The sequence below is a fragment of the Desulfosporosinus sp. OT genome, assembly GCF_000224515.1.
Taxonomy (GTDB): domain Bacteria; phylum Bacillota; class Desulfitobacteriia; order Desulfitobacteriales; family Desulfitobacteriaceae; genus Desulfosporosinus.
The window spans coordinates 1-43,245 of sequence record NZ_AGAF01000281.1; the positions used below are offsets into that span (position 1 = coordinate 1).

Consider the following 43,245-nt stretch of genomic DNA (forward strand, 5'->3'; position numbering starts at 1 on the left):
CTGCTCCTGTCGCTCCTGTCGCTCCTGCTGCTCCTGTCGCTCCTGTCGCTCCTGCTGCTCCTGTCGCTCCTGTCGCTCCTGCTGCTCCTGTGCATGAGCTATAGTTTATACTTAAAAAAGGTGGATTGACACTTCCCGTACTTGCGTACCCAATAATCGTATCTATTTTATCTTCGATTCCAATAAGTGTAATACCGTCATTCACATGACAAGCATTAACCCAACCTTGAACTAAATCCTTAATATCAATTCCTATATAAGATCCTACGTCACTATCGGTTACATTGAAAGAATAAGGAGAAATAATAGTATTTGGTGCTGTATCCCAAGTTACAGTTGCTTGGTTAAAGTCGCTTTCATTTTCATATATTGTTACGGTTTGTGGCGCTAGCTCCGCATCGGATTTATCTTTTCTGTTTACAAATAAAAATAGCTTAGCACTACATATTGTGTCAGAGCATAGTAAATTAATATCGAATTTTAATAATGTTCTATAAGCATCCGGTTTACAACGATTTACTGTACTTACAATATATTGTCCTGTAAACAATTGATTGACGGTTCCAAAATTAGTATTGTGATAAAATTGGGATATATAGACACTATCAGTAGGGAAAACATCAATAGCTGCCATTGTTTCGCCACCTTATATTCGTACTTTCTCCATAATATGCAATTATAGTAAAAATGACATATGAGGCAGTAAGCACCGCGAATGCCACCAGCATTGATCTAGAACCATGTACCGATTCAACAGCTCCCTAATGGTCGAGTGTCCCTACTCTCTTTTGTAACAATCTTTTTCTCTCTGAAAAAAATTCGTCACAATAGTAGTTCCCTGTCGTAAATACTCCAATGATAGATGCGAAACCAATAAGAATACATTAAGGGGATTACCCATGACAACAAATAACCAATAGAATAGCAAGCGAGAAGTCCCCCTACCTGCTCCAACACGCTAATAATCCCGTTAACTGGTATCCTTGGAGCGAAGAGGCTTATTCCGAAAGCAAAAAAGCCAGCTTCCGTACTAAGGAAACCGACTTTCAGTTATTTGTATATCCCTCCGCTTGCGTATACGCGAGTCACAAACCCAATGAGAAAGCCAGTGAACACTAGGGACATCACTACAAACCTTTTCTAATTAGTAACTGTGAACAACCCCAACCACTGGCAAGCAATCCGGGAGAAGACCCCTCCCTTTCAGTCAACGTTCTTACCCTTAGATTTGTAATTCCTAAAGGTCACATATTTTCACTCTAAGGCAGAAATACTATTTCCAAGTATGTGAGGTGAATTTACAATTGGATAGACCAGCCCCTTCGTCAACCGTTCGTCGCTACATGGCTTATTTAAGTACCTTGGGTACAACACAACTCCACTTAAGAAACCCTTTTGTAATTGCTTGGTGGTCTATGGCCTATCCTGGCTTAGGACACCTGCTGTTATCAAAATACTTAAGGGGATTTTTGTTGTTTAATTGGGAAGTGTTTTTGAATTACAAAGCACATATTAACCTCGGAATCCTATATTCGTTTACAGGCAGATTCGAAATGGCCAAGAACGCCCTTGATATCACTTGGGTTATGTTGTACGCTCCAACTTATTTATTTGCAGTTTGGGATTCTTATCGAACAACCGTTGACCTCAATCTGCAATATATCTTAGCTTCAAGAGAAGATGCCGAAGTTAAAATGTTTAACATTAATTCAATAGAAATTAATTATTTAGATAAGAGAACGCCATGGATTGCTTTGGCGTGGTCAGCGTTGATGCCTGGACTAGGGCAAATCTATATTCATCGGATACCAAGTGCTTTCTTTTCAATGGGTTGGTTTATAGTAATGGCCTATCTCTCCAAGCTACTTCCCGCTCTTCACTACACTTTACTGGGACACTTTGAGCTAGCTAAATCGGTTGTTGATGCCCACTGGTTATTAAATATCCCTTGCATCTATGTCTGGTGCATGTACGAAGCCTATGTTAATACCGTAGAAAATAATAAACTCTTTGATTGGGAACAATCCAAATTTTTAAAGAAGAATTATCAATATAAATATTTTAAAATGCCCTTTGTACGATAGGCTGGAATGAGGTTGAATGGATGTATATTGTCTCTACCTTTGAACACTCGAATTATCTCGAATTAGCCATTACGGCCATTCAAATGAAAGGAATAGCCAAAGAAAACATTCTTTGTGTTCCTATGGATAAAAGAAGCGAAGACAAGAAACTATTTGACACCCTTCATTCCGCCGATGGCTTAAGTTTGTTAGATTTGCCCATTATTTTAGCAACTGTATTATGTCTCCTTGGAGGAATCTATGGTTTCATATTAAAATGGGGTCCTGTGTTATGGGGACTAATCGGCTTTTTTATTGGATTTGGTATAGGTTTCATTATTAAGCTAATAACGACTAAAAAATATAATAATAGACAGAAAAAACTTAAGGCAACGGAGGTTGTCATGATTATTGATTGTAATGATAATCAGTTAGATATGATTAAAGACATATTATGGGAACATAACGCACTCGGTGTTAGCAAATTAAGTCTTGGGTAAAAACATTTACCTTGCTTATAGATAAAAAACACAAAAGACAATGTGAAAAAATTATAATAATGCTACTATATCAATTATAAATGAGAGGCGTCGTTCCTATGAACAATGACTATATTAAAGGGATGGAAGATGCATATAACTTAATTTCTCAAGCAAATATTGACATGATTAGTCTTTGGCTTGAATACACCTTCCTTAGTTGGCAATGGTGGTTCGGTATATGCTTATCAATTATTCCATGGGTTGTATGGCTAAAATTCAGAAGAAAAGAGAGCACATATAGACTATTACTTGCAGGTTTCTTTGTAATCCTTATTTCTTCATGGCTCGACGTTATGGGTATTTTATTTGGTTTATGGTCTTACTACTATAATGTTGTTCCATTTTCTCCTGCATTTATTCCCTGGGATTTTACACTTCTACCTGTCGCAGTAATGTTCTCCTTGCAGGTTACATTTAAAATCGGCCCAATTATAAGAGCAATGGTCTTTGCTGCATTTAGTGCCTTTATTATGGAACCATCTTTTGTGTATTTGGGATTTTATAACCCCAAACATTGGAAATACATATATTCTTTCCCCATCTTTATAGTAATTTATTTAGTTAGTGTTTGGATTTCTAAAAGGTCACATTTTAAAAATCTATAATTTCATATATTTCGTGATTCTCAAATTATCACTAGCTTCCTTGATAATTTTTCTGTACGCTCAAACTTATAAGCGTAACACATTTGCCTGATTCAACTTCCCAGAACTTTAATTTGTTCCGAGATAACGATACTATGGGACCAAAACAGTATTACTAAGGACTCTACTTAGTTCCTCCAGGCAAAAAGGCTTAGGTAAAGCCGCTTTGAATCCATACCTTTTAAAATCGATCATAATGGCGTCGTTACAGTAACCGCTGGAGGCTATGGCCTTGACATGGGGATCTATTTTAGTGATCTCCGCTAGGGCCTTCCTGCCTCCTCCTCCACCGGGGATGGTTAGATCAAAAATAACCGCATCGTAGGGTCTGCCCTTCTCCATAGCTTCCTTGTAAAGAAGGATCGCTTCCTCTCCATCTACAGCAAAGGAAGGTTCACAACCTAACTGGGCCAGCATCCCCCCGATAACTTCTCGTATGGTGGCTTGATCATCCATAACCAAAATTTTGCCCTGCCTAGGGGGAGATGATTCTATAGCCTTCTTCTCTGACAGAGCCATTCCCTGTATGGCTGGAAGGTAGACAGATACAACTGTTCCTTGACCAGGTTCAGACTCAACACTGATGTGACCATTGTGCCGCCTGACTATGGAATAAGAAGTAGCTAATCCCAGCCCATTACCTTGAGCCTTTGTCGTAAAGTAAGGATCAAAAATCCTGTTCAACTGGTCTTTATGGATGCCAATGCCGTAATCTTTTACGGTTATTTTCAGATAGGGTCCTATGTTTAACGACAGACCCTCTTCCTGGGTCAAGTATTTGTTCTCACACCTCAAAGACACCGTTCCCCCATTGGGCATGGCCTGCTGGGCATTGATGACCAGATTATTTACCACCTGTCGAATATGTCCGCCATCAACCTCAACCATCCATAAATCATCGGGCAAATCAAGTTCATGACGCACTTTAGAACCCCTCATCGCAAAAATGACGGTATCTTTAAGTAAGGGAACAATGGATATCACCTCTTTAAGGGGCTTACCACCCTTGGCAAATGTCAGCAGCTGCATGGTTAAATCCGTGGCCTGCTGGCAGGCTTTTTCTGCCTCTTCCAATAGTTCCAGGTTGTTTTCCTGTTTCAAACTCTTCATTTTGAATAACGAGATGTTACCTAATATAACCGTCAGAAGATTGTTAAAGTCGTGGGCTATGCCCCCAGCTAGAATTCCTAAAGATTCCATCCGTTGATAATTCAGCTTATCTTCCTCAATCTTCTTCCGTTCGGTAATGTCTTTGACCGCAAAAAAGTAAAGAGTACTTTTTTCATCTTTCGCTTTTTCTTGCTCTTTCTCTGCTATTCCTTCAACTAAAGCCCAAAAAACTGTCCCATCATTCTTCCGGAGGTTCAGTTCGCATTCGAGCTTTGTCTTAATTTGCCACAGTGACTTGCAGTAAAGAGAAAAAATGTGTTGGTGTTCATCTGCCACTAAACTCATAAAACCCTTACCCAATAACTGGTCCTTCTCCACTCCGAATAGAGCAGACCCAGTCCGGTTGACTTCCAGGATCAGGCCATTGGTCCCACAAGTAAAAAAACCCACTGGAGCAAAATCATATAATTTCCTATATTTATCCCTGGATAATTCGTTCTCCAGACCAACACGCTGCAATTCTTCATTTTGCATCGATAATTCGATTTGATGAATCTCAAGTTCCATATTCTCCATTAAACCTTCTGCCGAAGTATTCCCTATAGCTCTGTTCTTTTGGTTTCTCAGTGCTTCTGCTTCTTGGCGCAATTTTACACCATCCATGCAATCACCAACCCCCTTTTTAAACATAACTAAATTAATTCTCCATCTTAAAGATGACCAGGATTAAATCAGCGGATGGTTTTTTGCTGTTAATCCGATGGGCATCGAGGAAAATTTTTTTATAGCCGACGCCTGCGAATTCATAATCCAAGAGGAAGCTTCGAAAAGATACCCCTTCAGCGATAATAGTGGTAAGTTTATCCTGCAACTCGCGAGTGTTCCATCGGCCTTTGCTAAGTTGTGAAAGCAACCTGCCTTCCGTTTCTGAAGGCGTCACCTGGAAAACGCGGTAAAAATCCAGGTTCGCTGTTAGAACCCTAAAATCACCGTCCAGCACTAGGAGGGGAAAGTCAATGGCCTCAATGATACTAAAGGCATAATCACGTCTGTCCCTCAGCTCAGCATTTAATAAATTCAATGCCTTAAGTTTACCGATATTAACAAAAGAAACTACGACACCGGCCACCGTGTTTTCGGAGGTTCGGTAGGGTGTTAATCGCATCAAATACCATACCCCATCTAATGATTCAACCTCCTTCTCAATTTGGTCATATGTTTCCAGAATCCTCTGAGCTTCGCTGACAATATCCGTCTTTCGGAGCCTTGTTACAAGGTGGGCCAGAGGACGGCCAACATCTGAGGGAATGATATTAACGAGCCGGGGAACTAAAGGAGTATACCGCATAATGTTCAAATTACTATCAAGGAATATAAAGGCAATTTCTGTGCTGTTTAAAAGATTCGTCATATCGTCATTGGAGTGGGCCAGTTCATTCAGCTTATTTTGCAGTTCGTTGTTAACGGTTACGACTTCCTCATAGAGGGACTGCATCTCTTCGCGGGAAGTCTCCATCTCTTCATTTGAACTCTGTAATTCCTCATTAGCCGAGTGTAGTTCCTCGTTGGCCGCTGCTGTCTCCATGTAGGATAATTCAATCTCTTCTATTGTCCTGAAAAGTTGAACTTTAGTACTTTTCAACTCATTCTCCAGTTCGTCGATCCGCGTCACAGTATCGGACGAGCTGTCATCATTGTTGTTTAGCGGAGTATCTATGGATGATGCCGGAACTTCCTCAAAGATCACCAGAATCAATCCCTGTAATGTTCCGGGTTCCTCAATCGGCCTAACCCTAAAATTAAGAGTGACTTGTTCGTTATTGATGATCACCCTTACGCCTTCAATCGTAATATCTTCTTTTGTTTTAGCTGCCTGACGAAGTACCGCCCTTAATCTATACCGCATTTCCTCCTTAACCATGGTCGCGATGTTCAGACTAGCTTCTCCCGTTGCCAGTACAAAATATTTTCTGCTTCGGTTATTGATATAAATGATATCTCCCTTTTCATTGACTATAAAGCAGGGCGGGGTATAGTTTTCTAACAACATTTTCTCTATAGAATTAATCATTCCTGACTTTTCCGCTCCTACAATGCTTGTTAAATCTGCCCTTGCCCTCGCTGCCGTAACTATAGACGAACCGGGCAGAAAATTTGTCCAGAGTTTGGAGATGACATCCCGGCGTTTATATAACTTCCATTTGCTGTTTAGCACAGTATAAAGGTTCGTGTTGCTTCCAAAGGATTCGGAAGGACCTAAAAAGAGTATTCCATTGGGTAGAAGGCTGAAGTGAAAAAGGTTGGCAATCTTCTTTTGCAAGGAATTTTCAAAGTATATTAAAAGGTTTCGGCAGCTGATCATATCCACCTTAATGAAAGGCGGGTCTTTAATAAGATCATGGGAAGCAAAAATTATAGTTTCCCGGATTTCCTTGGAAATCCGGTATTTATTTTCTTCCAGCTTAAAAAAGCGTTTTATGCGCTCAGGGTACATGTCATCCGCGATGCTTAAGGGATATAAGCCAGTCCTTGCCGTTAAAACGGCATCTTCATCAATATCTGTAGCGAAGATCTGCAGAGTCATATTCTGCCGGGCTTTATTCATGCATTCCTGAATTATGATTGCCAGAGAGTAGACTTCTTCCCCGCTGGAACACCCGGGGATCCATATACGTAGGTTATATCCCTCCGGTTTATCTGCCAGTAAATCTGGCATCACTTGCTTCTCCAAAACTTCGAAGGCTTCAGAGTCACGAAAAAAACGGGTTACATTAATAAGTATCGCTTTGAAAAGGGTTTCCACTTCTGCCGCGTTGCGCTGCAAATAGCGAACATACTCCTCAATATCTTGAATATGGCAGACGCGCATTCTGCTTTCGATTCGCCTATAAATAGTGGCTTTTTTGTAAAGGGAAAAATCGTGGCCGTTGTGCATTTGGATAATAAAAAGCACTCGCTTAAGTATTTCTGAGTTCTCATTCAATTTTTCGTTCATACTCCGCGAAGCTCTTCGTTGCAACCACTTGCTATGGACAAGGAGTTGGTCACCCATTTTCCCAATGGGTAAACTATAATCTGCCAGTCCCAAGACCGAGGCACTGCCAGCGGAATCAGCACAACCTGCTATGCCGCCGTCCTGGACCATTACCGTACCAAACTGTGCTTTAATTTCTTTTAAGCCCAAGGCCCCATCATGACTTATACCGGGAAGAATAATACATATGGCATTTTCACCCTGGTCATAGGCCAGGGTGCTGAAAAAATAATCTAAAGGTTTTCGAGGATTAGAAAGGGGTTCCCGCAAATAAAAATTACCCCGTACAACTCCGGTATCTTTATCTTCTGGGCATATAAACACATGGTTTGGCAGTATCTTCATATCATCATTCACGGCTAAAACAGGCATAGATGTGTATTCCTGCAGGACCTGAACCGTCATTTCGTGACGGCCAACAATAACAAAGGCCATCCCACAGTCATCCGGCATATTTTCAAAAAAAGCCTTAAACGCCTTTCCTCCAACTGCCGAGACTCCGATTCCTACGACTGGAAAACTCTCGTTCACGCTAATGTGATTTTGCACAAATTATCCTCTGTTCATTCCGTATTTTAAATATCTATATAATAATATTGGACATTATATGGGTTTTACCTCTATTTTTCTTTAATTATTTAATTAATTATATTATGCATCTTAATTACCTAATAACTTTTCGAACACGAGTAATTAATTGGTTCTTTTATGTGCATTGAATATAAATACCCTACCAAACGGATACTAAAACAAAATAATTATGAGGTGATTGTTTTGTTTTCTATCTTTAAAAAATCATCTGAAGAAGTTATTGATATTCTAGGAGCCTTCAATTTATGGAATGCCTTAAGAGCACGTTATGGAAGTATAGAAACCCTTCAGCTGTATAGGAATTTTATCCATGACCGTGATTTTGATCTTATGCTTAGTCGCTTCTTAAGTACCTTTATACAGGAATCAAAGATATTGGAAGAGAAAGCAACCCACTATTCGGTAACCTTGCCCAAGAGACCCGCAGTGGATATCCGGATTGATAAAAAGCTCGATGAGCTTACAGACAGATATATTTACAGGAGAATATTTGAAGACTTAGTTACTCAAATGGTTGTCCTGGGTCGGTCTTACAGAACCACTACAAATAATGATCAACTCCGAGAACTTTTCAAACATGCCCTGTTAGGCCACGCCTATCAATTTCAGATACTATATAAATTTGGCAAATTAAAGAGTTGGGAGGACAATCCGCCGGCTTATAAGCCCTCCAAACCAATTAAAACTGAAGATTTATCAATCAGTGAGGCTTTCCATCTCTGGGACCATCTGAATTTAAGATATGACCAGCTGGAATTAGTCATGTTCTCCGTTAGTTTTGCCCATGACACAAGCTTTATTGCTATCTTAGATATGGGCTTAATAATTATCAAAAAGCAGATCGACAAACTTGAGGAACTGTGTCTAAAATATAGTGTCCATGTACCTGAAAGGCCACCCGCTGAAATGGTACAGCGCATAGATCCAGAAGCAATGGAAGATCAATTTATGTATAGGATTCTTCTCTCAGGCCTTCAGAATTCTATTGACCTGCACATGAGAGCCGTAATGGAGACCGTAAGAAATGACAGCCTGCGTAAAACATTCATCGATTTATTTAAAGACGAAATGAGTTCGTATGATAAGTTTCTAAAATACGGGAAAGGGAAAGGCTGGACAAAAATCCCCCCCATGTATGGAGAATTAGTATAAGCGAATGATTTATTTCAATAGCACTACAAAATAAGCCCTGTCCTCAAGACAGGGCTTAAAATGAAGAGCACACAATAGTCTACCTTGCACCCATATAGATAGCTTATTACCTAAACAATGATCTTTCGACCAAAATCAAGCAAGTCACAACCAATAAAGATGGTTCGTTCGACCATACTAGATATCTACCCAACCATATACAACCTCACGGCAATATATGACCAGTCAATTCATATATAAACAAGCAAAGCCTGTTCATATATGAAAAAAAATCAATACCCAGGATAATCTTCGCTCGACCCTTTACGATAAGTTGGAACCCTAGGGCAATAAATTAAAAATCGACTGCCATAAAGCTTTTCCCCACCATAAAAAATCTTCCCTCCGACTACATTCAGGCTTCCACCTAACTATAATCTTTGGTCGACCTATCTATATCTCCTGAAAGATATAGATAAATCTTAGCTCAACTATTGCATACCCTTCGCTATGATACTTCTCATTACTAAGCCTTCTTATGCATCGAAAATGCAAATTTATTGTCTTTCTTTAATATCTCGTCTACATCATCAAAAGAGAAGTTTTCAACCAAACGACTAAATTACTGCGTGTGAGACCAGGCGTTGACGATTTATCCTCAAACGATTTGTCCATCTCCGTAAACAATGTACTTAATAGTTGTTAGTTCCTTCAGACCCATTGGCCCACGAGCATGCAACTTTTGGGTACTGATTCCAATTTCCGCTCCGAAGCCGAAACGTCCCCCATCGGTGAAACGGGTTGAGGCATTTACATAAACAGCGGCTGCATCAATTTCTTTTAGAAATCGTTGGGCCCTTGAATAATTCTCTGTAATGATTGTTTCGGAATGCTTAGTACTGTACTTGTAAATGTGATCGAGCGCGGCATCTAGATGAGGAACGACCTTAACACTTAAAATAAGATCAAGGTGTTCTGCTACCCAGTCCTCTTCTATTGCAGGTAGCGCATAAGACAAGATTCCACATGTTCTCGGACACCCTTTAATTTCGACCTTATATTTCTTTAGCTCTTCTCCCATACGCGGAAGGAAGTCCTCAGCAATCGTCTCATCCACGAGTAAGGTTTCCAGCGCATTACAGACACCAGGATTTTGAGTCTTGGCATTTATTACTATAGGAATTGCTTTGTCAAAGTCTGCATATTTATCGACAAAAGCATGACACATTCCTGTTCCAGTCTCAATAACTGGTACCGTGGCATTTTGTACGACCGTTTGAATCAGCCCTGCACCACCTCTAGGAATAATGACATCCACATAACCATTCATGCGCATAAGCTGTTGAACCCATTCCCGGTTGGTCTCTGTAATCAGCTGGATACATCCCTGCGGCAACCCGCTCTCCTCAGCAGCCTCGGCGATTACTCTGGCCAAAACCTTATTACTTTCTATGGCCTCGGACCCTCCCCTGAGGATTACCGCATTGCCAGATTTTATACATAAGGCTGCTGCATCAACCGTTACATTGGGCCTCGCTTCATAAATCATCGCCACAACCCCTAGCGGAACATGGGTCTGCTGAATGCGCAAGCCATTTGGACGCGTCCAAACTTCCCCTTCCCCAACAGGGTCTCGTAAGACGACAACTTCTCTGAGTGCATTACTAATATCCAAAATGCCTTTTGAGGTCAGCCTTAAGCGGTTGACCAAACTATTCTTCAGTCCTTTTTCCTCGGCTGCTTGAACATCTATAGAATTGGCCTGAAGAATTTCTTGTTCATTATTCACGAGAGCTTCAGCCATGGCAAGCAGTGCCTTGTTTTTAGACTCAGTATCAACAAAAGCCAATTGACGAGCCGCAACCTTAGCCTTTCTCCCAATCTCCATTAATTCTGCATGAAACATGATAGTCCCCTCCCTTTTCTAATTTCCACAATATTAACCTGAAACTCAATGTTCTAAAAACCATCTTCATCGGTAATGACAAATTATATCATTTCTTCAAGGTTTTAATAAAGTTTCTAAGGCAACTTCTTCTTAACCTAGCCTCAAATCCTTAGAGTTTTTTCTATACCATGGCAAGAATATTTTTAGATATTTTCTTTCCTATTGAACTCACATTACCCATCTAGCATAAGAGTCATATTATCACGGTGAACCACTTCTTCACAGTCAAAGTCAGGAATGATTTGCAGCATTTTCTCAGAATGCAGCCCTTTAACGAGCTGAACCTCATCACTACTTAGCTCTACGACTCCCCTAGCAATCTCCTCTCCTTTTAGATTAGTAATCCGAACAATTTCTTTACGCTCCCAGGTCCCCTCAGTTGTTATGATTCCTTTGGCAAGTAAACTTTTACCTTCTCCCACAAGGGCCTTTGCTGCTCCATCATCGACTTGGATGCTACCTTCGGATAATCCCCCATAGGCAATCCAACGTTTCCGGCCCGCCAGACGATGCTTTGCTGGCTGAAAATAAGTCCCTATTGGGGCCTGGCTCTCTGTCAAGCCGAGGAGTTCTCTGATGCGAGTGAAGTTTAAAAGGAGCGTACCAATTCCAAATCGTGTGGCTATCTTTGCCGCCCTAAGTTTCGTAACCATTCCTCCGGTACCCATAGAAGTCCCTGCCCCACTTGCCATACTCTCTACAGCTGACACCTCTGTAACTTCTTCGATAAGTTGAGCCAGGGGATCTTTTTTAGGATTAGTCGTATACAGGCCATCAACATCTGTAAGAATGATTAATAAATCCGCGTGAACGAGACCTGCAACTAAGGCAGAAAGGCTATCATTATCTCCAAAACAGAGTTCTTCTACCGCCACTGTATCATTTTCATTAATAATAGGAATGACATGTAAGCGCAATAATTTTTCGAGCGTATTTTGAGCATTGTGATAGCGAGCCGCTTCGGCTAGATCAATTCGAGATAAAAGAATTTGGGCTCCCACCAAGCCGTGTCGTTCAAGATTTCGAGAGTACCGTTCAATAAGCACTCCCTGTCCAACCGCTGCAACTGCTTGTTTACCCGCTAGATCCCGTGGCCGCACCTGTAGTCCGAGTTGTCCCATACCAGCAGCCACTGCACCTGAGCTTACTAAAACGCATTCTACGTCCTTATGCTTCAGCGCCGCGATTACTGTAACTATTTCATTAATCGCGTGATCATCTAAACCACCTTCAGGATGATTCAAGCTGCTGCTTCCTACTTTTATAACTACTCTTCGAACCTCAGGTGAAATCACTCCGAATACTCTCCTTCCATGTCTCCTGCACGCCGTGCACAGGCTTGAGCAGCCTTCATCACGATTTGAGGTAATTTTTCTTCACTAAATACTCTTAAGGCAGCATAAGTCGTCCCATTTGGAGAAGTCACTTCCTCACGCAATTTCGCAGGGGACTTCTCACTTTCCGTCAGCATTTTACCCGCCCCGACCAGGGTTTCACGTGCTAACATCTCGGCTTCTTCTTCACTCAGGCCTAATTGAACCCCTGCTTGAATTAAGCTCTCGGTGAAAAGGTAAAAATAGGCTGGCCCACTGCCACTTAGGGCAATTAAGGCATTCATTTTTTCCTCCGGGATCCACAGAATCCGCCCAATGGCCGAAAAAATTTGTTCCGCAATCTCCGCCTGGTCTGGAGCTATTGTTTCACCCCGCACCAGCCCAGTCATAGATTGCAGCACCGCCGTTGAAGTATTTGGCATTGCCCGAACGATCGCAACACCCGGTAGGGACTTGTGGAATACCTTTAAGGGAATACCCGCTGCAATACTGATAATCAGTTTATCTTGTAATGAATAATTCTTTAGATGCTTAAGCACTTCATGAACGTCTTTCGGCTTCACGGCGATAATCAAGACACGAGAGTTATCTACAAGCTCTTGCAGTGCGGTAGCTTTAATACCATACTTGTCAACCAAATGTTGAAGTCGTTCATGGTTCGCCCGATTGGTGACTCGAATATTGATGCCTTTATCTATTTTCTTAAGCCCGCCGATAATGGCCTCCGCCATATTTCCTCCACCAATAAAACCGATACTTTCGTTCATACACCAACACCCTTTCTATTTCATGAGGACTAAAATACAGAGGTGGTTACAAGGGGGAAAGGTTCTGTCATTCAAATTTAACGCCTTTGACTCGTTATAACTATTTTCTTCCTTTTGAATAGTGCATATACAAGCCACAAAACATCCTACCCTTAACTCCTGTATCCTAACTTACGTTAAGCGCATTTTAACATTTATCAAAAAGGCGCAAACAGGACCACAGATTTCTCCGCCGTTCCAAACCCCGTCGACCCAAGCTCAGAGGAAGTTTCTTAGCTTAGAGAGCGCTTTAGCGGAATTGCGTCAAGTGAATAGCAATGCAGCGTGTGCGAGTGGGCTAAGAAACTTCCTCCCTTCTCCCTCTCCTACGCAAAAAAGGCTTCTCTCATCCTTATTAAGGGACGAAAGAAGCCTTCCGCGGTACCACCTTTATTGCACAATGCCAACTTCATGTTACAGGATCTCTCCAGCAACATTCCATTTAACGGTGGAAACCGTCCGACTCATCATCAGAGCATCACGACTGGGTTCCAATATCGTGTGTGGAAAAACTTTCAGCCTTTGTTTTTCTCTCTGAACATCACCGTTTATTGTACTAGGTCGATCCAATGCTTTCCTCTTTATACAGTTAAATATACTTTACCGCACAAGACCAAAAAATTCAAGGTTTTATTCCCATTATCCCTTCGTTAGTGCAGCAACGACAGCATCTCCCATTTCTCGAGTTCCCAATACCTTATCGCCTGGTTGGGCTAAATCCGAAGTTCGATACCCCTCTTGCAAGACTTTTTCTACAGCTTGCTCAATCATTTGGGCCTCATTTTCTAAGCCAAACGAATAGCGTAACATTAAGGCTCCCGATAGAATCGTTGCTAACGGATTGGCAATATTCTTCCCAGCAATATCTGGCGCCGAGCCATGCGCTGGTTCATAGAGTCCTTTTGTCCCATTTAAGCTTGCCGAGGATATCATTCCAATGGACCCCATCAGCATAGATGCCAAATCGGTTAGAATATCTCCAAACATATTTTCCGTAACAATGACGTCAAATTGAGAAGGATCACGGACTAATTGCATTGCTGCATTATCCACATACATATGTGTCAATTCAACATCCGGAAAATTCTGTGCAATTTCCATCGTTATTTCACGCCAAAAACGAGATGTTTCCAAGACGTTTGCTTTGTCTACTGAACAAAGCTTTCTACGTCGCTTAGCAGCCATTTGGAAACCAAGTTCTACAATGCGACGGATTTCCTCCTCAGAATATGTCAACGTGTCAAAAGCACTCTTAGGGTTTGTCCCTCTCCCTTTTTGCCCGAAATAGAGCCCACCGGTCAATTCACGCAAAACGACAAGATCAACGTTCTTGACAACTTCAGAACGAAGTGTGGAGGCTTCCACCAACATGGGGAGCATCTTAACAGGACGAATATTGGCAAAAAGACTTAATGCCTTTCGTATGGCGAGCAGGCCTCCTAATTCTGGGCGTTGTGGTGCTGGAAGGGTATCCCACTTAGGCCCTCCAACTGAACCTAAGAGAATCGCATCTGCTGCCTGAGCCGCAGCTAACGTTTCATCAGGTAACGCCTTGCCCATTTCGTCAATAGCTGCTCCACCAATTAAACCACTCTCGAAATTAAGGCTAGTCGAGCAACCTTTTAACACCGCTTGTAAAACTTTAACCGCTTCCGGTGTAATCTCTTTCCCAATACCATCGCCCGGAAGTACTAAAACGTTAGGCATTCTTTTTTCTCCCTTCAACATATGTGACTGCCTTTAGCCCTCATTCTTCTCGCGAACCGTAATCCAGCCTCTTTCGAAGGCCCTGTTTACCGCCTGAAGATAGCCCAATACACTAGCTTCAATTATATCTGTACTTACTCCACGTCCGCCAACTAGATTCTCACCAAATTTAACGGTAACGGCGACCTCTCCTTGAGCATCTTCTCCACCATCAAGTGCCTGCAGTGAATAGTGCGTCAGTTTCCCTTTTGTGCCTAGAACCTTATCGACAGCTTTAAACGCAGCATCAACCGGACCATCCCCACAGGCCGCATCTTCTAAACGCTGTCCGTTATACATTAACCTGACCGTTGCTGTTGGGAGAATATGAGTCCCGCTGGAAACCTGGAGATAATCTAAGTGAATCGGATCAACCTTCTCGGTTTGCACATCTGCGAGGGAGAATAAATCAGCTGTCGTCACTTCTCGTTTACGATCAGCCAATAACTTAAATCGAGAAAACACCTCTTCAAATTGGCTTTCGTCTAAATTCAACCCGATCTCAGCAAACCGTTGATGAACTGCGTGTCGCCCCGAGTGTTTTCCTAGGATAATTGATTCCGCATCGACCCCAATCAGGCTCGGTACCATAATTTCATAGGTAGAGCGTTCTTTAAGTACACCGTCTTGGTGAATACCTGATTCATGGGCAAAAGCGTTTTTACCCACAATGGCTTTGTTATGCTGAATCATCATGCCCGATAAACGACTGACCAATTGACTTGTCCTAGCGATCTCAGTCGTAACGATGCTCGTGTCAACACCGAATTGGTCCCTACGAGTGTGTAGAGCCATTATTAGTTCCTCTAAGGCCGCATTACCAGCGCGTTCTCCGATTCCATTGACTGTACACTCCAATTGATGCACTCCAACTCCAACTGCTGCCAGAGTATTCGCGACTGCAAGACCTAAGTCATTATGGCAATGTACGCTTACTTTGACTTTTTCAATTCCGATCGTACGCGTCATAACTGCTCGTAAAAATGACCCATACTCCTCGGGGGTTGCATAGCCTACTGTATCCGGAATGTTAAGTACCGTAGCTCCTGCTTTAATTACCTCAGTAAAAACACTCGCCAAATAATCCACCTCACTGCGTGAGGCGTCTTCCGCACTAAATTCCACATCAGCAACTTTTGATTTAGCCAACCGGACGGCTTGTACAGCAAGCTCTAAGACCTCTTGAGGTGACTTCTGCAGTTTATAGCGCATATGAATTGGTGAAGTGGCAATAAAGGTATGAATGCGAGGGGCCTCCCCACCCGAAAGTGCTTCCCATGCACATTCAATATCTTTAGCATTGGCCCGTGCCAGGGCTGCCACGCTTACATCCTTGACCTCCTGAGCAATGCGACGGACTCCCTCCAAATCTCCCGGGGAGGCAATGGGAAACCCGGCTTCGATAACATTAACACCCAACTTAGTTAATTGACGAGCAATTTGCAACTTTTCATCTGCGTTAAGTGCTACTCCCGGTGATTGCTCACCGTCTCTTAGCGTAGTATCAAAGATCTCAATCCGACGCATCCCTCAACCTCCATTATTCGTGTTTTTTCAACCAGCTCATCATTCCTCTTAAGTTTTCCCCAACTTTTTCGATGAGTTGATTTTCTTCACGGCGAGCTATAGCATTAAAGGCCGGACGATTTGCTTGATTTTCCAGTAACCAGGCTTTAGCAAAGGTTCCATCTTGGATTTCTGCCAGAACTTTTTTCATTTCTTTACGGGTTTCTTGATTGATAATCCGCTTACCAACGGTCATATCACCATACTGTGCAGTATCTGAAACAGAATAACGCATCCAACTTAAGCCGCCTTCATACATTAAGTCGACGATGAGCTTAAGCTCGTGTAAGCACTCAAAATAGGCGATTTCAGGCTGGTAACCAGCTTCTACTAAGGTTTCAAATCCAGCTTTGACAAGTTCGGAAGCCCCTCCGCAAAGAACCGCTTGTTCTCCGAACAAATCTGTTTCAGTCTCTTCACCAAAGGTTGTTTCCAGGACTCCAGCTTTAGTTGATCCAATTCCTTTGGCATAGGCTAAGGCTAATTCTTTGGCTTTGCCCGTGGCATCTTGATGAACCGCGATCAATGCAGGTACACCAGCGCCTTCGGTATAAGTACGACGTACTAAGTGACCCGGGCTTTTCGGAGCCACCATAAAGACATCAACGTCTTTCGGAGGAACAATTTGCCCGAAGTGAATATTAAATCCGTGAGAAAAGACAAGAGCTTTACCTGAGGTCAAATGCTGCTTAATTTCATTTTGATAAACCTTGCTTTGCGTCTCATCGGGAAGCAGGATTTGAATGACGTCAGCGCGCTTAGCTGCCTCTTCGACTGTCATAACCTCAAAACCTGCAGCTTCTGCACGCTCCCACCGAGCACTTCCCGGACGAAGGCCGATCAAAACTTTAAGCCCAGAATCCTTTAGGTTTTGAGCCTGGGCATGTCCTTGGCTCCCATATCCCATAACAGCAATAACTTTCCCTTTTAATAACTCCAGATTTGCATCTACTTCATAATACATTTTTGCCATTTCATATCTTCCTCTCATTAATAAGCCTGTTTAATTTAGGTCTTATTCATAGTATAACTCTCTGAAGCCTCAAACATCCGATCGCATAATGGCAATCTTTCCGGTTCGAACCAACTCTAGTAACCCATAAGGACGGATGGCCTTAACAAACCCATCAATTTTTTCAATGTCCCCCGTCAACTCGACGGTAAGGTTGGTTCTTCCCATATCTACAACCCGTCCTCGAAAAATATCGATCGTTTGAAGAACCTCTGACCGGGTTTCCGAGCTAACCTTGATACGTATTAACGCCAGTTCCCGGTTAACAACACTCTCGGCTGTCAAATCAGTTACTGAGTGGACGATCACCAGTTTATTGAGCTGATTTCTCACTTGCTCAATAACCTGAGCATCGCCATTTACGACAATAGTCATTCTCGATAAGGCAGGATCTTCTGTTTGGCAGACAGAGAGACTATCAATATTATACGCTCTTCGCGCAAATAATCCAGCTATCCGGGTCAAAACACCAGGATGATTCTCCACAAGGGCCGCAAGTGTATGCAACATGTTTTTACCCTCCTAGCATTTCTGTAATGGGTTTACCCGGTGGAACAATTGGCAAGACATCATCGTTAGGAGAAATCGCAAACTCTAACAAGACAGGGCCGGGATGTTCAAATGCTTCCGAAATAGCGCTGCGTACCTGTTCCAAGGAATCAACACGGATTCCGCGAATTCCATAGGCCTCCGCTACTTTGATGAAATCTGGATTTCCCTGAAGATCGATCTGATTATACCGCTCGCCACTAAAATATTTCTGCAGTTGGCGAACCATACCTAAGACTCCGTTGTTTAGAAGTACTATTTTAACGGGAAGTTTATTATGAGCAATGGTCGCAAGTTCCTGAATACACATTTGAAAGGAACCATCCCCAGTGATCAAAACAGCCATATCGTCAGGACGAGCTATTTGAGCACCCATAGCAGCTGGAAGGCCAAAGCCCATTGTTCCGAGCCCACCACTGGTCGCAAAATTACGTGACTTGACAACTGGATAAACTTGGGCAGCCCACATTTGATGCTGTCCGACATCCGTTATCACCATCGTATCCTCGTTGGCAAGCTCTCCGATACATTCGATGACCAGCTGAGCGGTCAATCTATCCTTGTCATACCTCATAGGATAATAATTTTTCCAAGAACGCAATTGGTCCCACCACTCGGCTACTTGAGGAAGCTGAAAGCCTGCTAAGGCTTCTAATAGTTCTTCCAGAACCAGGCGAGCATCACCAACGATCGGGATATGCGTTCTTACCACCTTAGCAATTTCTGCAAGATCGATGTCAATATGAATGATTTTAGCTCTGGTTGCAAAAAGATGGCCTAAACCACTGGTCACACGATCATCAAACCGCACCCCCACTGCAATGAGCAAATCGCAATCATCCACAGCATAGTTTGCCGCTACGGCTCCATGCAAACCTACCATACCTAAGAGATTAGGATGCCCATAGGGGAAGCACCCGATTCCCATCAAGGTCGTAACCACTGGCAACGAGGCTTTTTCCGCCAACTGCTTTAAGACTGCTCCAGCTCCTGCCGTAATCACACCACCCCCGGCATAGATTACAGGTTTGCTGCATTCTGAAAGTGCCTTCGCTACTTCAGCGATCTTATCGCTATCTCCCTTGCCTGGCACATGATACCCCTTCAAGTTCATCTCGGTTGAGAAAGGTTCGATTTCTGCAGCTAAAACGTCCTTGGGAAGATCGATGAGTACAGGACCTGGCCGACCTGTTCCGGCCAGATAAAAGGCCTCTTTGACAATCCGTGGAATCTCTCGTGCATCCTTAACCAAATAACTGTGCTTAGTAATCGGCGTGGTGATCCCTGTGATATCTGCTTCTTGAAAAGAGTCTGTTCCGAGTAGACTGGTAACCACCTGCCCTGTTAAAACAACTAAGGGAATAGAGTCCATATAGGCATTGGCAATACCTGTCACTAGATTCGTGGCTCCCGGACCTGACGTTGCTAAGCATACTCCTACTTTACCGGTTACGCGTGCATAACCATCGGCAGCATGCACTCCTCCTTGTTCGTGGCGTACTAGAATATGTCGAACAGAACTATCGAGTAGGGCATCATACAACGGGAGCAATACTCCACCTGGATAACCAAAGATAACGTCAACGCCTTCCTTTTCCAGAGCCTCTAATAAGAGAGTTGCACCTTTTAAACTCTTTTTTCCTGCGTTCATACTCATCTCCCCCTCCTAACTCGTCAAGCCATTGCACCCTGCATACTTAAATTTTCAGAGCCCATCAATTCAAGTAAAGACGCGATGAACCTTCATGTTTCCGATCGCATAATGGCGATCTTTCCGGTTCGAACCAATTCTAACAACCCATAAGGACGAATCGCTTTAATAAAGGCGTTTATTTTACCAATGTCACCGGTTAGCTCAATGGTAAGATTGGTTCTCCCCATATCAACAACCCGTCCTCGGAAAATATCGACCGTCTGAAGAACCTCTGAGCGTGTTTCCGGGCTAACCTGGATACGTATCAACGCGAGCTCTCGATCAACAACACTTTCGGCTGTCAAATCCGTGACTGTGTGGACAATCACGAGTTTATTAAGTTGATTTCTCACTTGCTCAATGACCTGATCATCGCCATTTACGACAATGGTCATTCTCGAAAGCTTAGGATCGTCCGTTTGGCAGACAGAGAGACTGTCAATATTATACGCCCTGCGCGCAAATAATCCTGCCACCCGCGTTAAAACACCAGGATGGTTCTCCACAAGAACAGCAAGTGTATGCAACATGTCTTTACCCCCTAGCATTTCTGTAATGGGTTTCCATGTACAATCATTGGCAATATTCTTAAGTCACCTTTTTACCTGTATCTATACTCATTCCCCTCTCGCTCCTAACCTCTCATAATACATCTCGACGTTGTGCACCCTATGCATTGTATATTTCAGGGCCATTGACATGAGTAAAGGCCCGAAATGCAACAAGAAGCTTTCTATATACTTCCCCAGGAGTCCCATCGCCTATTACGCGACCATCAACTTTGATTACTGGGATCAATTCGGCAGCAGTACCAGTGAGGAAACACTCATCGGCAGTATACAGGTCATGCCGTGTAAATAGCTCCTCTACTGCCTTAGTTCCCAATTCACTCGCAAGTTGTAACACAGAATCCCGAGTGATACCTTGGAGTATGCCTGCTGAAAGAGGAGGGGTTTTTAATACTCCATCTCGATAGATAAAGATGTTGTCTGACGTACCTTCAGCCACATATCCGTCTTGATTAAGCATAATTCCTTCTACTACACCAGCCTGATTAGCTTCGATCTTGGCCAGAATGTTATTTAGATAGTTCAGTGATTTGATCCTCGGGCTCAACGAATCTAGATTATTGCGGCGAATGGCCACGGTTTTGACTTCCAGCCCCTGCTCATACATGCTCGGTTCAAAAATCTTTATTTGGGCCGCTATACAAAATATTGCCGCCCGTGGACACTTGATGGGATCTAGTCCCAGATCACCCTTGCCACGAGAAACGACCAAGCGAATATATGCATCCTTCAAATTATTACGACGCAGCGTCTCCAAAACGATGTCCTGCATCTCTTCTTTAGAAATACCAATGTTTAAAAGAATTGATTGTGCGGACTCATACAGGCGTTTTAAATGCTCTTCTAATTTAAACACTCGACCATGGTAGGCGCGAATTCCTTCGAAAATGCCGTCTCCATATAGGAAACCATGGTCGAATACCGAGATCTTTGCCTCCTCCTCTGAAACAAATGCACCATTGCAGTAGATAACCAATCCCATTTTTAAACAACCTCATTTCTTATATAGTCCAGACAGATTATAAAGAAAACTTGGCTGGCGCCAAGCCTTAGCGAAGGCGGCTGCCCAAGTTGCCCTTATGCTTAGAAAGTATATAACGAAGTTTATACTTTCTGATAGTAAAAAATAAAAACCCTAAGCGTAGTCCCCTAGCAACGTGGAACTTTCCGCTTGAGTTTTTTCTACCCACGGTGTAAATCCAATATGGATTCTGTACCGCTTGGACCAGACAGGTTGCCCCCGGAACCCTAGGTACACTTCCTTTTCTGTTATAAAACATTTATATTGTTAACTTTGTGTATATGATACAGAATACATACTTAAGTGTCAACCCTTTTTACAATGAATGTTAATGATTTCATCATTAAGCTCTTGTCAAAGACCGCTAAAACAAGGTATAATGTCCTCTATGTAAACACATTTGTTTTCTTTGAGAGGAGTTGTCTTGCCATGACGATTCACATTGGTATATTAGGTTTAGGAACGGTGGGTACCGGTGTCGTAACCATATTACAACAGAACGCAGAGGATATTCAGACTCGGGCCCATTGCGAAATTAAAATCAAAGCAATTCTCGATCGTGATCTTCACAGGGAACGCGAAGTTAGCGGAGACTTTCGGCTTACAGATCAACCAGAAGAAATTCTTCAAGACCCTGAAATTGATATTATTGTGGAAGTAATGGGAGGAATCGAACCTGCTCGTACCTTTATTTTAGAAGCTTTACGACATGGTAAACATGTTGTCACCGCTAATAAGGATTTAATTGCCCTTCATGGTCATGAACTTCTTGACGCCGCCGATGCGGCGGGGAAAGATCTCTACTTTGAAGCGAGTGTTGGCGGCGGAATTCCGATTATTGCAGCCTTAAAAGAGTCTCTGGCTGCTAACCGCATTACCGACGTAATTGGGATTATTAATGGAACAACTAACTACATTCTTACCGCCATGGCAGAACAGGGCCGAGAGTATGAGGAAGTTCTGGCTGAGGCCCAGCAATTAGGCTATGCTGAAGCCGACCCTTCTGCCGATGTTGATGGCTTGGATGCGGCACGAAAACTTGCAATCCTGTCTTCCCTTGCCTTTAACTCACGTGTTGCCCTCAAAGACGTATTTGTCGAAGGCATTTCTAAAATTACGCGCGAAGATCTAGCCTATGCAGCTGAGTTGGGTTGTACCATCAAGCTTTTAGCCATTACTAAACATCAAGATAAAGGAATTGAAGTTCGAGTACATCCCGCTATCTTGCCTAAAACTCATCCGCTCGCCTCGGTAAATGGTGTTTTCAACGCCATTTATGTCGTTGGCGATGCCGTTGGAGAAACCATGTTTTATGGACGAGGTGCAGGTTCTCTTCCCACAGGAAGTGCAATCATATCCGATATTATGCGCATTGTTCGCAATATCCAGTCAAACTCAAAATCGTCTATTAATTGTTCCTGTTACCTGGAACTCCCCCTCAAGGCCATATCAGACTTTCATACCTCTTTCTATGTTCGCCTTCTCGTCAAGGACGAACCTCGTGTCCTTGCTACCTTAGCCCTTCTTTTTGCCGAAGCAAATATCAGCTTCGCCTCAATCATTCAGAAACCCCGTGGCGAACAGCAAGCGGAAATTGTCCTTGTCACCCATCCTTGTCGTGAAGGAGCACTTCAAGAAGCCTTAGATTCTGTCAGAGCGTATAGCAAAGTACTAAATATTCACAATGTGATTCGCTTTGAAAGCGGACAGGACGAAAAAGAATGATTCGCGTTAAGATACCGGCCACCTCTGCTAATCTGGGACCTGGATTTGACTGTTTAGGACTGGCACTTCAACTCCATAACACAATCACAGTTGAGGCGAACCGACCGTTCAATATCTCTCTAGGCGGGTCTTACCGTGACGGGATTTCAACTGATGAAAGCAACCTGGTTTGGCGGACAATGTGCCATCTTTGGCAACTTATTGGTTACCCTACTCCTTCCGTCGCCTTAACCCTTGAAAATCACATTCCTCCTGCTCGAGGCTTAGGAAGCAGTTCTGCAGCTATCGTCGGTGGTCTTGTAGCAGCCAATTTGTTAGCCAGTTCACCGTATTCTAAGGACGAGTTGCTCCAAGTCGCCAATGCCATAGAAGGGCATCCCGACAATGTTACACCAGCTTTGTATGGGGGAGTAACCCTGTCAATACCTACAAGCGATGGCATTCTTCCACGTGTCCTAGCTCGTTCGCCTAAGTTAAGAGCAGTCGTTGTTATTCCAGACCTTCTCCTGAAAACAGAAAAGGCTCGAGGAATTTTACCTCCTCACGTTTCTCGCAACGAGGCAGTTTTTAATATTTCTCATGCTGGACTGCTGATTGAATCCTTTATTCGCGAAGAGTATACCTTCTTAAAAGAAGGGATGCGCGACGTCTTGCACCAGAATCAACGAGCTGTGCTCATTCCCGGTCTCCTGGATACGTTAGAGGCCGCCCTTCAAGCTGGGGCTTATGGAGCTGCTCTCAGCGGCTCGGGACCAACACTTTTGGCACTCACTGAACTTGAATTAGAACAGAACGTTGCGCACAGTATGCTCGATGTTTTCAATAAGCACGAAATTCACGCTGAATCCTATGCCTTAGGCATTGATTCAGAAGGAGCAAAAGTAATTTGATGAACAAAGCCATCTCCTGTAAGATTTTGCATGAGATGGCTTAATTATTGGTCATCTTGTAACACTTTTTAAAACTTGTACATATCTTAAATTATAAATAAACTAACTGTGGTAATCCCGAATTTTCTTATCTTATATCGCCACGTCCGTGGCAGATGAAAAAAAGGGGGATCAACCATATGTTATTTGGACCACTATTTAGAGTACCATTCGGAGTACCTTTTAGTCCGGTTCCACCGCTTGTAGGGTTATTTGACACTTATCCAATTGGTACTCGTTTGAGAATAGGAATGGATTCAAGTTTTTGGGTAGGCAACTTTGGTGGCCTACAAGATGGAGTCGCTTTGTTGACCAACGCTAGACTATTTTCCAATATTGGAAAACCAGTGGATGGATGCCGCCCGGTTGTTCGGATCCCAATCAGAAGTATTACGTTTGTATCCCAATAATTATTTTGTGAAAAGAGGTAGGATTGACTTTAATAAAGGAGGGTTAAACTTATGATTTTAATCCAAATAGAGTTAGCAGTTATCATAATATTATTGTTATTGCTCCTCTTCAAAGAACGTGGAAATATTATTTGTTAATAGTGCTTGGTAAACAAAGTTGGGCCTAGGTGTATAATACCTAGGCCTTTCTACATCCATACAGTAAATTTGCTATCATTTTAGGTTATCAAGGTATTTTATGGCCTGCAAAGCTGCAGTTCCACCTTCTCCTGCAGCTTTAATTAGTTGATAGGGTTGACCTGTGCAATCTCCAGCAGCAAATAATCCCGGCATATTTGACTCCAATTTATGATTAACCTTAATTGCAGCATCTTCCATTTCCAAGCCGGCTACAAGCTGCTCAGCAGGTAGTGTTTCTCTCATGATGAATACACCATCTACCGTCAATTGTTCCTCACCAAGATCAAGTTGTTCTACGGTACGATCACCCACTATTTTCTGAACTTTCCCCTTCTTAACCTCAACTCGTGGGTCAAGCCTCACCATCTCTTTATAGTAGGGAATATAATAAACTTTGGTACAGATGTCCGCCATAAAATTAGCTTCGTCTTCCCCTTCTGAATTATAAGAAATAATCGCAACACTCTTATTCTTATATAAAGGCCCGTCACAGGTTGCGCAATATCCAACACCTCGACCCAGTAAATCAGCTTCGCCGGGAAATAATTTGGCCACTGATACCCCTGTCGCAAGGATTATGGCATCGGCTTCTAGGGATTTATCCTTGCCTATAAGTGTATAAGGTGGCCCAGGATAAATACTGGTTACTTTAAAATTTACAATGGATATTTCTTTTTCCTTTACATGGTTCAAGAACCGTTGACGCAATTCTTCTCCGCCTATTTCCGGAAAACCAAGCCAATTTTCAATTTGCGGAGCTTTGGAGAGCTTTGGACTACAAAATTCCGAACCCAGTAAAATAAAATCGCGATTTCGAATCTTGGCATTAAGGGCGGCAGCCATCCCTGCCGGCCCACATCCAACAATCACAAGTTCGTAATGATTTTTTAGCGTTTGAAGATCCTCTGGCATCTTTGCTAAACCCTCCTCCAGAAAAGTTGACTTAATAAGTGTTCCCCAAATAATACTAAAACATCTAGACAAGGGTACCACTCTTAAATAAATAAATTTACATTTGCTTCTTCAGCCTCACCCAAATAATAGCCAACTCCACCAATGGTAATGCCATCAATGAGTTCTTCTTTTTTTAACCCCATAAGATCCATGGTCATTGAACAAGCAACTACTTCCACACCACTATCCACTGCTGATTTAATTAAATCCTCTAGTGAGCTAATATTTTTGTTCTTCATCACTCTTCTGATCAGTTTACCGCCCAGACCCATCATGTTCATTTTCGAAAGCTTAAGCTTTTTACTTCCTCTGGGCATCATAAAGCCAAACATTGAGTCAATTATGCCTTTTCTAACGGATACTCTCTCAGGTTTTCTCAAAATATTGAGTCCCCAAAAGGTAAAGAACATGGTAACTTTTTTACCCATGGCCACCGCGCCATTAGCGATTATAAAGGATGCCAGCGCTTTGTCTAGGTCTCCACTAAATACCACCATTGTTTTTTTGTCTTTCAACAGTGCCTCCGCTGGAAATGAATTATTCACAGCCTTACATATATTGCCTTTCTTTATAAAGGCTTCAATCATTCCTTTATTTCTTTCGATATTAACAAGTTCATTATTTGTTTTACTACACCAGGCCTTGATATCTTCATAAAATCCAGGGTCCGAAGCAGTAACCTTGAGAATTTGACCATCATTTAGTTGATCTAAAGACGCTTTAACTTGAATTAGTGGTCCTGGACAACATAAACCACAGGCATCAAGGCTTTTATCATAATCTCCTTTTTGCACTTCGCCTTTAACAACTTGGGTATCTGAATCGATCATCGACCTTGTTGGGTTATCTGAATTATCAACTTTAGTTGGTTTAAAGTTTAACATTGAAGCACACTTATATCCTCCATCGATGTTTCTGACTTTAAAACCATTTTGAGTTAAAATTCTAGCAGCCACATATCCTCTGAGCCCGATTTGGCAATATTCAAGTATCTCTTTATTCTTATCTAGTTCCCCTATTCTTTCTCTTAGGCTGTCTACCGGTATATTTATTGCTCCTTCAAGATGCCCATTATCGAATTCATCTCCAGTACGCACATCTAATAATAACATGTTTTCTTGATCATAAGCTAAAGCTTCCTCTGCTTTAATAACGTCCACTCTACCTGCTAAAACGTTTTCTGCAACATAACCCGCCATATTGACCGGATCCTTTGCTGATGAGAAAGGAGGCGCATAGCACAGCTCTAATTCTGTTAAATCAGTGACTGTTCCACCCAATCTAAGGACAGCCGCAATCACGTCAATTCTCTTATCCACACCAGCATAGCCAAAGCCTTGAGCTCCTAATATTTTACCATCGTCGTTAAAAATAAGTTTTAAGGTCATTGTCAAAGATCCCGGATAATAAGAAGCGTGGGAAGCCGGATGAACGGTAATGACTTTATAGGGGATACTTAATCTGTTTAAAGTACGTTCATTATTGCCAGTACTTGCTGCCGTTAATCCAAAAACCTTAATGATTGATGTCCCCTGAGTACCCTTGTAGGACGTTTTTAATCCTGCTATATTATCCGCTGCAATTCTCCCTTGTTTATTGGCGGGCCCTGCTAATGGAACTGCAGTATTTTGCTTGTTAACAAAATCAACCACTTCAATAGCATCGCCTACTGCAAAGACATTATCGGCAGAGGTCTCCATTTTTTCATTGACTAAGATATGCCCTTTGGCTCCCAGCTCTAGCCCGCTATCCTGCAGAAATCCTGTATCTGGAAACACACCGATAGCTAAAATCACGAGATCCGTACTCAGTTTTGTACCACTATTTAAGCTTATTTCAATGCTATTTTCCTGGTCCTTAAAAGCTTTAACTCCATCATTTAGAATTAACCCAACCCCATTGTCTAACAATTCTTTTTCGAGCGAGACAACCATATCTGTGTCAAAGGGCGCCATTATATGAGGTGCTGCCTCTACTAGAGTAACTTCAAGGCCTCTATCCTTCAAATTTTCAGCCATTTCTACTCCAACAAAACCTCCACCAATAACGACAGCCCTATTAATTCCTTTTTTGTCCACATAAGCTTTAATGTTATCAGTGTCTGGTATATTTCTTAGAGTAAATATCCGCTTACTGTTTATCCCCTCGATATTTGGTTTAATTGCTCTTGCTCCCGGGGATAAAACTAGATAATCATAGTGTTCTTCATACTCACCTTTGTCTTTGCTTCTTACCCTAGCTACCTTTTTAGTAGTATCAACCCCAATAACTTCACTATTAATTCTTACATCAATATTGAATCTACTCTTCATGCTTTCAGGTGTTTGGACTAGTAGTTTCTCCCTCTCCTTAATTGTTTCTCCAATATAATACGGCAAACCACAATTTGCGAAGGAGATGTACTCATCCCTTTCGAACATAATTATCTCAGCGCTTTCATCAAGTCTTCTAAGTCTTGCAGCTGCCGAAGCCCCACCAGCTACACCGCCTACGATTAATACTTTTTTACTCATATAATAATCCTCCTCATATGATCAATATTGCACTCATTTCACTGTCCACTGACTACAGCCTTAGTTATTTCCTTTTTCTTCAAAAATATAGCCTTAATCCATCGAATGAACTTGTGAAATAGAGAACACCAACTGACATGCCAAAACATTCAACCTCACAGATCCAGTCAGTTATTCTTTCTGACTATCGAGTAAGTATTGTAATCGTTCCTTTTCCTCTTCCAAGTCCTCCAGCTCAGCCACCATCTTAGGTTGCACCGAATGAAACGGCCAACGTGACTTTAACTCTGCTAACTTTTTCTCTACAGCGTTAAGCTGAAACTCAAGTTCATGTTGCTGATCCCTATTCATTCGCTTAATTCTCCTCTATTGCAATAAAAGTAATGGCTCCATGCATACATCTTTCCATACAGGCTTCACATTCCGTACATAAAGCCGGATCTACGACCGGAAGATGTGCCATCATTTTGATTGCCTGAACAGGGCAAGCTTTTACACAATGTTTACACCCTAAACACAATTTTTCCAAGATGAATGCCGCCATTTCCACTCCTCCTCATTAGGAGAAACACAAAGTTTCTGCGTTCCTGCCATTCCATAACTGCGTGGTCTTTTAGTTGTGATACCGCGCTTAATCTTGAGCGAGATCTCGCTTTATGAACTCCTCCCATCCCATATACCCCGGATGGGTATCTATGGTTCAATATATTCGACTCTCTTTCATTTGTCAACCATTTTACGATAATTTCTCACACTTCACTTCAATGTATTTAATACCCATCTCTCTAGCATTTAGAATAATCATTTGTGACCACCATCTGTGGTCTGTACGATTCCCAAGAATTATTAGACGTTGTTCTTGCTAAGACAAATGTCTTATATTACCTGTAATGCTCCCATCGGACAATATTTTACACATTTTTTACACTTAGTGCATTTCTCCTGGTCAATGTTAGGCGCATCAAATCCATATTGTCTAATTGCAAAAACTGAGCAAACTTGAATTGCTGGACAAGAATGGTTTTGAGGACATCTATTTTTGTCAACTGATATTATCATAAAAAGCTCCATTCCTTTCGCTGTGCTCAAGGCACAAAAATTTAATTAAAGTTTCTCCCTTTAAAATATTGGTCTTTATATTTTGAATAATTCCATCTTAACAGATTTATACCCTTAGGGGGTATATGTATAGTATAGATTCAGAAGATTTATTTGTCAAGAACAACATCTTTCCCTCTGAACTTTCTTCGCACTTTCATCCATTTTCCCATAAATATTAAATTCATAAGTAAAAACACAAACTAAAAACCATACTCCGCTTACAGTCAAACTTGTAACCACTCACCAACTTCATGGAAAACAAGATCCTGAATCAATCCCATCAGTGTGATAAAAAGCATGATAAAAGCGAGAACTCCTACCAATATAATAACACGCCTTCTACCTAAGGCCTGATACCAGCTGGGCAGGAGCGAAAGTTGGTTTTGCAACCACGAAACTAAACGTTCGTGCCTCTTATATATAAGGAAGAACATTAGGAAGAATACTACAGCGGTAATTCCCAAAATGCGAGAATAACGATGAATGATCGGTAGTATAGTTTCCCATCGACTACCTAGAAGTCTACCAAGAGTTATAAAGAGGGTTGTCCATAGGGTTGCTCCAAGATAGGCAAAGAAGGCAAATTTTCGGTAACTCATTCTACTCATACCGGCAACGTAGCCGGAGATATGGCGGACGCCAGGTATGAAGTATCCTGCGGTCAGAAGTTTCCCACCATGCTGATGATACCAGTTCAACACATTTTCTATCTTTGAGCTTCCAGCATGTTTTTTTAGAAGCATAAAGACTTTGCGTTGGAAGAATGTTCCCAATAAATATTCGATTGTAATAGCTGTGCAACTGCCCAACGCTGCAAATATAACAGCTAAAACAGTATTTAGCTGACCCGAATAAGTTAAAAAGCCAACGAAAGTCATTAGAAGTTCATCAGGAATAGGAAGTCCTAAAATGGAAATACCTACAGTCAAATATAGTCCTACATACCCATACTGCGAAATATAGTGGAAAATAAGCTGAGAAGTCATGATTGCTCCCTTCATCCAAAGCTAACAGCAAGTTTAAGACGCTCTACGATGTGTACATGTTCTAACCAATAGTCAAAGCTAGTTTTTCCGAAAAACGTCCTCAAATACTCCCGTCTATGCTTAGGCTAAAAGAATTAAAACAAGGGATGCCAGTTAACTGACATCCCCGAACAGTGACTCACTAGTGGACAACACACCACCTAAGAGGTGAGTACTTAAACCCTAAACTTAGAGACAACCTCTGACAATTCGGTAGCATTTCCACTTAGTTGTACCATAGCGTGATTAACTTTTTCTAGATCGATTGAAATACCTGCTGATGCACCTGCCACCTCCTCCGCTCCAGCTGCCCCCTCACTGATTGTCTGGGTGACACTTGTTATAGCTATAGCTATCGAGTTTACCACTTCAGCAAGATTCTTGGACATATTAGAAAATCCATTTGTCAGGTTTAAAACCGTATCCGCATCCTGTTCATATTGACTACCCGTTTCTAACAATTTGCTATAATCAGGTGCTACCACATCATTAATGAAGCGAAGGCTGTTCTGTGCGCCTACAGAAAGGTCTTCTTGGGCTTTGATAACTTTTCCAACCAGTTGCTCGATCTCTTTTACAGTCTGTGAGGATTGTTCCGCTAATTTGCGTACTTCCTCAGCCACGACAGCAAATCCCCTGCCATTTTCTCCGGCCCTCGCCGCTTCAATAGCAGCATTCAAGGCTAGTAAATTGGTCTGATCAGCAATGGCAGAAATTCCTTTGGTCAACGCCGCAATTTCCTGAACGACTTTCGATTCCTCTATTGCTTTTTTCAGCGCCTCTTCTTCCTTTTCATAAATTCCTTGCGCTTTAATTTGTGCTTGAATGGCTTCTTGTTTCAAGTCTTTGGCCCTTTTATCAATAGCCATGGCTTGCATATTTCCGCTACTTGCGCTTTCTTCAAGTTGACGAATGGAGTTTTTAAGTTCGTCACTAGAAGCTGTAATTTCCTCAGCAGCAGCGGCAATTTCTTGGAGTCCTGCTGCAACCTGTTCTGTAGAAGCCGCCATTTCTTGCGAACTGCTTGCAACATTAGTGACCGCCTCAGTAGAATCACTAGCTGCTTGATTGATGTCTTGCGTTACTGCTGCAGACTTCTTGACCATTGCTCTTAGCATCTGGGCTGCTTTACTAAGGTTTGTGACGAGAACTCCAATTTCATCCTTGCTACCCTGGACTTCAATGCTCAGATCGCCTTCGGCCATCGCTTCGGCTAATACCAAACCTTTAGATATTGAAGTCTTGACTGAACGCCTGATATAGATAAGCACCGCAATACTGATTATGACAGCAATACCAAACAAGATTAGGGTGATAGAAATTACCTTCCTCACCATAAGAGGAGTATCTGACGTCTCACTAGACATCTGATGTCTTTGGTAAGCTACATAATCGTTAATAGCTTGGATAGCTGCTGTGTTATCGTGAGCGGCTATATTTACCATATATTCGATAGCAGCAGCTTGACCTTGGGTTTTATAAAGATCAACCATTTTTTGCGGATGGGGCGAAAATTTACTAATCGCTGTAACTACTGGGGCAAGTTTTTCTTTGTCGGTGGCCTCAGTCTGTAAAAACTGTAAGTCCTTATCACCCATAATTTTTGCATTCTGGAAATCTTGAATGAACTTTTCGTTACCTGTAGCTAGGTATCCCCTTATTCCTGCTGCTTGTTGCGAAAATTGAAGGGACAAATCTTGAGCAGTAGTTTGCATTGGTACTCGATGTGTAGCGGCCTTTTGTACAATTCCACCTAACATATCCACTTCATAATAAACCTCGCCAACAATAACCGACATTAATGAAATAAGTGCTATGAAACTTAATAGAAGTTTGGTTGCCAGTTTCATCGAAAGTCTCCTCCTGATTTAAAATTGTGCCGAGACATGCAACGACAGAGAAGTTACTCTCCTGCACGAACCTCTTTAGATAATGATACAATATAGAAGTAAGTACTAGTTCAACATAAACTACCAGTTTCCTCTAATCTTAGACTTAATATTTCATTATTTTTTCGTATTTAGCTCACCAGAATGCGCTCGGGTAATTTATTTCCTCAACAAAAGGTTGTGATTCACGCAGGCTTAGTTCTCTCATTTCTTATATTTTTTTCGGGGAGCCAGTCAAAGACTCAGAGCTTTGTGAGAGACCTCTTTCCACTTGCTAAAACGTCAAGAAATAACTTACAATATCTTCTATAGGAGTTGCTGCATTTGATAAAGTATTATAATCGGAAAAACAAATCCTACGAAATAGAAAAGGTAGCCGGAGAAAAGGTTTTAAATTGGACCTACGCCTCCCCTATTGGCATGAATCTTTTGGAAGCAATTATTAAGAGAAGAATGTGTTCAAGCCTCTATGGTTGGTATTTAGACAGATCAATAAGCAGGAAAAAGATTAACTCTTTTATTACCAAATTTAACATCGATATGTCTATTGTCGAAAAGAAATTGAAGAATTTCTCATCCTTTAATGACTTTTTTTATCGCAAATTAAGGTCTGAGGCCCGCACTATCGATTGGGATAGCCATTCACTTATATCATTTGGGGATGGGAAGCTTTTTGCTCATGAAAAAATAGATTTAGATCGACTGGTTCAAGTCAAGGGTTTTACGTATAGCCTTAGAGAATTGATCAAAGATGATCGAGTTGCTCAGAAATACAATAAGGGGACATGCTTGATTTTAAGACTCTGTCCGACGGATTATCACCGCTATCATTTCATAGACAGCGGAACCTGTGAGGATACAAAAAAAATCAAAGGCGCTTACTATTCTGTCAATCCAGTTGCCCTTCATAAAGTAGCGAAAGTTTTTTGTGAAAATAAAAGAGAATGGAGCACTTTCCATTCAGATCACTATGGTGATGTTTTATATGTAGAAGTAGGAGCAACCTGCGTTGGCTCAATTGTACAAACCTATACTCCCCAAAAACGCGTGAATCGTGGAGATGAAAAGGGGTATTTCAAGTTTGGCGGATCCACAGTAATCCTATTCTTCGAGGCGGATAAAGTTACAATTGACGAGGACATCGTTGAGCAAACCAAGCTAGGTTATGAAAGTTACGTTTTAATTGGCGAAAAGATTGGAATTAAACAGTGACCTTCCTCCCACTGTTACATATTTGTTGGGTGGCGACACATTATCGACTTCTTCATCCGTTTAACAATGTTTGTTTGATCATAGAATGCATTAGGGATAGGGCATTTTTAGTCTGAAGCATCGGGACCCTATCCTCACTATATAGAGGACGGTTAATTACTCCATCCACCGCCCCTGAATCAACAGCTCTACGAATTATTGTTTCGACATCGATTTCTAGAAGAAGATTAGGTTTATTCACTAATGCGGCAATTGAAGCGCCTACCGCATAAGCACCCCAGTTAGATATAGATGCCATAACAGTGATATCTGATGGTACAATGCACGCAATATGTTCACCGTTTGGCACTACTTTTCTAGTAGTTTCGCCTATTTGTCCAGTACCAAGTTCGTTCCCTCCGTCACCAATACCAATGGTTAAAATCCCCAGTTCAGAGGCTGCTTTAAAAAGTGCTCCACCATTTACCACTAATTCATCAGGAATTACTCTACCCTTCATGGTGTGATATTTACCATCGCGAGCGGGACCGGGTGCTTCAATTGAAATTATCACAGCGGGTTGAATTTTCAGTAGTAAATCTTTCGCTGCCATTTCTCCCTGCACTCTGTCAGAAGTAAATGGTATCACTCCAGCGACACTCGCTGTATCTCTTTCTATTTTCGACCGAACTGCGGTTGGCATATCTGAAACTATAAGTCCTGCGCCTTGTAAAGCAGCGGACACTACTCGTATGTAAAGTTCCGATGTAACCACCATTGGTATGACCCCGAATGCTTCGTCCAAAATTCGTGCTAGGTATGCAACCCCTATAGGCCCATCTGTTTCGACTAATCCCTTTAGTAACCATGTGAGTGAAGGGAATCCGGTAACGAAAAGCACAGGACTCTGAGGACGAATAACCCTTTTTAATGCAATGGCTGCAGTAGTTGTTAGTGGATAAAGCTGCAATTTACGAGCTGCTGTATATAATTCAAGTGCGATACCTCGCCCATTAATGTCGAAACTGATTAGCCTATCTAAATTCTCCCCAATCCTATCGATTAAATCATTGTTGTTGTTAACGTTTATAGACATGATGTTGGACAGTCCCCTTCATTCGGCATTCTCACGATATCCTATGGCTTAACAAGCTGTTATGTGTCAAGTCATTGGCAACTTGTCATTTGCCATATTCTACATATTGGGCAAGACAATAAAAAACACTCCTTTAATATCAATTAAAAAAGCGCTTACAACATTCTCCATCTAATTTTTCGGTTCAGAGTTGATATTTCTTCCCATGTCTGCTTTTAGACATCTTCTCAACTATTAAACTTTAATATCCTTTGCTAATCTCAATATGATTTACCATTCCGGAAAAATCAGGACAAACGGCTAAGTTCTTTTTGAAGATTCTGCAATAAGAAAAGCTCGATGTCCAAACTATTTTGTTTACTTATCATTTTCTTTTTTAATCAGTTTTTCCATCTGCTGTTTTGCTTCAAGAGGTAATACATCCAATAGATAATTACGGTCTCTTCCCTGTATTTCCTGGTATTCCCGATTTATTTCTTCATTAGCCCTTTGGATCTCAGACTTCAGTTCTCTGGCAGATAATAAGGCACATCCTGCCCCCCTGATAATGATCTGCTGTAAACCGTCTGACGTTGCAACTACTATATTATATTTTTTCTGATTATCGTGGGCAAATTTTTCAATATACTGGTCCGCTGTTTGTGCCTCTTTGGTATATACCATATGGATATTATGATAGTCGATTATTTCCTCAAGACGCCCCTGAACAAGGTAAGCATCAAACACAACGATAATCTGACATTTTTGAATCCCCTGATAATTACTTAGAGTATCGAGTAATTTCATCCTGGCGCTGTCCATATTGTCATCTGCAAGCTCTTTCAGCTCAGGCCACGCATAGATAATATTATAGCCGTCAACAAGGAGATACTCTTCCTTGGTTTCCTTCTGTCTGCCGACATAGGTAACAGGTTCATAATACCTTTCGAGGGCTGTTTTACGTCTTTTCCAGGCAGACTTCTTCCCTTGGTTCGCATAGAAGGTGTTATTGATAATTTGGTCAATCTCAACTAAACTGATCCACCTCTCTTCTGTGTATGAGGCCTGGTTTTGGGCTGTTTCTCCCAATAAATCGTCTTTTTTCTGAAGATAGCTTTCAACATGCATGTAGTCCTTTACTTCATCCCAATCCACCAAAAAGCCTGCACCATGCGCACAAAATACAGAACTTGTCGGATTTTCTATGTCTCTTTCAAAATCATATCCGATACTTTCTATGACCTCTTCCGCATTATGGCATGGTTCGTACCCTTTCAGGCTGCAAAACAGCCTGCCAAGACCTTTGGTATAGGCAACTATCTCTTGCTGATAATTCCTCATGGTAATAACAGGGGCACTCCCCACAAGAACCACCATCTCGCCATTTGTCTGTGATATTTCGCATGTGCCATGCATTTTCTCAATGTCATTCATAGCTCTTCCTACCATTTTCACAGGCAATTCGAGCTGAAAGGCATAAAACGGCTCCAACAATATGGACTCTGCCTCCTTTAAGCCCTGGCGCACTGCGCGGTAGGTAGCCTCTCTAAAGTCACCGCCTTCTGTATGCTTATTGTGTGCTCTACCTGAGACTAAAGTAATTTTCATATCTGTAATCGCTGATCCTGTTAGAATTCCTTTGTGAGCTTTTTCTTCCAGATGGGTTAAAGTAAGTCTTTGCCAGCTTTTGCTTAAGCTATCCTCACTGCATTCTACTCCAAATTGCAGACCACTTCCCGTCTCACCCGGCGTAAGTAACAGGTGGACCTCTGCATAATGCCGCAATGGCTCAAAGTGACCTACCCCTTCTACGACATTAGCAATGGTCTCCTTATAGACAATCCTTCCTGCATCGAAGGCCACATCAACACCAAAACGGCTTTTTATAAGGCTCTGCAGAATTTCAATCTGCACCTCTCCCATGATCTGTGCCTGAATTTCCTGTAACTGCTCATCCCAGACAATATGAAGTTCCGGCTCCTCTTCTTCAATCTGACGCAGCTTGGGAATCATCACTCTTGGGTCACAGCCTTCCGGAAGTATAATCTGATAGAACAGTACGGGTTCCAATACCGGAGTATTTGAAGCTTTCTCTATCCCTAAGCCCTCTCCCGGTCTGGTTTGGCTGAGTCCTGTTACTGAGAATACAGAACCTGCCTCTATCTCATTCACCGCCTCGAATTTCTGTCCGGAATAGATACGAATTTGATTAACCTTCTCTTCCCAAATGCTATTCGTTAAGACATCTTTCACCTTAAGCTTTCCACCTGTAAGCTTCATGTGCGTAAGACGGTTTCCCTGCTCGTCTCTTGTTATTTTGAATAGTTTAGCCCCGAATTCATCGGGATAGTTAGGTATCAAGGCATACTTTACAATGCCCTGCATAAATTGCTCAATGCCCTCTAATTTTAAAGCTGAACCGAAAAAGCATGGAAATACTTTGCGCTCCTTGACAGCTTTTTTAATCTGCGCAGTTTCAACATGTCCTTTTTCCAGATAGGTATCCATCATTATTTCATCACACATGGCCAGTTGGTCGTAAAAGCCGTCTGTCTTAACTTGTTCAAATTCAATGCATCCATCATCCAGCTGCTTTTTTATTTCTTTCATTAAATTGTCCTTATCTGTCCCATTCTGATCCATCTTATTGACGAATAAAAAAACAGGTATCTGATACATGTGAAGCAGCTGCCATAATGTTTTGGTATGCCCCTGCACCCCATCCGCACCGCTTATCACTAAAATGGCATAATCCAGCACCTGAAGTGTTCTCTCCATTTCAGCCGAAAAATCGACATGCCCTGGAGTATCTAGTAAGGTAATCTGAGTCTCACCTATTTCAAATATGGCCTGCTTGGAGAAAATTGTGATTCCTCTTGCCCTTTCTAGCTCATAGGTATCTAAATAAGCATCCTTATTGTCGACTCTTCCCAATTTTCCAATTTTACCGCTCAGATAAAGTATACTCTCTGATAATGTCGTCTTGCCCGCATCCACATGTGCTAATATTCCAATGACTAATTTTCTCATAATCTATTTCAAATCCTTCATTTGTCTGTTGTTAAAACCACAGCTCGTTTAGGCTTGTATGTCGATCTTCATTTATGATACCAGTAAGTTTGAAATTTAACAATTTTATGGTATTACTTTCACATTAAAAACAAAAAACTTAAAATTTTAATAAGTCTTTTTGTAAAACATTATATCAAAAGAATTAAAAAGGTAAGTTAATGTAAATTATGATTTTTCACACTAGCTTACCACTTAGAATTCACTTAGATGATCCATAATAGATGCTGATCTTCAACAAGCCCCATTTGCTCATAATATCGCAACATTCTTGTGGAAATACCATAATATTTTAGAACTTGGCTGATTGTTTGTAACTCCATGAGTTTCGACTTCCTCTTTAATAAGAGCAATATTTTTATATAGCCGTTTAAAAGTTACCCTGTTGTCTTAATTGTTCTTTATTTTATTATCATTGAAATGACTACTAGAACAATTTCGATTATGATAAGAATGATAATCCCCCATTCTAGTCTATTGCCCCGCTTTGCGTGGCCAAGCTCGGTAAACACTTTTGTGATGTCCATGAGCATTTCAGACTTGAGCCTGATGTTTTCACATCGATCTGTCAATTCAAACAGAGGACTAAGTTTATCGAACAATATTTCAGCCTCTTCGTTCATCCAGGTGATTTCTGGTTTATCGAGTAACATGATATATGAAATTGTGCTTAATCTAAATCCTAGAATACGTGCTGACATTTTAGCTAACTCTTTATCTGAAACAGTTAAATACCCACGTTGTAAATATGTCACAATGCCCTCAATCTCATCCAGTAATTTATCAATATCAATCTCTAATCGTTCCAGAGCCACTGACTTTGCTAATACTGTACCTATAATTTCTCGCTGATAGCTTAATTCGCTTGAAGCTATCATGTGGTCATTATTGATTGCAGGTTTTTCTTCAGGTGAAATTTCTATTTTGTAATCGTCAAAATAGTCTATTGTAGTGATCAGTGCGAGGCCTTTTTCAATCCGCCCTAAGTAATGTATTATATCCATGATTTCATGATGCTCACAGTTCACAAAGACGATGCTACCAAAGGGGAATACATAGATTGATTTGTCTGTTGATTCACGGACAATACCCTTAAGAGCATCTCCATTAAGTCTAAGCGATTCTTCCCATCGGAATTTGTGTTTGATACCGAAGTGACTGGCAATCATATTTAAGCTAATTTCATTAATTAACGCAACTGCTTGAAAATTAATTGTAGCCATATGATCATCCTCTACATAAATTTTGAACATTAATAACCTTATAATGGTAAACCGTGTGGAGCTGGGCTACGCTACCTTTAGACTAGCGTATACACCTTTCATGAGTTTATACTAGGCCTTACATAGAGGAATTTGGATGAAAACGGAAATCATTTAATAATCAGTTTCTTTTTATATCCTTTATGTGTATCAGGATTATATCCTACAGATTCATAAAATCTACATGCCTCAATTCTATCGCTTTCAGTTACGAGAATTATTTGAGTGCAGTTTTTTTCAGAAGCTCTTTTTTCAAGCTCAGATAATAATACTTTACCAACTCCTCTGTTTCTATACTTTTGGTCAATTATCATATTCTCTAGAACCAAAAATGGTCTACAATCGCCATATAGTTCTCCGCAAATAACCCCCATTACAGAACCAATTAGGCAATTGTTTTCAACAACACTCAGTAATATGTGCGAATCATCTTTCATAAACAGGTTAAATTTTTGATCCATGGTATCAACACAAGAATCTTCATCCCAAAATTGTCTGTATAATTGAGCCAATTGAGGAATGTCATCAACAATCATTTCACGTACTATCACCCTATTTCATTGACTCCTTTCATTCTCTAAACTCAAGAGTTCTTCATAAGTTGCTAAATCCCTCCAAATCGATGCCTATAAAAAAGACGCTTAAACGTCAAAATGGTTGGCACCTGGAAGTAACAAACGAAGAAAATTCTAGACTGCACGTGTTACCGTGCAGCCTAAAATATCACGATATTTTTAAGCCTGTTTTGTATCTCCTCTCGGTGTTTGTCCTACTAGATCAGTCGTCTTGGTCAGTTGTTTCACCATTTTTTCCAGGTCAATCCCGGATACATTTTTTAACATCTCTGGAGCAGTTGCCATGAGTGAGGTAACATAATTGCTTACCCTGGCTGCTCCTTCCCCGTGGCCGGTATCTACGATAGTCAGTTTATCTATGGATTTCAAAGGTTCGGCAATCTTTCCGGCCAGTTCAGGCAGCATCTTGACGATGATGTCCAGCACAGCCGCCTGTCCAAATTTTTCAAAGGCATCGGCCAGTTTCTCTTTAGCCTCCGCTTCAGCTAGACCCTTGAGCCTTACTACCTCAGCTTCGGCAGTTCCTTTAGCCTTTTCGGCATCCGCTATAGCCAGACCTTCAAGACGTTTTTGTTCTGCATTCGCCTTGGCTTCAGCCTCAATCTTATATTTGATAGCATCTGTTTCCCTCATTCTCTTGGCCTTATCAGCCTCAGCAGCCTGTTCTACTGCATACCTATCAGCGTCTGCCTTTTTCTTTACTTCCGCGTCATACTGTTTCTCTCGGCGCAAGATTTCTTTTTCTTCAATTTCTATCTCTTTTTCTTTCTTGACCAGAGAAACCTTCATCTGTTCTTCGGTTACCTGTTGCTGTGAACGCGCTTCTTGAATATGATAAGCTTGATCAGCCTCGGCTTTAGCTGTGTCCTGATCTTTTTTATATGAAGCTACTTTAAGCTCTTTTTCCTTAGTTGCTTCGGCGATGCTTGTATCTCTGAGCAACTCAGCTTTCTGACCTTCTTCAAAGGCCTTGGCTTTCTGGATCCGGGTATCACGAACTGCTTCAGCCTCTGCAACCTCTGCGTCCCTCTTTACGGCAGCAATCCTTGGTTTACCTAAGGCTTCAAAATAACCGTTTTTATCGCGGATGTCCTTGATAGTAAAGGACACGATTTGCAAACCCATTTTTTTCAAGTCCTTGGCCGCAACTCCCTGGACCTCCTGAGCAAATTTGTCTCTATTGCGGTAGACTTCCTCAACTGTCATAGTCCCCAAAATCGCCCGCAGATGTCCTTCTAGAACCTCCTGGGCCTCCTGTTGCAAGGCTTCTGTAGGTTTACCCAGGAATTGTTCTGCTGCCGTAGCCACATCTTCGACAGAACCGCCAATTTTGATGATCGCTACCCCATCAGCCATAACCGGTACACCCTGTTCCGTATATACCTCTGGCGTGGTTACCTCAAGCTTGTGCGACAGTAGGGATACAAATTCCGCTTGCTGGAAAATTGGAAGGATGAAGGCACCTCCACCACGAATGATTTTAATCTTGCGGCCCGATTCGTCAGTATGAACATTTTTGCTGCCCAGGTAGGAACCTGTTACAATCATGGCCTTATCCGGTCCCACCGTCATATACCTAGCCCAAAAAGCCAGTCCAAGGACAATGATGACTCCCAGCACGATCATGGGAATAATCATAATACTTAATCCAAAATCCCCCAACATCCCATCTCCTCCTTATATTTCATAACGGAAAACGTAGAGCACGCCGTCTTTTACTTCTCCAACCACAACCCTCACCCCAGTCGGTATTTCTACCTGGTCAAGATTGGCAGCAATTTGGTTGGTGTTACCGGCTCCAACTTTGACAACCACTTCTCCATAACCTCCGACCGGAATTGGCACAGAAACCTCGCCAATTTTACCGACAAGATCTTTAATTGAAAAACCAGTAGAATTCTCACTGTTTTTCATGGGCTTCACATAAGAAAAATAGACTAAAAATGAAATTGCTATAGAAATCATCAGGGAAACAATGGCGGCCGGAAAGGGTTCTAGAGGTGTATATTGATACAGCATAATCCCGGAGCCTCCAAAGATGGTGATTGCCCCGACCAAAACCATCGGCTGCAGAAAGTCAAGGTGATCCATGGAGAGGGAGTCGAAGAATCCGCCAAATATATCGCCTAAGATATCCCCAAATATAATTGTAACCAAAGCAAAAAGTACTCCGCTAATTAAACATATCCAGTATAACTCAAGCACAACTATCCCCCCATGTGGAATATACTTTCTGCCAGCCAACTTATTCGCCTTTTGTAATAAAACTCTCCTTTAAGGCAGCTAATTCCAGTTCTATGTCACTTCCATCATCCAATAGTTCCAATTCCTGGTCAAGAGTTTTATCCTTTAAGTCCCCGGCCACCTGGGCCTCAGCTTCCATACGGAGGACCTTATCCTCCATTCTGTCAAAATTCCGACGGCTGCTGTCCTTGCCAAACCCGGTCAAAACTCCATAGATTTCTTTTTGGGCTTTGGCAGACTGCACCCTGGCTACCAACGTATCTCGTTTAACACGTAATTTTTCGTATTCATTTTTCATTTCTTTCAACTCAGACCTGAGTTTTTCAGTCATTGAGCTGCAGTTTTCGTACTGGAGACGATAGTCCCCGGCCTTAGCCTTGTTGACTTTCTTGTCTTCAAGAGCTTTACGGGCTAGGTCTTCCCGGCCCTTTCTCAGGGCCTCAATAGCCTGCGCCTCACGTTTCTCAACCATAGCCCAAGTATCCTCTAATTGGACTTTGAACTTCCAGGCCACAGCCAAGTGCCTGGCTACAGCTGCCTCAGCATCTGCGATATCCTCTTCCATATCTCGTAGGTATTGGTCCAGCATTTTTTCTGGGTCCTCAGCCTTATCCAGCCGAGAGTTAAGATTTGCCCTGATGTTATCACTCACCCTCTTAAATAAACCCATAAAATTTCACTCCTTTACCGTATTTTTGTAAGTTTAATATGTAACCTCCTTTCTAAATACCTAACTTTATCTTGACTTCCATAATATATCATCTGATAACAATATCTACAACTCGTAGTTTTCATTACCACATTGATTTCTGGCTTGAATTTCCTATATTAGGGTGATATTTCTCGCCCTTGCTCAACGTAGATATTAAAGCCACATAATATACTAATCGTTATATTGAATAGTAGTAATTGATGCTTTATAATACAAATGAGGTGATTAGTATGCAATTCAATCAAGAAGCTCTAAAACAATTAGTGAAGGAACTCTCCTTAACCGAGGATATTAAGATCTCCGAGATTCCAGATATTGACTTGTACATGGAACAACTAACTTCTTTTATGGATAGTAGGCTAGGAAACCAAAAGCGCGACGATCAAGATAAAGTCCTTACTAAAACGATGATCAATAATTACACCAAAGCCGGGCTTGTGATGCCTCCAGTAAACAAAAAATATAACAAAAGACATATTATCCTGTTGATCCTTATCTATTATCTGAAGAATATCTTGTCGATTAACGACATCAAAAGCCTATTCGGACCTGTGCTTAATAATATTTCAACACCAGAAGATGATTTAATTTCCCTCGAGGACATCTACTCGACTTTTCTTGAGGTGAAGGACATCGAGTTAACTTCGTTTTACGAAAGCATGATAGAAGAATCCAATATGATAAAAGAAAAGACTGATGTAATTGACAAAGAAGGCAAAAACACAGCCGAGTTATTTCTCATTGTTATTATGTTAGTAGCCCAAGCAAATGCCCACAAAAAACTAGCTGAAAAAATAATAGACAACTATTTCTAAAAGCATAAATAACCCTTAAAGAAAACTTGGCTGGCGCCCACGAAGACACTGTCTTCGCACGTATTAGCCTTCTTGTTAGCCTTAGCGAAGGCGGTCACTTTAGTTGCACTGATTCTCCAAAAAGTATACAACGAAGATTATGCTTACTGATTAGTCCAAATTAACATCGATGTGTTTTTGGTTCAGACAGCCATTTGCCCTGTTTCTAATGTAACTT

39 protein-coding genes are annotated in these 43,245 nt (G+C 41.7%); 10 read left to right on the forward strand and 29 right to left on the reverse strand.

Annotated elements, in window-relative coordinates; translation table 11 throughout:
- On the reverse strand, nt 1-634 hold a 634-nt coding region (locus DOT_RS29425; RefSeq protein WP_009624917.1), incomplete at its 3' end, for a DNRLRE domain-containing protein.
- Nucleotides 635-921: 287 nt separating this feature from the next.
- Between DOT_RS29425 and DOT_RS29245 the strand changes: the two genes are divergently transcribed.
- From DOT_RS29245 to DOT_RS27420, 4 genes are all read left to right on the forward strand, one after another.
- Nucleotides 922-1,119, forward strand: coding sequence for a DUF255 domain-containing protein (locus DOT_RS29245; RefSeq protein ID WP_282433498.1), 198 nt, complete (start codon nt 922-924; stop codon nt 1,117-1,119).
- A 185-nt stretch (nt 1,120-1,304) separates the two neighbouring features.
- Complete coding sequence (locus tag DOT_RS32180) at nt 1,305-2,084, forward strand: hypothetical protein (protein ID WP_009624918.1); 780 nt, start codon at nt 1,305-1,307, stop codon at nt 2,082-2,084.
- A 20-nt stretch (nt 2,085-2,104) separates the two neighbouring features.
- The gene (locus DOT_RS32185) at nt 2,105-2,563 is read left to right on the forward strand and encodes a hypothetical protein (protein ID WP_009624919.1); all 459 of its coding nucleotides are present in this window, start codon (nt 2,105-2,107) and stop codon (nt 2,561-2,563) included.
- Nucleotides 2,564-2,661: 98 nt separating this feature from the next.
- Nucleotides 2,662-3,210: a CBO0543 family protein gene (locus DOT_RS27420; RefSeq protein WP_009624920.1), complete on the forward strand. Its 549-nt coding sequence runs from the start codon at nt 2,662-2,664 to the stop codon at nt 3,208-3,210.
- A gap of 132 nt (nt 3,211-3,342) precedes the next feature.
- Here the strand turns inward: DOT_RS27420 and DOT_RS27425 are convergent, their stop codons facing one another.
- The gene (locus DOT_RS27425) at nt 3,343-5,022 is read right to left on the reverse strand and encodes an ATP-binding protein (protein ID WP_009624921.1); all 1,680 of its coding nucleotides are present in this window, start codon (nt 5,020-5,022) and stop codon (nt 3,343-3,345) included.
- Between the two features lie 34 nt (nt 5,023-5,056).
- Nucleotides 5,057-7,942 (reverse strand): CheR family methyltransferase, encoded by a 2,886-nt coding sequence (locus DOT_RS27430; protein ID WP_009624922.1) that lies wholly within the window; start codon nt 7,940-7,942, stop codon nt 5,057-5,059.
- Nucleotides 7,943-8,167: 225 nt separating this feature from the next.
- Here DOT_RS27430 and DOT_RS27435 point away from each other — a divergent pair, with 225 nt between their 5' ends.
- Nucleotides 8,168-9,136, forward strand: a complete 969-nt coding sequence (locus tag DOT_RS27435) for a DUF3231 family protein (RefSeq protein ID WP_009624923.1) — start codon at nt 8,168-8,170, stop codon at nt 9,134-9,136.
- A gap of 637 nt (nt 9,137-9,773) precedes the next feature.
- On the opposite strand, the gene DOT_RS27440 is transcribed toward DOT_RS27435, so the two are convergent.
- The 11 genes from DOT_RS27440 to ilvE form a co-directional block, all read right to left on the reverse strand.
- Complete coding sequence (locus DOT_RS27440) at nt 9,774-11,024, reverse strand: glutamate-5-semialdehyde dehydrogenase (RefSeq protein ID WP_040413578.1); 1,251 nt, start codon at nt 11,022-11,024, stop codon at nt 9,774-9,776.
- A gap of 212 nt (nt 11,025-11,236) precedes the next feature.
- Nucleotides 11,237-12,355, reverse strand: a complete 1,119-nt coding sequence (gene proB, locus DOT_RS27445; protein WP_040413584.1) for a glutamate 5-kinase — start codon at nt 12,353-12,355, stop codon at nt 11,237-11,239.
- Complete coding sequence (gene proC / locus DOT_RS27450) at nt 12,355-13,164, reverse strand: pyrroline-5-carboxylate reductase (RefSeq protein ID WP_009624926.1); 810 nt, start codon at nt 13,162-13,164, stop codon at nt 12,355-12,357. The genes proB and proC overlap by 1 nt, the downstream gene beginning before the upstream one ends.
- A 453-nt stretch (nt 13,165-13,617) precedes the next feature.
- Entirely contained in the window at nt 13,618-13,773 is a 156-nt protein-coding gene (locus DOT_RS30910) for a hypothetical protein (RefSeq protein WP_157998529.1), read from the reverse strand.
- Between the two features lie 69 nt (nt 13,774-13,842).
- A complete protein-coding gene (gene leuB, locus DOT_RS27455; protein ID WP_009624927.1) occupies nt 13,843-14,910 on the reverse strand; it encodes a 3-isopropylmalate dehydrogenase in 1,068 nt (355 codons plus the stop codon).
- Between the two features lie 33 nt (nt 14,911-14,943).
- Nucleotides 14,944-16,476: a 2-isopropylmalate synthase gene (locus tag DOT_RS27460; protein ID WP_009624928.1), complete on the reverse strand. Its 1,533-nt coding sequence runs from the start codon at nt 16,474-16,476 to the stop codon at nt 14,944-14,946.
- A 13-nt stretch (nt 16,477-16,489) separates the two neighbouring features.
- The gene (gene ilvC, locus DOT_RS27465; RefSeq protein WP_009624929.1) at nt 16,490-17,488 is read right to left on the reverse strand and encodes a ketol-acid reductoisomerase; all 999 of its coding nucleotides are present in this window, start codon (nt 17,486-17,488) and stop codon (nt 16,490-16,492) included.
- Nucleotides 17,489-17,557: 69 nt separating this feature from the next.
- Nucleotides 17,558-18,037: an acetolactate synthase small subunit gene (gene ilvN / locus DOT_RS27470; RefSeq protein ID WP_009624930.1), complete on the reverse strand. Its 480-nt coding sequence runs from the start codon at nt 18,035-18,037 to the stop codon at nt 17,558-17,560.
- A 4-nt stretch (nt 18,038-18,041) separates the two neighbouring features.
- Nucleotides 18,042-19,727, reverse strand: a complete 1,686-nt coding sequence (gene ilvB / locus DOT_RS27475) for a biosynthetic-type acetolactate synthase large subunit (RefSeq protein WP_085931010.1) — start codon at nt 19,725-19,727, stop codon at nt 18,042-18,044.
- Nucleotides 19,728-19,819: 92 nt separating this feature from the next.
- The gene (gene ilvN, locus DOT_RS27480; RefSeq protein WP_009624932.1) at nt 19,820-20,299 is read right to left on the reverse strand and encodes an acetolactate synthase small subunit; all 480 of its coding nucleotides are present in this window, start codon (nt 20,297-20,299) and stop codon (nt 19,820-19,822) included.
- A gap of 139 nt (nt 20,300-20,438) precedes the next feature.
- Nucleotides 20,439-21,320, reverse strand: a complete 882-nt coding sequence (gene ilvE, locus DOT_RS27485) for a branched-chain-amino-acid transaminase (RefSeq protein WP_009624933.1) — start codon at nt 21,318-21,320, stop codon at nt 20,439-20,441.
- Nucleotides 21,321-21,788: 468 nt separating this feature from the next.
- On the opposite strand from ilvE, the gene DOT_RS27490 reads away from it, so the two are divergent.
- From DOT_RS27490 to DOT_RS27500, 3 genes are all read left to right on the forward strand, one after another.
- Nucleotides 21,789-23,084, forward strand: coding sequence for a homoserine dehydrogenase (locus DOT_RS27490; protein WP_009624934.1), 1,296 nt, complete (start codon nt 21,789-21,791; stop codon nt 23,082-23,084).
- Nucleotides 23,081-23,974 carry a homoserine kinase gene (gene thrB / locus DOT_RS27495; protein WP_009624935.1) on the forward strand — a complete coding sequence of 298 codons (894 nt, stop codon included), beginning with the start codon at nt 23,081-23,083 and terminating at the stop codon, nt 23,972-23,974. Before DOT_RS27490 ends, thrB begins: the two co-directional genes overlap by 4 nt.
- A 179-nt stretch (nt 23,975-24,153) precedes the next feature.
- Nucleotides 24,154-24,423, forward strand: a complete 270-nt coding sequence (locus DOT_RS27500; RefSeq protein ID WP_009624936.1) for a hypothetical protein — start codon at nt 24,154-24,156, stop codon at nt 24,421-24,423.
- 213 nt (nt 24,424-24,636) lie between these two features.
- Here DOT_RS27500 and DOT_RS27505 read toward each other — a convergent pair whose 3' ends face one another.
- The 7 genes from DOT_RS27505 to DOT_RS27530 all read right to left on the reverse strand — a co-directional run bounded on the left by DOT_RS27505 (nt 24,637) and on the right by DOT_RS27530 (nt 32,046).
- Nucleotides 24,637-25,515, reverse strand: a complete 879-nt coding sequence (locus DOT_RS27505) for an NAD(P)/FAD-dependent oxidoreductase (protein ID WP_009624937.1) — start codon at nt 25,513-25,515, stop codon at nt 24,637-24,639.
- Nucleotides 25,516-25,598: 83 nt separating this feature from the next.
- The gene (locus DOT_RS27510) at nt 25,599-28,070 is read right to left on the reverse strand and encodes a DsrE/DsrF/DrsH-like family protein (RefSeq protein ID WP_009624938.1); all 2,472 of its coding nucleotides are present in this window, start codon (nt 28,068-28,070) and stop codon (nt 25,599-25,601) included.
- Between the two features lie 171 nt (nt 28,071-28,241).
- Nucleotides 28,242-28,421 carry a hypothetical protein gene (locus DOT_RS32190; protein ID WP_009624939.1) on the reverse strand — a complete coding sequence of 60 codons (180 nt, stop codon included), beginning with the start codon at nt 28,419-28,421 and terminating at the stop codon, nt 28,242-28,244.
- Between the two features lie 4 nt (nt 28,422-28,425).
- Nucleotides 28,426-28,614 (reverse strand): 4Fe-4S binding protein, encoded by a 189-nt coding sequence (locus DOT_RS32195; protein ID WP_009624940.1) that lies wholly within the window; start codon nt 28,612-28,614, stop codon nt 28,426-28,428.
- A gap of 332 nt (nt 28,615-28,946) precedes the next feature.
- Entirely contained in the window at nt 28,947-29,141 is a 195-nt protein-coding gene (locus DOT_RS29250) for a 4Fe-4S binding protein (protein ID WP_348982175.1), read from the reverse strand.
- A gap of 254 nt (nt 29,142-29,395) precedes the next feature.
- Nucleotides 29,396-30,157, reverse strand: a complete 762-nt coding sequence (locus DOT_RS27525; protein ID WP_009624942.1) for a DedA family protein — start codon at nt 30,155-30,157, stop codon at nt 29,396-29,398.
- Between the two features lie 215 nt (nt 30,158-30,372).
- Nucleotides 30,373-32,046: a methyl-accepting chemotaxis protein gene (locus tag DOT_RS27530; RefSeq protein WP_009624943.1), complete on the reverse strand. Its 1,674-nt coding sequence runs from the start codon at nt 32,044-32,046 to the stop codon at nt 30,373-30,375.
- A gap of 363 nt (nt 32,047-32,409) precedes the next feature.
- Between DOT_RS27530 and DOT_RS27535 the strand changes: the two genes are divergently transcribed.
- The gene (locus DOT_RS27535) at nt 32,410-33,297 is read left to right on the forward strand and encodes a phosphatidylserine decarboxylase (protein WP_009624944.1); all 888 of its coding nucleotides are present in this window, start codon (nt 32,410-32,412) and stop codon (nt 33,295-33,297) included.
- 52 nt (nt 33,298-33,349) lie between these two features.
- Here DOT_RS27535 and DOT_RS27540 read toward each other — a convergent pair whose 3' ends face one another.
- From DOT_RS27540 to DOT_RS27570, 8 genes are all read right to left on the reverse strand, one after another.
- On the reverse strand, nt 33,350-34,372 hold the full coding sequence (locus tag DOT_RS27540) for a glutamate cyclase domain-containing protein (RefSeq protein ID WP_009624945.1): 1,023 nt from the start codon (nt 34,370-34,372) through the stop codon (nt 33,350-33,352).
- A gap of 357 nt (nt 34,373-34,729) precedes the next feature.
- On the reverse strand, nt 34,730-37,381 hold the full coding sequence (locus DOT_RS27545; protein ID WP_009624947.1) for a TetM/TetW/TetO/TetS family tetracycline resistance ribosomal protection protein: 2,652 nt from the start codon (nt 37,379-37,381) through the stop codon (nt 34,730-34,732).
- A 245-nt stretch (nt 37,382-37,626) separates the two neighbouring features.
- Nucleotides 37,627-37,743 (reverse strand): MerR family DNA-binding transcriptional regulator, encoded by a 117-nt coding sequence (locus DOT_RS29255; protein WP_009624948.1) that lies wholly within the window; start codon nt 37,741-37,743, stop codon nt 37,627-37,629.
- Between the two features lie 78 nt (nt 37,744-37,821).
- Nucleotides 37,822-38,643: an RMD1 family protein gene (locus DOT_RS27550; RefSeq protein ID WP_040413579.1), complete on the reverse strand. Its 822-nt coding sequence runs from the start codon at nt 38,641-38,643 to the stop codon at nt 37,822-37,824.
- A 149-nt stretch (nt 38,644-38,792) separates the two neighbouring features.
- Nucleotides 38,793-39,233: a GNAT family N-acetyltransferase gene (locus DOT_RS27555; protein ID WP_040413580.1), complete on the reverse strand. Its 441-nt coding sequence runs from the start codon at nt 39,231-39,233 to the stop codon at nt 38,793-38,795.
- A gap of 183 nt (nt 39,234-39,416) precedes the next feature.
- Nucleotides 39,417-40,922: a flotillin family protein gene (locus DOT_RS27560; protein ID WP_040413581.1), complete on the reverse strand. Its 1,506-nt coding sequence runs from the start codon at nt 40,920-40,922 to the stop codon at nt 39,417-39,419.
- 12 nt (nt 40,923-40,934) lie between these two features.
- The gene (locus DOT_RS27565) at nt 40,935-41,462 is read right to left on the reverse strand and encodes a hypothetical protein (protein WP_009624952.1); all 528 of its coding nucleotides are present in this window, start codon (nt 41,460-41,462) and stop codon (nt 40,935-40,937) included.
- 40 nt (nt 41,463-41,502) lie between these two features.
- Nucleotides 41,503-42,171 (reverse strand): PspA/IM30 family protein, encoded by a 669-nt coding sequence (locus DOT_RS27570; RefSeq protein ID WP_009624953.1) that lies wholly within the window; start codon nt 42,169-42,171, stop codon nt 41,503-41,505.
- Nucleotides 42,172-42,443: 272 nt separating this feature from the next.
- On the opposite strand from DOT_RS27570, the gene DOT_RS27575 reads away from it, so the two are divergent.
- A complete protein-coding gene (locus tag DOT_RS27575) occupies nt 42,444-43,028 on the forward strand; it encodes a DUF1836 domain-containing protein (protein ID WP_009624954.1) in 585 nt (194 codons plus the stop codon).
- Nucleotides 43,029-43,245: the final 217 nt, after the last annotated feature.

Bases quoted from the DNA above. Each gene is read 5' to 3' on its own strand.
- DOT_RS27550 (WP_040413579.1), bottom strand. From the start codon at position 38,643: ATGGCTACAATTAATTTTCAAGCAGTTGCGTTAATTAATGAAATTAGC.
- DOT_RS27505 (WP_009624937.1), bottom strand. From the start codon at position 25,515: ATGCCAGAGGATCTTCAAACGCTAAAAAATCATTACGAACTTGTGATT.
- DOT_RS27510 (WP_009624938.1), bottom strand. From the start codon at position 28,070: ATGAGTAAAAAAGTATTAATCGTAGGCGGTGTAGCTGGTGGGGCTTCG.
- DOT_RS27420 (WP_009624920.1), top strand. From the start codon at position 2,662: ATGAACAATGACTATATTAAAGGGATGGAAGATGCATATAACTTAATT.
- DOT_RS32190 (WP_009624939.1), bottom strand. From the start codon at position 28,421: ATGAATAGGGATCAGCAACATGAACTTGAGTTTCAGCTTAACGCTGTA.
- DOT_RS27570 (WP_009624953.1), bottom strand. From the start codon at position 42,171: ATGGGTTTATTTAAGAGGGTGAGTGATAACATCAGGGCAAATCTTAAC.
- DOT_RS29250 (WP_348982175.1), bottom strand. From the start codon at position 29,141: ATGGAGCTTTTTATGATAATATCAGTTGACAAAAATAGATGTCCTCAA.
- DOT_RS27545 (WP_009624947.1), bottom strand. From the start codon at position 37,381: ATGAGAAAATTAGTCATTGGAATATTAGCACATGTGGATGCGGGCAAG.
- DOT_RS27540 (WP_009624945.1), bottom strand. From the start codon at position 34,372: ATGTCTATAAACGTTAACAACAACAATGATTTAATCGATAGGATTGGG.
- DOT_RS29255 (WP_009624948.1), bottom strand. From the start codon at position 37,743: ATGGAGTTACAAACAATCAGCCAAGTTCTAAAATATTATGGTATTTCC.
- ilvN (WP_009624932.1), bottom strand. From the start codon at position 20,299: ATGTTGCATACACTTGCTGTTCTTGTGGAGAACCATCCTGGTGTTTTA.
- ilvN (WP_009624930.1), bottom strand. From the start codon at position 18,037: ATGTTGCATACACTTGCGGCCCTTGTGGAGAATCATCCTGGTGTTTTG.
- DOT_RS27560 (WP_040413581.1), bottom strand. From the start codon at position 40,922: ATGTTGGGGGATTTTGGATTAAGTATTATGATTATTCCCATGATCGTG.
- ilvC (WP_009624929.1), bottom strand. From the start codon at position 17,488: ATGGCAAAAATGTATTATGAAGTAGATGCAAATCTGGAGTTATTAAAA.
- DOT_RS32195 (WP_009624940.1), bottom strand. From the start codon at position 28,614: ATGGCGGCATTCATCTTGGAAAAATTGTGTTTAGGGTGTAAACATTGT.
- DOT_RS27525 (WP_009624942.1), bottom strand. From the start codon at position 30,157: ATGACTTCTCAGCTTATTTTCCACTATATTTCGCAGTATGGGTATGTA.
- thrB (WP_009624935.1), top strand. From the start codon at position 23,081: ATGATTCGCGTTAAGATACCGGCCACCTCTGCTAATCTGGGACCTGGA.
- ilvB (WP_085931010.1), bottom strand. From the start codon at position 19,727: ATGAACGCAGGAAAAAAGAGTTTAAAAGGTGCAACTCTCTTATTAGAG.
- DOT_RS27425 (WP_009624921.1), bottom strand. From the start codon at position 5,022: ATGGATGGTGTAAAATTGCGCCAAGAAGCAGAAGCACTGAGAAACCAA.
- DOT_RS27575 (WP_009624954.1), top strand. From the start codon at position 42,444: ATGCAATTCAATCAAGAAGCTCTAAAACAATTAGTGAAGGAACTCTCC.
- DOT_RS27500 (WP_009624936.1), top strand. From the start codon at position 24,154: ATGTTATTTGGACCACTATTTAGAGTACCATTCGGAGTACCTTTTAGT.
- DOT_RS32185 (WP_009624919.1), top strand. From the start codon at position 2,105: ATGTATATTGTCTCTACCTTTGAACACTCGAATTATCTCGAATTAGCC.
- DOT_RS27490 (WP_009624934.1), top strand. From the start codon at position 21,789: ATGACGATTCACATTGGTATATTAGGTTTAGGAACGGTGGGTACCGGT.
- proC (WP_009624926.1), bottom strand. From the start codon at position 13,164: ATGAACGAAAGTATCGGTTTTATTGGTGGAGGAAATATGGCGGAGGCC.
- ilvE (WP_009624933.1), bottom strand. From the start codon at position 21,320: ATGGGATTGGTTATCTACTGCAATGGTGCATTTGTTTCAGAGGAGGAG.
- DOT_RS27530 (WP_009624943.1), bottom strand. From the start codon at position 32,046: ATGAAACTGGCAACCAAACTTCTATTAAGTTTCATAGCACTTATTTCA.
- leuB (WP_009624927.1), bottom strand. From the start codon at position 14,910: ATGCCTAACGTTTTAGTACTTCCGGGCGATGGTATTGGGAAAGAGATT.
- DOT_RS27460 (WP_009624928.1), bottom strand. From the start codon at position 16,476: ATGCGTCGGATTGAGATCTTTGATACTACGCTAAGAGACGGTGAGCAA.